This window comes from Phenylobacterium sp. SCN 70-31 (genome assembly GCF_001724605.1).
GTDB lineage: Bacteria > Pseudomonadota > Alphaproteobacteria > Caulobacterales > Caulobacteraceae > Phenylobacterium.
Genome location: NZ_MEEX01000003.1, coordinates 57,672 through 113,494, shown reverse-complemented (window position 1 = coordinate 113,494; position 55,823 = coordinate 57,672). Strand labels below are relative to the sequence as shown.

53 protein-coding genes and 3 riboswitches (2 of these 56 cut by a window edge) are annotated in these 55,823 nt (G+C 71.2%); of the genes, 22 read left to right on the top strand and 31 right to left on the bottom strand.

The window, feature by feature from the left end:
* The 3 genes in view from ABS78_RS01780 to folD are tightly spaced (each overlapping or abutting the next) and all read left to right on the top strand, a layout consistent with a single transcriptional unit that may run on beyond the window.
* Positions 1-479, top strand: the 3' end of a protein-coding gene (locus ABS78_RS01780) for a S1/P1 Nuclease (protein WP_293374275.1). 529 nt of this gene lie to the left of the window's left edge; 479 of the gene's 1,008 nt are visible here — the last part of the coding sequence; the start codon falls outside the window, past its left edge; its stop codon occupies positions 477-479.
* Positions 479-961 (top strand): NUDIX domain-containing protein, encoded by a 483-nt coding sequence (locus tag ABS78_RS01775; protein ID WP_293374273.1) that lies wholly within the window; start codon positions 479-481, stop codon positions 959-961. Before ABS78_RS01780 ends, ABS78_RS01775 begins: the two co-directional genes overlap by 1 nt.
* Positions 958-1,848 carry a bifunctional methylenetetrahydrofolate dehydrogenase/methenyltetrahydrofolate cyclohydrolase FolD gene (folD, locus tag ABS78_RS01770; protein ID WP_293374271.1) on the top strand — a complete coding sequence of 297 codons (891 nt, stop codon included), beginning with the start codon at positions 958-960 and terminating at the stop codon, positions 1,846-1,848. The genes ABS78_RS01775 and folD overlap by 4 nt, the downstream gene beginning before the upstream one ends.
* A gap of 9 nt (positions 1,849-1,857) precedes the next feature.
* Here the strand turns inward: folD and ABS78_RS01765 are convergent, their stop codons facing one another.
* Genes ABS78_RS01765 through ABS78_RS01750 form a run of 4 tightly spaced genes read right to left on the bottom strand, consistent with a single transcriptional unit; the run spans position 1,858 to position 5,433 of the window.
* Positions 1,858-2,511 (bottom strand): ABC-type transport auxiliary lipoprotein family protein, encoded by a 654-nt coding sequence (locus ABS78_RS01765; protein WP_293374269.1) that lies wholly within the window; start codon positions 2,509-2,511, stop codon positions 1,858-1,860.
* Positions 2,508-3,470: an MlaD family protein gene (locus ABS78_RS01760; RefSeq protein ID WP_293374267.1), complete on the bottom strand. Its 963-nt coding sequence runs from the start codon at positions 3,468-3,470 to the stop codon at positions 2,508-2,510. Before ABS78_RS01760 ends, ABS78_RS01765 begins: the two co-directional genes overlap by 4 nt.
* The gene (locus ABS78_RS01755; protein ID WP_293374265.1) at positions 3,470-4,309 is read right to left on the bottom strand and encodes an ABC transporter ATP-binding protein; all 840 of its coding nucleotides are present in this window, start codon (positions 4,307-4,309) and stop codon (positions 3,470-3,472) included. The genes ABS78_RS01760 and ABS78_RS01755 overlap by 1 nt, the downstream gene beginning before the upstream one ends.
* A complete protein-coding gene (locus ABS78_RS01750; protein ID WP_293374263.1) occupies positions 4,306-5,433 on the bottom strand; it encodes an ABC transporter permease in 1,128 nt (375 codons plus the stop codon). The genes ABS78_RS01755 and ABS78_RS01750 overlap by 4 nt, the downstream gene beginning before the upstream one ends.
* A gap of 257 nt (positions 5,434-5,690) precedes the next feature.
* Between ABS78_RS01750 and ABS78_RS01745 the strand changes: the two genes are divergently transcribed.
* From ABS78_RS01745 to ABS78_RS01735, 3 genes are read left to right on the top strand one after another with little or no spacing between them, the layout of a single operon-like run.
* A complete protein-coding gene (locus ABS78_RS01745) occupies positions 5,691-6,002 on the top strand; it encodes a hypothetical protein (protein ID WP_293374261.1) in 312 nt (103 codons plus the stop codon).
* A gap of 23 nt (positions 6,003-6,025) precedes the next feature.
* Positions 6,026-6,529, top strand: a complete 504-nt coding sequence (locus ABS78_RS01740) for a YdcF family protein (RefSeq protein ID WP_363082473.1) — start codon at positions 6,026-6,028, stop codon at positions 6,527-6,529.
* A 31-nt stretch (positions 6,530-6,560) separates the two neighbouring features.
* The gene (locus ABS78_RS01735) at positions 6,561-7,670 is read left to right on the top strand and encodes a hypothetical protein (RefSeq protein ID WP_293374259.1); all 1,110 of its coding nucleotides are present in this window, start codon (positions 6,561-6,563) and stop codon (positions 7,668-7,670) included.
* A gap of 72 nt (positions 7,671-7,742) precedes the next feature.
* On the opposite strand, the gene ABS78_RS01730 is transcribed toward ABS78_RS01735, so the two are convergent.
* From ABS78_RS01730 to pobA, 11 genes are all read right to left on the bottom strand, one after another.
* Positions 7,743-10,208, bottom strand: a complete 2,466-nt coding sequence (locus tag ABS78_RS01730) for a TonB-dependent receptor (protein WP_293374257.1) — start codon at positions 10,206-10,208, stop codon at positions 7,743-7,745.
* A 227-nt stretch (positions 10,209-10,435) separates the two neighbouring features.
* Positions 10,436-11,071: a glutathione S-transferase family protein gene (locus tag ABS78_RS01725; RefSeq protein WP_293374255.1), complete on the bottom strand. Its 636-nt coding sequence runs from the start codon at positions 11,069-11,071 to the stop codon at positions 10,436-10,438.
* 92 nt (positions 11,072-11,163) lie between these two features.
* Positions 11,164-12,003 carry a class III extradiol dioxygenase subunit beta gene (locus ABS78_RS01720; RefSeq protein ID WP_293374253.1) on the bottom strand — a complete coding sequence of 280 codons (840 nt, stop codon included), beginning with the start codon at positions 12,001-12,003 and terminating at the stop codon, positions 11,164-11,166.
* Positions 12,003-12,389 (bottom strand): protocatechuate 4,5-dioxygenase subunit alpha, encoded by a 387-nt coding sequence (gene ligA / locus ABS78_RS01715; RefSeq protein ID WP_293374251.1) that lies wholly within the window; start codon positions 12,387-12,389, stop codon positions 12,003-12,005. Before ligA ends, ABS78_RS01720 begins: the two co-directional genes overlap by 1 nt.
* On the bottom strand, positions 12,386-13,294 hold the full coding sequence (locus tag ABS78_RS01710; protein ID WP_293374249.1) for an amidohydrolase family protein: 909 nt from the start codon (positions 13,292-13,294) through the stop codon (positions 12,386-12,388). The genes ligA and ABS78_RS01710 overlap by 4 nt, the downstream gene beginning before the upstream one ends.
* A complete protein-coding gene (locus tag ABS78_RS01705; protein WP_293374247.1) occupies positions 13,291-14,313 on the bottom strand; it encodes an amidohydrolase family protein in 1,023 nt (340 codons plus the stop codon). The genes ABS78_RS01710 and ABS78_RS01705 overlap by 4 nt, the downstream gene beginning before the upstream one ends.
* A complete protein-coding gene (locus ABS78_RS01700) occupies positions 14,310-15,191 on the bottom strand; it encodes a DUF1932 domain-containing protein (RefSeq protein WP_293374245.1) in 882 nt (293 codons plus the stop codon). The genes ABS78_RS01705 and ABS78_RS01700 overlap by 4 nt, the downstream gene beginning before the upstream one ends.
* Complete coding sequence (locus ABS78_RS01695; RefSeq protein ID WP_293374243.1) at positions 15,188-16,273, bottom strand: 4-oxalomesaconate tautomerase; 1,086 nt, start codon at positions 16,271-16,273, stop codon at positions 15,188-15,190. Before ABS78_RS01695 ends, ABS78_RS01700 begins: the two co-directional genes overlap by 4 nt.
* Complete coding sequence (locus ABS78_RS01690; protein WP_293374241.1) at positions 16,270-16,956, bottom strand: 4-carboxy-4-hydroxy-2-oxoadipate aldolase/oxaloacetate decarboxylase; 687 nt, start codon at positions 16,954-16,956, stop codon at positions 16,270-16,272. The genes ABS78_RS01695 and ABS78_RS01690 overlap by 4 nt, the downstream gene beginning before the upstream one ends.
* Before the next feature lie 9 nt (positions 16,957-16,965).
* Entirely contained in the window at positions 16,966-17,907 is a 942-nt protein-coding gene (locus tag ABS78_RS01685) for a Gfo/Idh/MocA family oxidoreductase (RefSeq protein WP_293374239.1), read from the bottom strand.
* A gap of 6 nt (positions 17,908-17,913) precedes the next feature.
* A complete protein-coding gene (gene pobA / locus ABS78_RS01680) occupies positions 17,914-19,089 on the bottom strand; it encodes a 4-hydroxybenzoate 3-monooxygenase (RefSeq protein WP_293374467.1) in 1,176 nt (391 codons plus the stop codon).
* A gap of 143 nt (positions 19,090-19,232) precedes the next feature.
* Here pobA and ABS78_RS01675 point away from each other — a divergent pair, with 143 nt between their 5' ends.
* Positions 19,233-20,102, top strand: a complete 870-nt coding sequence (locus tag ABS78_RS01675) for a helix-turn-helix domain-containing protein (RefSeq protein WP_293374237.1) — start codon at positions 19,233-19,235, stop codon at positions 20,100-20,102.
* 25 nt (positions 20,103-20,127) lie between these two features.
* Here ABS78_RS01675 and ABS78_RS01670 read toward each other — a convergent pair whose 3' ends face one another.
* Complete coding sequence (locus tag ABS78_RS01670; protein WP_293374235.1) at positions 20,128-20,769, bottom strand: NUDIX domain-containing protein; 642 nt, start codon at positions 20,767-20,769, stop codon at positions 20,128-20,130.
* 89 nt (positions 20,770-20,858) lie between these two features.
* Here ABS78_RS01670 and ABS78_RS01665 point away from each other — a divergent pair, with 89 nt between their 5' ends.
* From ABS78_RS01665 to ABS78_RS01650, 4 genes are all read left to right on the top strand, one after another.
* A complete protein-coding gene (locus tag ABS78_RS01665) occupies positions 20,859-22,718 on the top strand; it encodes an ADP-ribosylglycohydrolase family protein (protein ID WP_293374233.1) in 1,860 nt (619 codons plus the stop codon).
* Between the two features lie 150 nt (positions 22,719-22,868).
* Complete coding sequence (gene gdhA, locus ABS78_RS01660; protein ID WP_363082467.1) at positions 22,869-24,218, top strand: NADP-specific glutamate dehydrogenase; 1,350 nt, start codon at positions 22,869-22,871, stop codon at positions 24,216-24,218.
* Between the two features lie 510 nt (positions 24,219-24,728).
* Positions 24,729-25,559 carry a PEPxxWA-CTERM sorting domain-containing protein gene (locus ABS78_RS01655; RefSeq protein WP_293374231.1) on the top strand — a complete coding sequence of 277 codons (831 nt, stop codon included), beginning with the start codon at positions 24,729-24,731 and terminating at the stop codon, positions 25,557-25,559.
* Positions 25,556-26,044: a hypothetical protein gene (locus ABS78_RS01650; RefSeq protein WP_293374229.1), complete on the top strand. Its 489-nt coding sequence runs from the start codon at positions 25,556-25,558 to the stop codon at positions 26,042-26,044. Before ABS78_RS01655 ends, ABS78_RS01650 begins: the two co-directional genes overlap by 4 nt.
* On the opposite strand, the gene ABS78_RS01645 is transcribed toward ABS78_RS01650, so the two are convergent.
* The 4 genes from ABS78_RS01645 to ABS78_RS01630 all read right to left on the bottom strand — a co-directional run bounded on the left by ABS78_RS01645 (position 26,018) and on the right by ABS78_RS01630 (position 31,076).
* Positions 26,018-28,348 (bottom strand): CHASE2 domain-containing protein, encoded by a 2,331-nt coding sequence (locus ABS78_RS01645; protein WP_293374227.1) that lies wholly within the window; start codon positions 28,346-28,348, stop codon positions 26,018-26,020. The genes ABS78_RS01650 and ABS78_RS01645 overlap by 27 nt on opposite strands.
* 13 nt (positions 28,349-28,361) lie before the next feature.
* Positions 28,362-29,672, bottom strand: coding sequence for a FecR domain-containing protein (locus ABS78_RS01640; protein WP_293374225.1), 1,311 nt, complete (start codon positions 29,670-29,672; stop codon positions 28,362-28,364).
* Positions 29,669-30,382 (bottom strand): response regulator transcription factor, encoded by a 714-nt coding sequence (locus tag ABS78_RS01635; RefSeq protein ID WP_293374223.1) that lies wholly within the window; start codon positions 30,380-30,382, stop codon positions 29,669-29,671. Before ABS78_RS01635 ends, ABS78_RS01640 begins: the two co-directional genes overlap by 4 nt.
* A 112-nt stretch (positions 30,383-30,494) precedes the next feature.
* Positions 30,495-31,076 (bottom strand): sigma-70 family RNA polymerase sigma factor, encoded by a 582-nt coding sequence (locus ABS78_RS01630; RefSeq protein WP_293374221.1) that lies wholly within the window; start codon positions 31,074-31,076, stop codon positions 30,495-30,497.
* 257 nt (positions 31,077-31,333) lie between these two features.
* On the opposite strand from ABS78_RS01630, the gene ABS78_RS01625 reads away from it, so the two are divergent.
* Complete coding sequence (locus ABS78_RS01625; RefSeq protein WP_293374219.1) at positions 31,334-31,579, top strand: hypothetical protein; 246 nt, start codon at positions 31,334-31,336, stop codon at positions 31,577-31,579.
* A 214-nt stretch (positions 31,580-31,793) separates the two neighbouring features.
* On the opposite strand, the gene ABS78_RS01620 is transcribed toward ABS78_RS01625, so the two are convergent.
* The 5 genes from ABS78_RS01620 to cobU form a co-directional block, all read right to left on the bottom strand.
* Complete coding sequence (locus tag ABS78_RS01620) at positions 31,794-32,168, bottom strand: DUF1636 domain-containing protein (protein WP_293374217.1); 375 nt, start codon at positions 32,166-32,168, stop codon at positions 31,794-31,796.
* A complete protein-coding gene (gene cobO / locus ABS78_RS01615; protein ID WP_293374215.1) occupies positions 32,168-32,797 on the bottom strand; it encodes a cob(I)yrinic acid a,c-diamide adenosyltransferase in 630 nt (209 codons plus the stop codon). The genes ABS78_RS01620 and cobO overlap by 1 nt, the downstream gene beginning before the upstream one ends.
* On the bottom strand, positions 32,794-36,483 hold the full coding sequence (gene cobN / locus ABS78_RS01610) for a cobaltochelatase subunit CobN (protein ID WP_293374213.1): 3,690 nt from the start codon (positions 36,481-36,483) through the stop codon (positions 32,794-32,796). The genes cobO and cobN overlap by 4 nt, the downstream gene beginning before the upstream one ends.
* The gene (cobW, locus tag ABS78_RS01605) at positions 36,483-37,520 is read right to left on the bottom strand and encodes a cobalamin biosynthesis protein CobW (RefSeq protein ID WP_293374211.1); all 1,038 of its coding nucleotides are present in this window, start codon (positions 37,518-37,520) and stop codon (positions 36,483-36,485) included. Before cobW ends, cobN begins: the two co-directional genes overlap by 1 nt.
* Before the next feature lie 92 nt (positions 37,521-37,612).
* Positions 37,613-37,808: riboswitch (cobalamin riboswitch) on the bottom strand.
* 19 nt (positions 37,809-37,827) lie between these two features.
* Positions 37,828-38,457 carry a bifunctional adenosylcobinamide kinase/adenosylcobinamide-phosphate guanylyltransferase gene (gene cobU, locus ABS78_RS01600; RefSeq protein ID WP_293374209.1) on the bottom strand — a complete coding sequence of 210 codons (630 nt, stop codon included), beginning with the start codon at positions 38,455-38,457 and terminating at the stop codon, positions 37,828-37,830.
* A gap of 5 nt (positions 38,458-38,462) precedes the next feature.
* Positions 38,463-38,668: riboswitch (cobalamin riboswitch) on the top strand.
* 105 nt (positions 38,669-38,773) lie between these two features.
* On the opposite strand from cobU, the gene cobD reads away from it, so the two are divergent.
* From cobD to ABS78_RS01550, 10 genes are all read left to right on the top strand, one after another.
* Complete coding sequence (gene cobD / locus ABS78_RS01595; RefSeq protein WP_293374207.1) at positions 38,774-39,901, top strand: threonine-phosphate decarboxylase CobD; 1,128 nt, start codon at positions 38,774-38,776, stop codon at positions 39,899-39,901.
* Positions 39,898-40,794, top strand: coding sequence for an ABC transporter substrate-binding protein (locus tag ABS78_RS01590; RefSeq protein WP_293374205.1), 897 nt, complete (start codon positions 39,898-39,900; stop codon positions 40,792-40,794). Before cobD ends, ABS78_RS01590 begins: the two co-directional genes overlap by 4 nt.
* Positions 40,791-41,777, top strand: a complete 987-nt coding sequence (locus ABS78_RS01585; RefSeq protein WP_293374203.1) for an iron ABC transporter permease — start codon at positions 40,791-40,793, stop codon at positions 41,775-41,777. The genes ABS78_RS01590 and ABS78_RS01585 overlap by 4 nt, the downstream gene beginning before the upstream one ends.
* Entirely contained in the window at positions 41,774-42,562 is a 789-nt protein-coding gene (locus ABS78_RS01580; protein WP_293374201.1) for an ABC transporter ATP-binding protein, read from the top strand. The genes ABS78_RS01585 and ABS78_RS01580 overlap by 4 nt, the downstream gene beginning before the upstream one ends.
* Positions 42,552-43,499 carry an adenosylcobinamide-phosphate synthase CbiB gene (gene cbiB / locus ABS78_RS01575; RefSeq protein ID WP_293374199.1) on the top strand — a complete coding sequence of 316 codons (948 nt, stop codon included), beginning with the start codon at positions 42,552-42,554 and terminating at the stop codon, positions 43,497-43,499. The genes ABS78_RS01580 and cbiB overlap by 11 nt, the downstream gene beginning before the upstream one ends.
* Entirely contained in the window at positions 43,487-44,986 is a 1,500-nt protein-coding gene (locus ABS78_RS01570; RefSeq protein ID WP_293374197.1) for a cobyric acid synthase, read from the top strand. Before cbiB ends, ABS78_RS01570 begins: the two co-directional genes overlap by 13 nt.
* Positions 44,983-46,011: a nicotinate-nucleotide--dimethylbenzimidazole phosphoribosyltransferase gene (cobT, locus tag ABS78_RS01565; RefSeq protein ID WP_293374195.1), complete on the top strand. Its 1,029-nt coding sequence runs from the start codon at positions 44,983-44,985 to the stop codon at positions 46,009-46,011. The genes ABS78_RS01570 and cobT overlap by 4 nt, the downstream gene beginning before the upstream one ends.
* Positions 46,008-46,775 (top strand): adenosylcobinamide-GDP ribazoletransferase, encoded by a 768-nt coding sequence (gene cobS / locus ABS78_RS01560; RefSeq protein WP_293374194.1) that lies wholly within the window; start codon positions 46,008-46,010, stop codon positions 46,773-46,775. The genes cobT and cobS overlap by 4 nt, the downstream gene beginning before the upstream one ends.
* A complete protein-coding gene (locus ABS78_RS01555; RefSeq protein WP_293374192.1) occupies positions 46,766-47,278 on the top strand; it encodes a protein tyrosine phosphatase in 513 nt (170 codons plus the stop codon). The genes cobS and ABS78_RS01555 overlap by 10 nt, the downstream gene beginning before the upstream one ends.
* 36 nt (positions 47,279-47,314) lie before the next feature.
* Positions 47,315-47,507, top strand: a riboswitch (cobalamin riboswitch).
* Between the two features lie 125 nt (positions 47,508-47,632).
* Positions 47,633-49,594, top strand: coding sequence for a TonB-dependent receptor (locus tag ABS78_RS01550; protein ID WP_293374190.1), 1,962 nt, complete (start codon positions 47,633-47,635; stop codon positions 49,592-49,594).
* Positions 49,595-49,616: 22 nt separating this feature from the next.
* Here the strand turns inward: ABS78_RS01550 and ABS78_RS01545 are convergent, their stop codons facing one another.
* The 6 genes from ABS78_RS01545 to ABS78_RS01520 form a co-directional block, all read right to left on the bottom strand.
* Entirely contained in the window at positions 49,617-51,431 is a 1,815-nt protein-coding gene (locus ABS78_RS01545; RefSeq protein WP_293374188.1) for an NAD(P)/FAD-dependent oxidoreductase, read from the bottom strand.
* A 234-nt stretch (positions 51,432-51,665) separates the two neighbouring features.
* Complete coding sequence (locus ABS78_RS01540) at positions 51,666-51,857, bottom strand: hypothetical protein (protein ID WP_293374186.1); 192 nt, start codon at positions 51,855-51,857, stop codon at positions 51,666-51,668.
* Positions 51,858-51,987: 130 nt separating this feature from the next.
* Complete coding sequence (locus tag ABS78_RS01535) at positions 51,988-52,356, bottom strand: hypothetical protein (protein ID WP_293374184.1); 369 nt, start codon at positions 52,354-52,356, stop codon at positions 51,988-51,990.
* A 60-nt stretch (positions 52,357-52,416) separates the two neighbouring features.
* Entirely contained in the window at positions 52,417-53,889 is a 1,473-nt protein-coding gene (locus tag ABS78_RS01530) for a pilus assembly protein N-terminal domain-containing protein (protein WP_293374182.1), read from the bottom strand.
* A gap of 199 nt (positions 53,890-54,088) precedes the next feature.
* A complete protein-coding gene (locus ABS78_RS01525; protein ID WP_293374180.1) occupies positions 54,089-54,541 on the bottom strand; it encodes a hypothetical protein in 453 nt (150 codons plus the stop codon).
* Positions 54,542-54,640: 99 nt separating this feature from the next.
* Positions 54,641-55,823, bottom strand: the 3' portion of a protein-coding gene (locus ABS78_RS01520; RefSeq protein ID WP_293374178.1) for a glycosyltransferase family 4 protein. It continues 473 nt past the right edge of the window; 1,183 of the gene's 1,656 nt are visible here — the last part of the coding sequence; its start codon lies beyond the right edge, outside the window — the gene reads right to left on this strand; it ends in the stop codon at positions 54,641-54,643.

The following is a 55,823-nucleotide window of genomic DNA, read 5'->3' as shown; positions in this document are numbered from 1 at the left end:
GCGAACTGGGGCATTTCGTCGGCGACGGCAGCCAGCCGCTGCATCTCTCGGTCCATTACAACGGCTGGGGCGACTATCCGAACCCCGCCGGTTATTCCACCGCCCGCCTGCACGGCCCGTTCGAGGGCGACCTGGTGCGAGACCGCGTGCGGCCGGCCGACGTGGAGACCCGCATGGCGCCGTTCCGAAGCTGTGCGTGCCCGATCGAGCAGCGGGTGGTCGACTACCTGACGGTGGGCTGGAAGCAGGTGATCCCCTTCTACGAGCTGGAGAAGGCTGGGGGCCTCAGGGCCGACGACCCGCGCGGCCCCGAATTCGCCGCCGTGCGGCTGGCCGCGGGCGCCTCGGAGTTGCGCGACCTGATCGTCGAGGCCTGGCGCGACAGCGTGAAGAGCAAGGTCGGCTGGAAGCCGGTGACGGTGGAGGACGTGCTGGCCGGCAAGGTGGATCCCTATCCGTCGCTCTACGCGGTGGACTGATGCCGGTCCCGCAGTTCGGCGAGCCGGGGCTGGAGGGTCCTTACCCCGACCGGCCGGCGGCTTTCGCCGTCATCGCGCACGAGGGCCTCATCGCGGTCGTCGAGGTCGACCGCCGCGACCGAGGACTGGTCGTCGATCTGCCCGGCGGCGGAATCGATCCGGGCGAGACGGCCGTCGAGGCGGCCGCGCGCGAGTGCGGGGAGGAGGCGGGACTGGTGGTGCGCGTGGCGGCCCGGCCGTTCGCGCGGGCGGACCATTTCTACCTTCACAACGACGATGTGGTGCGCAACACGCGCGGACAGTTCTTCGCGGCGACGATGACAGGCGAGGACCCCGCGCTGAAGATCGAGCCTGACCATCACCTGCGCTGGATCGCCCCGGACGAGGCTGTCCGACGGCTGGACCGGGATTCGCACGCCTGGGCGGTGGCCGTATGGCTTCGATTGCGCGAGCGCGAGGGAACCGCTAGCAGCGCGCCATGACGGCCAGAATCATCGAAGGCGCGCCCGTCGCCGAGCGTATCCGGGCGGAGGTGACCGCCGAAGTCGCGCGTCTGCGCGCCGAACACGGGTTGCAGCCCGGACTGGCCGTGGTGCTGGTGGGGGAAGACCCGGCCAGCCAGGCCTACGTGAAGTCCAAGGGCGAGCAGTCGCTGGCCGCCGGAATGCACTCGGTCACGCACAGGCTGCCCGCCGATACGCGGCAGGACGAACTGCTGAAGCTGGTGGCCGACCTGAACGCCGACCCGCTGATCCACGGCATACTGGTGCAGTTGCCGCTGCCGAAGCACCTGGACGAGAAGGCCGTCATCTCGGCCATCGATCCCGACAAGGATGTGGACGGCCTGCATGTGATCAACGCGGGGCGCCTGGCTTCGGGGTTGCCGGCGCTCACGGCCTGCACGCCCGTGGGCTGCATGGTGCTGATCCGCGAGACGCTGGGCGACGTCGCGGGCAAGCATGCGGTCGTGGTGGGTCGCTCCCTGCTGGTGGGCAAGCCGATCGCGCAGCTTCTGCTGGCCGCCGACTGCACCGTGACGATCGCGCACTCCAGGACGGTCGATCTGCCAGCCGTCTGCCGCACGGCGGACATCCTGGTGGCCGCGGTCGGCCGGCCGCGGATGATCCGGGGCGACTGGATCAAGCCCGGCGCCTGCGTCATCGACGTGGGCATCAACCGGGTGCCGTTCGACAATCCCGAGCAGGCCGCCCTGGGCAAGACCAAGATCGTCGGCGACGTGAACTACAAGGAAGGCGTGGCCGTCGCAGGATCGATCACGCCGGTTCCCAAGGGGGTCGGCCCGATGACCGTGGCCTGCCTGCTCCAGAACACGGTGACGGCGGCGAAGCGCATCGCGGGCCTGGCGTAGGCCTACGCGTCAGGTGGCGGGACGGCCCGGGTCCTGGGGCGGCTTCGCGGTCTCGTTGGTCCAGGCGACGATCTGCCCGAGCATGTCGGCGACCGCGCGGTCGTAGGCCGGGACGATGGCCGTCACGCGGTTGTCCGAAGCCTCGGCGCGGCTCTCGAACAGCCGCTCGCTGATGGCCTGCCGCTCGCCCTTGCCGACGAGGGCTGCGCGAACGCGCACGACGACCGTGGGCGCCGCCTTGGCGCCGTGGTCGTAGCGCGTCTCGAAGTTGCGGACATCGAGACGCAGGATGTAGTCGGCGGCGGCAGTCTCGCCGCGGGCGACCAGCCGTGTCGGGCCGGGATCGGCGTCGAACGCCGCCACCACCGCGGCGTCCCACAGGGCGGCGGCCGGCGCGACCCAACGGGTCTCGGCGACATAGGCGGCCTTGCCCCCCGTGATGGTGAGGATCCGGTCGCCGCCCGCCTCGCGCGGGAAGGCGCCGTTCGTCCGGAAGACGCCCACGGCGCCTGTCGGCGTTTCGAGGGCCGCCCCGGAGAGCGGCTGGCCGAACCTGTAGAGGTTCACCGGCTTGCTCTTGGGCACGAGCGAGATGCAGGCCGAGACCGAAAGCGCCGCCGTCATGACGACCGCGAGGGGTAGGATGCGGAACAGGCGGGTCATTGGGGCACCTTCACCTCGTTGGCGGTGGGCTTGGTCAGGGCGCCCGTCGGGCTGGACTGGATATCGTTGACCAGGCGTTCGAGGGCTTCGGCCGTGCTCTGGAGCTGGATGACGGCCTGGGTCACCTGCGGCAGGCCGTGGGTGGCGAAGTCGGTTGTCGGGCCGTCGAGGCGCGACAGCATGGCGCGCGCGTCGGCGGCCACCGCGCGGCCTTCCTGTGCGGCGTCGGCCAGGTTGCGGATCGCGCGGCGGCCGTCGCCGTCGACGACCTCGCGGGTCGTCTTCGACAGGGCGGCGATCTCGGCGGTGGCCTCTTCCATGCGCTGCAGCGCCGACTGAGCGTCGGCGATGATGGCGCGGCGTTCGCGAAGTTCGGCGGTTACGGCCTGGGTGTCGGAAATGACGGTCGACAGCGTCTTGATGTTCTGGTCCGAGAGGACGCGGTTGACGCGGTCAAGCGCCTCGATCGTGCGGGTCAGCACGGTGCCCCCGCCTTCGAGCAGGTCGGACAGAGTGCTGCGCTGGCTGCGGATCACGGGAATGCACGGCCGTACGCCCTCGCGCTCGCACCAGGCCCGCGCCGCGTCCTCCAGGAGCGGCTGGGAACTCGTGCCAGAGGTGATCTGCACATAGTTCAGGCCCGTGATCCCCTGGGGCTCCAGCGTGGCGAACGAGTCGGCGCGCACAGGCACATCGTCCGTCACCCGGACCCGTGCGATCACGTTGCTCGGATTGGTCTTGTCCAGGGCGATGGTGATGACCTCGCCCACCTTGATGCCGTTGAAGTGGACTTCGCCGCCCTGGTTCAGTCCCCGGACGGGCCCCTTGAAGACGATGTCGTACAGCTGGAAGTCGCGCGCGAAGCTGAGGCGCGCCAGCCAGACGATGAAGATCGCGACGGCGAAGATCAGGATGAGGGTCGAGAGCCCCACCAGGGTGTAGTTGGCGTTCTTTTCCATCAGGCCCTCTCGTTCCGGGCGCTGCGGGCGGCGCGGCCCCGCGGTCCCAGGAAGTATTCGCGGATCCACGGATGGTCGGACGACTCCAGCTCGCCGACGGGGGCGGTCGCCACCACCTTGCGGTCGGCGAGCACCGCAACGCGGTCGGTGATCGCGTAGAGCGAGTCCAGGTCGTGGGTGATCATGAAGACTGTCAGGCCCAGGCTGTTCGACAGGTCCCGCGTGAGTTCGTCGAAGGCCGCTGCGCCGATGGGGTCGAGCCCCGAGGTCGGCTCGTCCAGGAACAACAGCTCGGGGTCGAGGGCCAGGGCCCGGGCCAGACCGGCGCGCTTCTTCATCCCGCCCGACAGTTCGGCCGGCTTCAGCGATCCGGCCTCGGGGCGCAGGCCCACCATCGCGATCTTCAGGTCCGCCAGTTCGTCGGCCTCGCGGCGGGACAGGCGGCTGTGCTCGAACATGGGGGCCGTAACGTTCTCGCGCACCGTGAGGTTCGAGAAAAGCGCTCCGCCCTGGAACAACACGCCCCACGACCGCTCCAGAGCGCTCCAACGCCGGCGCGAAGCCCTCTGAAGCTCCTGTCCGAGCACGGTGACGGTTCCCGCATTGGGGCTGCGGAGTCCGATGATGGTGTTGAGAAGCACCGACTTGCCCGTACCCGATCCGCCGACGACGCCCAGGATCTCGCCCCGCCGGACGGTGAGATCGAGGTCTTCGTGCACGACATGATCGCCGAATTGCGTACGCAGGCCACGGACCTCGATTGCGGGGCCGTCCCGGTCGAGGACATCGGCGTCGGGCCTTTCGGGCGCGGGCCGGGCGGAGGCGGGGACGTCGGTCATACGTCGAGCTGCATGTAGAGCAGCGCGAAGGCCGCATCGAGCATGATGATGGCGAAGATCGCGTGGACGACCGCGCCCGTCACGCGTCGGCCGAGGGACTGGACGTCGCCACCCACCAGAAGGCCCTGGCGGCAACCGATGCCGGCCACGACGCCCGCCATCACGGGCGCCTTGGACAGGGCGATGTAGAAGTGCGTGGGTCCGACATTGTCGACGATCCGCTGGAGGAAGAAGGTGGGCCCCAGATCGAGCGTCGTCCAGCTCACCATGAGGCCGCCGGCCAGACCGGCCAGCGTCGCCACGAACGTCAGCAGAGGAATGGTGATCAGCAGGGCCATGAACCTGGGCAGGACCAGCGCGTCGAACGGATCGACGCCCATAACCTGCATGGCGTCGACCTCCTGCTGCATCTTCATCGAGCCCAGTTCGGCGGCGAACGCCGAAGCCGAGCGCCCGGCGAGCAGGACGGCGGTGATGACGATGTTGAACTCGCGCAGCACCGCCACGCCGATCAGTTCGACCACGAAGACCTCCGCGCCGAACTGGCGCAGCATGTTCACGCCCAGCAGGGCCACCACCGCGCCGATGAAGAAGGTCGTGAGGGCCACGATGGGGATCGCGTCGAGGCCGGCGCGCTCCATCTGGGTGAAGATCGGCGCCCACCGGATGCGTCTTGGATCGGTGAACACGCGCCGAACCATCCGGCCGAGGGCCACCGTGAGGTGGCCGAAGAAGGCCATGGTGTCGAGGAACTCGGCCAGGAGGTCGGTCGTCCCCTTGCCGATGCGGATCACCATGCCGTGGAAGCCGCGCGGCTCCCGGCGGATCACCGGCTGGACGTGGGTGGCGCTCTCGACCAGTTCGAGCAGGCGCAGCGTCTCGCGGCGGCCGGTCGCCGCCTCGAGGCTGAAGGTGTCGCCCAGGGCGCGGATGATGGCGAAGGCGCCGGCGGTGTCCATCCGCCCCACGCCCTTCAGGTCGAGGGTCACATCCGGTCGGCCGCTGACGGCGTCGGCGAGACGTCGACCGGACTCGCCGAGCTGGGCGGTGGTCCAGTCGCCGGTGAGTTCTGCCGTCAGCCGGTCGGCGGCCTCCTGCAACTGGAAGTCGGCGGGCGTCTCCATGTGGCCGTTTGTCACGGTGTCCGGCCAAGCTGTCCAGCCCGCCGCGCCGCGTTTCTGCTCCTCTGCCTCTCCCGAACGCCTGCGAGGCGCATGGGACCCCAACGTCTGTAAGGCGAAGGCTGTTCCGTAAAACTCTCGTATCCACAGGCGGAGCACCTTACGGCCACGCTCAGTCAAGTTTTGGTCCAAGTCCGGCGGGTAAGCATCGCGGGATCAGGCCCGAACCGACTCGCTTGCGTTGGAGTGGAGAGAGCGACGTGACCCAGCAGATCGATTTCGCCGGCGCCTCGGGCGCCCGCTACCGCTATTCCGCGCTGGACGAGGATCGGTTCCTGCCGCCGGCGGGGGCGAACTACGTGATCGCCGAACTCACCGAGGACGGGCCGACGGTGGTCTATGCGGGCGAAACCGACAACCTCGCGAGCCAGAGCTGGCGGGGCGACCTGGAGAAGGCGCGGCGGAAATACGCCAACGCCACCGTGCTGACCCGGCTCAACGTCACGCGGGCTGTCCGCGAGGCGGAACGGCTGGACCTGATCGAGCACTATCATCCGCCGTTGAACGGCTAGGCGCGTCGGCTCATCGTCGCCGGGTGGACGCGCCGCCCCTCATCGTGATCTTCGGTGCGGCCGTGCGAGCCGACGGGTCGCCGTCGCCCGCGCTCGCCCGCCGGATCCGGTACGGCGCGGCGGCGGCGGCCGCGTTTCCCGCTTCACGTGTGCTCTGTTCGGGAGGTCCGGGGCCCAGGGGGCCCAGCGAAGCTGCGGTCATGGCGGACCAGCTGTCGCGCCGGGGCGTGGCGTCGGCCCGCCTCCTGATGGACGAGGCCAGCCTGGACACGTTGCAGAATGTCGCCGCCGCCGCCCGAGCCGCGCGAGCCGAAGGCGCGCCGCTCGTCGTCGCCTGCAGCGACGCCTACCACCTTCCGCGAATTCGCCTCCTGCTGACCGTCCTCGGGGTGCGCAGCCGAGCGGGGCCGCAACCGGGATCGCGCGGCGATGCGGGTCATCGGGTCGCGATGGCGCTGCGCGAGGCGGTGGCGATCCCCTACGATCTGGTCCTGGCCGCGATGCATCGTCGCCGACTGCTGTCATAGTGCTGACCAACTCGAAGGGAAGGCTCCCGTCATGGCATCGGACGCCGACGACAACCCCTACGCCCGCAACAGCGCGTGGCCGAAGATGCCCCAGGCGCCGTTTCGCGTCGGCGCGCTGCCGCGCACCCCTGGGGCGCCCGTGGACGAGTCGCAGGTTTCGGGCGCGGAGCCGGCGCAGCCGGAGCGTCCCGCCGCACCGGCGGCCGCAGTCCAGCGACTGACGCCGGTGTTCGTCCGGCCCCTTGAGGATTCGACGCCGCCGGCGACGCCCGCGCCGGTCGCATCCGCCCAGATCCAACCGGCGGTGGTTCGGCCGGCCGTCGGACCCGAGACGATCCAACCTGCGTTCGTTCGCCCGTCGTTCGCGAGCCCCACGTCTCAGTCGCAGGCGCCGCCGCCCGAACCTCGGCGGCGTGTCGCCGTGCCGCCGCCGCTACGGGCCATCGAACCCGTCTCCGTCGCGCCCGCGCCCGTGCCCGCGCTCCGTCCCGAGGCTGCATCCCCGGTGGGCGCCAGGCCCGAGTCGGCCGAGGACGTCATGCCGGTCGTGTCGCCCCGCCGTGCGGAGGTCGGGCGTCGGCCGCGGTCGGGGGTGGTCGCGGTGACGGCGGTTGCGGCGGGCATCGGCGGCGTCGCCGTTCTGGGCGCCGTCATCCTGGGCGGGCGGTCGACGGCTCCCGAAAGATCTGCCGGCCCTGTGGAGACCTCGACCCCCGCGCCGTCCGCGACGGATCCATCCTCGACAGGCCCGGCCGGAGCCGGCTCGTCGCCGCCCGAAAGCTTCGGCGGCGCGGCGCCGCCCGTCGTCGCGTCGGCCGATCGAGGGAGCTCGAATGTCGCCGCTGCGCCGGGGCCGGCAGCTCCACCTTCCGGGACACCGCCTGTTCCGCCCCAGCCTCGGTCGTCGCTCCAGGCGCCCTCGCAGGTCGTCGTGGCGAAGGCGCGCCAGCCGGAACGTCCCGCGCCGACGCCTCAGGGCGAGGCCGCCCGGGACGCTCCGGGGGTGAGCGCGCGGGTCCTGGATCTGCCGCCCGCGCCCGGGCCCGAACCGGCGCCCCCGCAACCCGATCCGTTGCCGGCCTACACGCCGCCCGCGTCGCCGGCCCCAGACGCGCCGATGACGACGACGAAGCGGTACTGATCCGGAAATGCAGAGGGGCGGCCCGGGTCTCCCCGAGCCGCCCCTCCCGTCGCTACGACTTCAAGGTCGCGATCAGTACTTCAGGCGCAGGGTCACGCCGTAGGTGCGCGGAGCGCCCAGGAACGCGTCGTACACGCTGATCGAGTCGTTGTTCTCGTCGACCTGGAACGGGCCGTTGAAGCCCACCTGGACGTAGTCCTTGTCGAACAGGTTGTTCGACCAGAACTCGACGGTCCAGCGGTCGTCGTCGGCGCCGATGCCCACGCGGCCGTTCACCAGCACCATCTCGTCCTGGACCTTGGACGGGTGCAGATCCGAGCCGGTGTTGTAGCGCGAGGTGTACTTGCCCGAGAGGTTGGCCTTGAACTTCAGGCCATTGCCCAGTTCGCGCTCATAGCTGCCCGCCAGCGAGGCCGACCACAGGGGCGCGAACGACAGTTGGGCGCCGGGCAGACGGCGCAGGCTGTTGAACCGGGTGGGGTTCAGCAGGTCCGCGGCCGTGAACGGCTGGATCTCGGTCTCGGCGTAGGTCACGCCGCCCTGGAGCGTCAGGCCGTCGATCGGCGGCAGGTAGATGAAGTCGAGATCGACACCCTTGGACACCACCTCCGGCAGGGTCTCGACCACGAAGGCCGTGCCGACGAAGGTGTTGAGCTGGAAGTCGGTGAACTTCTGATAGAAGGCCGCGACGTTGAGCATCAGGGTCCGGTTGAACCAGCTCGTCTTGGCGCCCAGCTCATAGCTGTCCACGAATTCGCCCCGGAAAGAGGTGTCCGGGTCCGCCGTGAAGTTCGGCCCCGTCGCCGTCACCAGAATCTGCTGTTCGCGGTCGAGGTTGAAGCCGCCCGCCTTGTAGCCGCGCGAGTACGACGCATAGGTCATCAGGTCGCGGTTCCAGCGATAGGCCAGTTTGGCCGTGCCCGAGAACTCTTCCTCGGTGCGCTTCTGGCGGTACGTGCCCAGTTCGTCGAAGTCGTTGTTCTGGGCGTTGAGGCAGAGGCCGCCCACGATCGTGGTCGCCGTCGCCTGGCCGACGAGACCGGCCAGCGAACCGAACGCCGCCTCGGCCTGGTCGCAGGACGCGCCGGTGGTCGTATAGCGGCTGAACAGCTTCTTCTCGTCGCGGGTGAAGCGCAGGCCCACCGTCAGTTCGAGCTGGTCGGTGATCGCGAAGCTGTTGTTCGTGAACAGGGCGACGGTTTCGCTCGATTGCGTGTAGCGATCGTCCGAGCCGTTGCCGGCCTGGAAGATCGTGCCCGGCGTGAGTCCGATGAGGGCCGGGACGCCGCTCAGCACGCGACCGGCGAAGTAGGCGTAGTAGTCCGTGCCGTAGTTCAGGACCGAACGGCTTTTCAGATCCTCGTTGGCGTAGAACGCGCCGACCAGCCAGTTGAAGCGGCCGTCATAGGCATCGCCCGCCAGCCGCACTTCCTGGCTGAGCTGGCCGAACTCGACGAAATTGTCGCCGCCCGCAGGACGATACACGAGGTCCGCGGCGGTGAAGTCGGAGTCCTGCCCCGTCTCGGTGCGCCAGTTGCGGATGGCGGTGATCGAGGTCAGCTTCAGGCCCGAACCCAGGTCCCAGTTGATCTCGGCCGAGACGCCCTTGTCCTCGACGTCCTGGTCGGTCGGCCGGTTGGCGTAGCCCTGGCGGTCGAACGGGGTGGAGGTCGTGTCCAGGGAGCCCGGACGGACAGCGTTGATGAAGTTGGCGCGGCTGTTGGCCGCCTGACCCACGAAGAGCTGGGTGCCGACGCAGCAGCTTTCATTGCGCTTGGTGAAATCGGCGATGATGCGGATGTCCACCTGATCGATGGGGGTCAGCAGGAGCTGGCCGCGGACAGTCCAGAAGTCCTGGTCGTTGTCGCGGCGCTCGGTGCGCGGACCGGGGCCGGTGACGATCTTCTGGTAGCCGTCGCGCTGACGCGCGCCGACGAACAGGTGGCCGGCCGCGACGTCCGAGAGCGGACCCGAGACAGACCCTGTCAGGCCCCACTGGTCGTAGTTGCCGTAGGTGGCTTCGCCCTCAGCCTGGAAGTCGCGGGTCGGGCCGGCGGTGATGACGTTGATGACGCCCGCCGAGGTGTTCTTGCCGAACAGGGTGCCCTGCGGGCCCTTCAGCACCTCGATCCGGCTCACCTGGCCCAGGTCGCCGAACGACACGCCGTTGCGGGGGCGGTAGACGCCGTCGATCACCACGCCGACCGAGGATTCCAGACCGGGGTTGTCGCCGACGGTGCCGACGCCGCGCACGCGCGCGGTCACGACGGTCTCGTTGGACGTGGAGGTCACGGTCAGGCCGGGGGTGAGCACGGTCAGGTCGCGGATGTCACGAACACCGGCGTCCTTGAGGAGCTCGCCGCTCACGGTCGTCACCACGATCGGGACGTCCTGAAGGCTCTGCTCGCGCTTCTGGGCGGTGACGACGATTTCCTCGATCTCGCGGCCCGACTCCTCCTGGGCCTGCGCGGCGGTTGCAAAGGCGCCCGCCAGCACGACGGCGACCGCCGACGTGCGGAACAGCATTCCGTTTTTCATTTCAGTTCGTTCTCCCCGGAGCGGCCCTGCTTGTGAGGGGAGGTGCGGACCTGCCCGGTGAGGGGCGGCTAGGCGAAGCCAGGCGTTGTGGGCAAAGGGATTGCGGATGTGCGCGGCTATTCGGCGCCAGGCCTGTGGCGCCGGAGTCACGAAAGCGTCGCAAAATCCATCCCGATGTGACGCATCGATATATTGATGGTCGCCGAACAAAGTTTCTGACGAGCGAGTCAGTTTCCGGGTGGCGTAACGTGGAATGGCTGGGCTACGGTGGTGAATTCCGGCAGCGCCTCGCAGGCTTGGGCGTGGGCCGACAGTCTGGGCCATCCCGTCGGGGAGTAGGCCTCCGGCAGCGCCTCGCGCACGAACCTGAGGACGCAGCCGAGGGCGATGTCGGCGTGGCCGATCTGCTCGCCGAACCACCAGGGACCGGGACGGGCCGAGCGCTCGGCCTCCAGGACCGAGAGGACGCCACCGATCTGGTCGTGACACCGCGTCACCCAGGCCGGCGTGGCGCGCGCGTGGATGACGCGCTCGTAGACCAGGCTCACGGCCTTGTCGCCCAGGCCGGTGGCCAGGGCGCAGACCCGCAGGGCGTGGCGGCGGTCGGGGCCGTTTGATGAGATCAACGCGTGATCCCGCCCGGCGCGTTCGTCGAGATAGTCGAGGATCGCGGCGCTCTCGATCAACGCCTCGCCGTCGTCGGTGACCAGGGTCGGGACCCGCCGCAGCGGGTTGAACCGGGCGATCCGTTCCGCGTCGCCGAACACCGACCACGGCCGATGCTCGTAGTCGAAGCCGTAGAGCCGCATCGCCACGGCGACGCGCCGGACGAAAGGGCTGTCGTACTGGCCGATGAGGATCATGCCCGCGCTCCTCGCTGCGGGATCAAGCTTAGGCGCGGGGGAGGCCGGCCGAAAAGGCCGGTTCGGAGACACTGGCGTCGAGTGCGCGGTCGTTAGTCGTTTTCCAGCACCAGATGCCCCACGGCGGTGTTGGAGGCGGGCACGTGGTAGAAGCGGTGGGCCTCGCGCACCCGCGCGTCCAGCGCCCCGCGCATCACCAGCCACATCACCAGCTCGATCCCTTCCGACCCGGCTTCGCGGACATAATCGATGTGCGGCACGGCGGCCTGCCCGTCGGGATCGGAGACCAGACGGTCGAGGAAGGCGGTGTCGAACGCCCGGTTGATCAGGCCGGCGCGCGGCCCCTGAAGCTGGTGGCTCATGCCGCCGGTGCCGAACACCACCACCTTCAGATCCTCGGGAAAGGCCTCCACGGCGCGGCGGATCGCCCGGCCCAGGTTCAGGCAGCGGCGCCCGGTGGGCGGCGGATACTGCACCACGTTGACCGCCAGCGGGATCACGCGGCAGGGCCAGGCGTCAGGCTGGCCGAACAGGAGCGAGAGCGGCACGGTCAATCCGTGGTCCACGTCCATCCGATTGACGATCGTCATGTCGAACTCGTCGAGGATCAGCCGCTCGGCCAGATGCCAGGCCAGCTCGGGATGGCCAGGGACGACCGGCACGGGCCGGGGGCCCCAGCCCTCGTCGGCGGGCTCGAACGTCTCGGCGCAGCCGATGGCGAAGGTGGGGATCAACTCCAGCGAGAACGCGCTGGCATGGTCGTTGAACACCACGATGCAGACGTCGGGGTTCTGCTCGGCGATCCAGCGCTTCGAGGCTTCGTAGCCGGCGAACACGGGCTTCCAGTAGGGATCCGCCGCCTTGCCGGTGTCGAGGGCCGCGCCGATGGCGGGCACGTGGCTCGTGGCGACGCCGCCGATGATCCGCGCCATCAGCGCTCCTCCGATTTCGAACGCGCGCCCTCGATGGAGCGCCCGCCGGCCAGCATCATGGCGGCGTAGTCGTCCTCGCTCATGCCGCTCATCTCGGCGGCGATCTGGCGGAAGGAGAGGCCGTCGGTCGCGGCGATCTTGGCGGTGAAGTAGATGTTGCCGCCCAGGGCGATCATGCCGTTCCAGTCGCGGGCCAGCACCGCCTGCTTCTGGTCCTCGCTCATGGCCCATCGGTCGAGGTAGGCGCGCTCGTCCGCCTTGAAAGCCTCGCGATTGGCCGCCTTCATCAGCGACATGCAGAACTGGTTGAGGTGGAATCCCTTCCGCGACTGCTCGGCGTCGAACAGCACCGTGCCGGGGATGTCGTGATACGGTTTTCCGGTCATGCGCCGGTCTCCTCGGGCCAGTAGAGGCGCATGGGGTTGTCGACCAGCAGTCTGCGCTGAAGCTCCGGCGTCGTGGCGATGGTGGGGATGAAGTCGACGAGCTGACCTTCGTCAGGCGTGTGGGTCTTCATATTGGGATGCGGCCAGTCCGTGCCCCACAGCACTCGGTCGGGAAACGCCTCGACCACCCGCCGACCGAACGGGACGACGTCGGCGTAGGCCGGCGGGCCTTCCTTCGACAGCCGTTCGGGGCAACTCACCTTGCACCAGATGTCGTCGCGCGCCGCCATGAAGGCCAGGAAGCGGTCGAACAGGGGACCGTCGGCGCCGTCGTCCACCCGCGGCGTGCCCATGTGGTCCACGACCAGGGGGGCGGGGAGAGCGAGGAAAAAATCCTGCAGGTCCGCCAGTTCCGCCGCCTCGAAGTAGATGACGATATGCCAGCCCAGGGGCGCGATCTTCGCGGCGATCTCGCGCAGTTCGTCGTGGGGCAGGGCGTCGACCAGCCGCCGGACGAAATTGAACCGCACGCCACGGACGCCGCCCTCGTGGAGTTGTCGCAGCTCGTCGGGCGTGACGTCGCGCTTCACTGTCGCCACGCCGCGGGCGCGGCCGCTCGAATGGGCGATGGCGTCCAGCAGGGCGCGGTTGTCGGCGCCGTGGCATGTGGCCTGGACGATGACGTTGCGCTCGAAGCCCAGGAAGTCGCGCAGGGCGAACAGATCGTCCTTGCCGCCGTCGCAGGGCGTGTACTTGCGGCTGGGCGCATAGGGAAAGACGTCGCCAGGTCCGAAGACGTGACAATGGGCGTCCACCGCCCCCGGTGGCGGGATGAAGCGCGGCCTGGCCGGCGAGGGGTGCCAGACCCGCCAGCCGAAATCCATGACGAAGGCCGGCGCGCTCACCGGCCCTGGTCCTTCAGGATGGCGTCCAGGCGAGGATAGACCCGGCGGGCGTTCAGTTCGAACACCTTGTGCTTGTCGGAGTCGGGGATCGCCAGCGCATCGACGTACCGCTTCGTGTCGTCGAAGTACTGGCCGGTCTCGGGATCGATCCCGCGGACAGCGCCGACCATCTCCGAGCCGAACAGGATGTTGTCCACGTCGATGACGCGGAACAGCAGGTCGATCCCCGGCTGGTGATAGACGCAGGTGTCGAAGAAGACGTTCTTCATGACGTGCTCGCGCAGCGGCGGGCGCTTCAGCATGTCGGCCAGCCCCCGGTAGCGGCCCCAGTGGTAGGGGACGGCGCCGCCGCCGTGGGGGATGATGAAACGCAGGCTCGGGAAGTCGCGGAACAGGTCGCCTTCCAGGAACTGCATGAAGGCGGTTGTGTCGGCGTTGATGTAGTGGGCGCCGGTGGCGTGGAAGTTGTGGTTGCACGAACCCGAAACGTGGATCATCGCGGGCACGTCCAGTTCCACCATCTTCTCGAAGAAGGGATACCAGGCGCGGTCGGTCAGCGGCGGGCTGGTCCAGTGTCCGCCCGACGGATCGGGGTTGAGGTTGCAGCCCACGAAGCCCAGGTCGAGGATGCAGCGCTCAAGTTCGGCGATGGACCCTTCGATCGAGACGCCCGGCGACTGGGGAAGCTGGCAAACGCCGACGAAGGTCTCGGGGAACAGCGTCGTCACCCGGTGGATCAGGTCGTTGCAGCGCCGCGTCCAGGCCCGGCTCACGGCTTCGTCGCCCACGTGGTGGGCCATGGTCGACGCGCGCGGCGAGAAGATCGTCACGTCCGCCCCGCGCTCGCGGATCAGGCGCAGCTGGTTCTTCTCGATCGTCTCGCGGATCTCGTCGTCCGTGATCTCGGGATAGGCGGGATCGATGTCGCCGCCAGTCTTGAAGGCGGTCTTCTGGGCGTCGCGCCAGGCGTCGTGCGGCGCGGGCGCTGTGGTGTAGTGGCCGTGGCAGTCGATGATCACCGCTCGTCTTCCTCGATCTTGTCGTGGCGCAGGGCGTCCAGGGTCGCCGCAAGGCTTGTGGTCAGGGCGTCGGCATGGTTGGCCGCCCAGGCCTGGCGGGCGGCCGTGGCGCGGCTCATCAGTCCGTCGACGCCGGCCTCTTCGACCGTGCGGGCGGCTTCGCGCATCTCCTCGGCGCGGCGGGCGCCGTGCTCCAGGCTGCGCGAGATCATGTAGTGGGCGGTGCGGTTCCAGTCGGGCAGGGGCAGCAGGTCGGACAGCGAGTCCAGCACCACCTGCTCGACGCCGTAGTGGCGCGCCGCCAGCATGGATTCGGTCAGAAGGGCTTCGATCCCCTTGATCATCACCGACCGGCAGAGCTTGGTCGCCGCCGCCTGGCCGATCCGCTCCGCGTAGACCGTCGCGCCGGTGAAACCCAGCGCCGCGCCGCGCGCGAGGAACGCCTCGGCATGGAGACCGCCCAGCAGCATGGGCGAACCGATCCGTTTCGGGGCGATCGGGCTCATGACCGCGGCCTCGACGTAGCAGCCGCCCGCCGCTTCGATCACCTCGGCCGCAGCGACCTTCTGGCCGGGCGAACATGAGTTGAGGTCGAGAAAGAAGGCGCCTTCGGGAAGGCCTGCCGCCACGGCCTCGGCGGCGGCCAGGTCCTGGTCGGCCGTCACGGCGCTCACGATCAGCGCGGCGCCGGCCACGGCGTCCCGTGCGCTGGCCGCGGCCCGCACCACGTGCCGCCCGGCCGCCCGGCTGGGGCCGCTGGCCGGATCGGCGAAGGCGATGTCCCAGGCCGAGACCGTCGCCTTGCCGACGAGATCCTGCGCCAGCGTCTGGCCGACCTCGCCGAAGCCGATGAGGGCGACGTGCTTGAAGGGCCTCATGGGCCACCCCACAGGCTTGCCGGCACATAGACCTCGCCCCGCATCAGCCGGCGTGCGGTGCGGAGCAGCGCGGAGCGCCGCACCACAAGGGTCCCATCCTCGACGACGGCGTCCATCGCCACGGTGAAGAAGCCGGTGGGATGCTCCACCTCGATGGCGCCGGGATCGGCGACCTTCGCGACGTCGGCCGCCACCGAGCCCGGCAGGACGCAGGCTGTGGCCACGCTGACCGCCCCGAAGACGCCGATGGCCTCGTGGACGCGGTGGGGGATGAAGTTCCGGGTGCAGACCGTGCCGCCGGCCCGTGGCGGCGCCGCCAGGCACATCTTGGGCACGGTCTTCTTCGTCACGTCGCCCAGGTTCATCCGGGGCCCGATCCGGAGCCGGATCGCCTCGACGCGGGCCTTGAGCGCGGTGTCGGCCTCCAGCTCCTCGGGCGTCTCGTAGCCGGTCTTGCCGAGGTCGGCGGCGCGCAGCACGACGACGGGCATGCCGTTGTCGATGGCGGTCACCTCGATCCCATCCACCACGTCGCGCGCCGCGCCCGTCGGAAGCAGGGCGCCGCAGGTGGAGCCGGCCACGTCCAGGAAGTCGATCGGCACCGGCGCGGCCGTTCCGGGAACACCGTCGATCCGCGCCGGCCCGTCGTAGCGCACCCGGCCGCCCGGCGTCTGGATCGTGGCCACCGCGAGGCTGCCGGTGTTCAGCATGTTGATGCGCACACGGGTTTCCGTGTCCGCCGCGGCGACCAGCCCCTCCTCGAGGGCGAAGTGGCCCACACCGGCCAGCAGGTTGCCGCAGTTCTGTCCGTCGTCGATCCGGGCTTCGTCCACCACGGCCTGGAGGAACAGGTAGTCCACGTCGGCGTCGGGGTGCGTCGGCGGCCCCACCACGGCGATCTTGCTCGTCAGCGGATGGGCGCCGCCCATCCCGTCGATCTGGCGCGGATCGGGGGAGCCCATCGCGGCCAGGAGGACGGCGTCGCGCGTCGCGCGGTCTTCCGGCAGGTCCGAGGCGCGGAAGTAGAGGCCCTTGGACGTGCCGCCGCGCATCACGGTGCAGGGAATGGCCGTCTGGGTCATGACGGCGCCTCGTCCACGTAGCGCAGCCCCTTGGCGGCCAGCTTCTCGCGCATGCCGTAGATGTCGAGGCCCAGTTCGCCCGCCTCGAACCGGGCGCGCTTCTCGTCTTCGTTCGCCACGCGCTGGCGCGCCTTCTCGACCACGGCCGCGGCCTCCGTGCGCCGGACCACGCAGACCCCGTCGTCGTCGGCCACGATCACGTCGCCCGGGTTCACGAGCGCGCCGCCGCAGACGAGCGGCAGGTTCACGTCGCCCAGCGTCTCCTTGACCGTGCCCTGAGCGAAAATCGCCCTGGACCAGACCGGAAACCCCATCTCGGTCAGCGTGGCCACGTCGCGCACCCCGGCCTCGATGATCAGGCCCCGGACGCCGCGCGCCTTCAGCGACGTGGCCAGGAGGTCCCCGAAGTAGCCGTCCTCGCAGGGCGACGAGGGGGCGACGACCAGGATGTCGCCCGTCCGGCACTGTTCCACCGCCACGTGGATCATCCAGTTGTCGCCGGGCGCGACCTCGCACGTCACCGCCGTCCCGGCGATGGCGGCCGGCCGATAGATCGGACGCATGTACGAGGCCATGAGGCCCCTGCGGCCCTGGGCTTCATGGGTCGTGGCGACGCCGAACCCGGCCAGGGCGTCGACGGCCTCGGCGTCGGCGCGGGGGATGTTGCGGACCACCAGGCTCATGCACGGCTCCTAGAGAAGGCTCTTCTCGATGGCGTCGAGGGCGCGATAGGCGGGCAGCACCTGGGCCACGGACCCGTTGGGTTCGCGGCCTTCCCGGATGGCGGCCAGAAACTCGCGGTCCTGGAGCTCGATGCCGTTCATGGAGACGTCCACCTGGGAGACGTCGATCGGCTGATCCTTGCCGTCCACGAGGTCGTCGTAGCGGGCGATGTAGGTGCCATTGTCGCAGATGTAGCGGAAGAACGTGCCCAGCGGCCCGTCGTTGTTGAACGACAGCGACAGCGTGCAGATCGCTCCCGACGGGACCTTCATCTGGATCGACATGTCCATGGCGATGCCCAGTTCCGGATGCATCGGTCCCTGGACGGCGCGCGCGATGCTGATCTCCTCGCCGGTCTGCCAGGCGAACAGGTCCACGGTGTGGGCCGCGTGGTGCCAGAGGAGATGGTCGGTCCAGCTCCGCGGCTGGCCGAGGGCGTTCAGGTTCTTCCGCCGGAAGAAGAACGTCTGGACGTCCATCTGCTGGATCTTCAGGTCTCCGGCCGTGATCCGCCGGTGAACCCACTGATGACTGGGGTTGAACCGCCGCGTGTGGCCGCACATGGCCACGAGGCCCGTGCGCCTGGCCGTCTCCACCAGCCGTTCGGCGTCGGCCAGGTTGTCGGCCATCGGGATTTCGACGGCCACATGCTTGCCGGCTTCGAGGCACCGGATCGCCTGGGCGGCGTGGAGCGGCGTGGGCGTGGCCAGGATCGCGGCCTGGACGCCGGGGAGGGCCAGGGCTTCGTCCAGGTCGAGCGTCCAGTTGGGTATGCCGAATTTGCGGGCCGTGGCCTCGGTGGCGTCGGCCACGCCGCCGGCCAGGCCCACGACCTCGGCTTCCGGGATGGCGGCCAGAGCCTCCAGGTGCTTGACGCCGAATGCGCCTTCGCCGGCCACGATCAACTTCATGCGTCTCTACTCCAGGGGCAGGCCGACGTAGTTCTCGGCCACGACGGTCTGGGCGGCGCGCGAGCCGCGGATGTAGGCGAGTTCGGCGGTCTGCATCCGTCGCTCGAAGCCCGCCATGTCGGGAAAGCGGTGGGTGAGGGTGGTGAACCACCACGAGAAGCGCTCGGCCTTCCACACCCGCGCCAGCGCGCGCCGGGAGTATCGGTCGAGGGCGGTCTCGTCGCCGGTTCCGAGGGCTTCGGCGAGCGCTTCGCTCAGCATGATCGCGTCCGAAGCGGCGAGATTGAGCCCCTTGGCGCCTGTCGGGGGGACGATGTGGGCGGCGTCGCCCGCCAGCACCAGCCGGCCGTGCCGCAGGGGTTCGACCACGAAGCTGCGCAGCGGCGCGATGCTCTTCTCGAAAGTGGGGCGCCGGTCCACCCGGCCTCCGGCTTCGGGCCCGAGGCGGACGCACAGTTCGTCCCAGAAGCGTTCGTCGGGCCAGTCGTCGGTCCGCGCCTCCGGGCCGCACTGGATGTAGTAGCGGCTGCGCGTGGGCGAGCGCATCGAGGCCAGGGCGAAGCCGCGCTCGTGGTTGGCGTAGATCAGCTCGTCGCTGCACGGCGGCGCTTCGGTCAGGACGCCCAGCCAGCCGAAGGGGTAGGCGCGCTCGAACCGGGCGATCGCGTCCTCCGGAATGCTCGCGCGGCTCACCCCGTGGAAGCCGTCGCAGCCCGCGACCGCCTCGCAGTCGAGGCGGAACGCCAGCCCCTGGCTGCGCCACGTCACGAAGGGCGCGGGGGTGTCGAGATCGTGCAGGGCCACGTCCTCGGCGCCGAACACGACCTGGATCCCGCGCGCCTCGGCCCCGTCGAACAGGTCCTTCATCACCTCCTGCTGCCCGTAGACCGTCACCGAGGCCCCGCCGGTGAGTTCGGCCATGTCGATGCGGAAGATCCCGCCGTCGCAGGCCAGGTTCACGCCGGTGTGGACGAGACCTTCACGACGGAGTCGATCCGCCAGGCCCAGGTGCGTCATCAGGTCTACGGTGACGCGTTCCAGGACCCCGGCGCGGACGCGGCCTTCCACATGCGCCCGGTCCTTCCGTTCCACGACGACGCAGTCCAACCCCTGCCGATGAAGCAGGTGGGCCAGGAACATACCGGCGGGTCCGGCTCCGACGATGGCGATCCGGGTGCGGATCGGCGCCTCCCTCGAACGCCGCATTCTGTCCTGCGGCTTGCCGCGATCCTCAGGCCGCCGGAGGCGGTTGACGATGGACCGTTCGGCCCAATAGTTGGATTTTTCGGACACGCCCCGCGCGATGGGCAGTGAGGTCGGCCCCGATGCGCACAAAGGCCATTCCCCGCTTTTTCCTCTACGGCGAACCTCCGCGTGCGGTTCGCGAGCGCTTCCTCCATCTGGAACCCATCGACGATCGGACGCGGCCCGCAAACTGGAACATTCGGCCCCACACCCACGCCAATCTCTGCCACGTCTTTCACATCGCCCAAGGCGGGGGCGAGATGCTCGCGGACGATCGAACGATCCCGTTCCGCGCGCCGTGCCTTCTCCTCGTCCCCTCGACCCTGGTTCATGGCTTCGCCTACGAGAGCGAGACGGCGGGTTCGGTGCTCACCCTCTCGGACGAATACCTGCGCGAACTGGCGGCGCGAGAGGCCGGCCTCAGCCGCGTCTTCGCCCGCGCCGCCTGCCTCCCGGCCGAGGACGAGGCCCTGTTCTCGGGCCTGCTGACCCGGCTCTCCCGGGAGCTGTCCTGGACGGCCATCGGACACGATGCGGCGGTCGAGGCCCTGCTGACCACGCTGCTCATCGAGATATTGCGGATCGTGCATCATGAGGCGGACGAGTCCGCCGGGCGGGCGCCGGGAGCCCAGGCCGATCTCGTGGCTCGCTTCCGCGAGCGGATCGAAGCCCGCTACAGGTCGGGCGACGGCGTCGAGGCCTATGCCGCGTCGCTCAACGTCACGCCCAGGCGGCTTCGCGTGGCCTGCCTGGCCGTCGCGGAGGCTTCGCCGCTGCAACTGATCCAGGAGCGTCTGGCGCTCGAGGCCAAGCGCGCCTTGCTCTACTCCAACATGACAGTGGCCGAGGTGGCCTACGACCTGGGCTTCGACGATCCGGCGTATTTCTCCCGCTTCTTCGCCCGGACGGCGGGCCGTTCCCCGCGGGCCTATCGCGCGACGGGCGGTTGAGCGTGGGAAGCTCGACTGCGGGGGGTCAGGCGGCCGCTTCGTAGAGCCGGGCGGGCCGGTGGCTGCCGTGGGCGAAGTCGTCGGTCTCGCGTACGCAGCCCAGTCCAAGGACCATCTTGCGGAAGTTGCGCTTCTCCGCCTCCTCGCCGGTGACCGCCTCGTAGGCGGCCTGGAGCTGGCTCAGGGTGAAACGTGGCGGCAGCAGAGCGAAGAGCAGTGTGACTCCGCGGGCGCGGGCGCCGAGGTTCGCCAGGGCCTGGCGCAGGATCTCCTCGTGGTCGAACGCCAGCGGGGGAAGGTCGCCGATCGGGAACCATTGGGCCTGGGCGGCGTCCGAACTGCCTTCCACCCGCAATTCGTCCGACGGCATCAGCGCCAGATAGGCGACCGAGATCACCCGCTCGCGCGGATCGCGGCAGGGCGCGCTGAAGTTGGCGAAGTGAAGCAGGACGTCCGATTCGACCCCCGTCTCTTCCTGCAGTTCGCGGCGTGCGCAGGCGTCCAGATCCTCCTCGGGCTGGACGAAGCCGCCGGGAAGGGCCCACGCGCCCAGAAAAGGTTCGCCGCCCCGTTCGATCAGCAGCACGTGCAGCGCGCCGCGCCGCAGAGTGAAGACGGCGATGTCGGTGGCGACCGCGGGATGGGGATAGGCGTATGTGAAGGCCATGTTCGTGTATTGACGACACTAAGTTCGCGCTGATAAGTGTGATTCAGACACTAAGTCGGTTCGTGTCGGTGTCAAACCCAGGATGTCCGATGGCCCCCAGTGCGTCTGCGTTTCGTATCGCCCAGGTCCCCGCGACGAACGGGGTGATCGGGATGTCGGCCTGCCCCGGAAGCGGCCCTGGCGGCCTTGAGGCGGACCGGGCGGTGGTCGAGGCCTTCCGGCCGGATGCGATCGTCTCGCTCATGGAGGCGCACGAGTATGGCCTCATGGGATGCGCAGACCTTCCTGCGGCGCTCTCCCGGCTCGCGGCGCGGCGCTACGACCTGCCGTTCCGGCGGGCGGGCGTTCCGACGGCGCGGTTCGACCGCATCTGGGCCTATGCCGGGCACGGGCTGCGCCAGACGCTGCGCGGGGGCGGCCGGGTGCTGATCCACTGCCACAGCGGGGCCGGGCGGACCGGACTGGTGGCGGCCCGCCTGCTTGTCGAACTGGGACTTCCGGTCGACGACGCCATCGCGGCGGTCTGTTCCGCCCGGCCGCGAGCCATCGAGAGCGTGGCTCAGTCGCAGTACGTGCGGGCGCGGCGGGCCCACCTGACGGATTCCGGAGTCGCGAGCCGGATTCTGGGCTGCCTGCTGGGCGGCGCGACGGGTGACGCGTTCGGCTATCCCATCGAATTCCTGTCCATGGACCAGGTGCGCGAGCGGCATGGACCCGACGGCCTTGTGGAGCCGCGGCTCCAGGGCGGACGGACGGCGGTCAGCGACGACACGCAGATGACGCTCTTCACCGCCGAGGGCCTGCTGGCGGCGGTCGACGAGGATCTGGTGCTGCACCAGGATCGCGTCACCGGGCGTGTGCGCCGGGCCTACCTGGAGTGGTTCCGCACCCAGCGCGAGGAATGGACCTCTCACGCCGCCGGGCTCAGCCAGTACCGCGAACTCTGGGCTCCGCGTGCGCCGGGCAGCACCTGCCTGACGGCCCTGGCCGCCGGAGCGCGGGGGACGGTCGATGCGCCCATCAACGACTCCAGGGGGTGCGGCGCGGTGATGCGGGTCGCCCCGCTGGGCCTGCTGCCGGCGATCGACCCGGACCAGGCCTTCCGCCTGGGCGAGGAAGCCGCCGCCCTGACTCACGGACACCCGTCGGCCCGCCTCGCCGCGGCGGCCCTGGCGGGACTTGTCCGAGATCTGGTGGCCGAAGGGACGCTCGATTCCGCGCTCGACCGCATGGAGGCCCGGCTGGATCGTGCGGACCAGGGCGAGGAGGTTCTCGCCGCGGTGCGGCTGGCCCGCGCCCTGGCCGGAGACGACACCCCGGCGTCGCAGGTGCTGCCGACCCTGGGCCAGGGCTGGCATGGGCACGAGGCGCTGGCCATCGGAGTCTACGCCGCGCTCAAGGCCCGCACGTTCGAAGAGGCCGTGCGCCTTGCGGCGAACCATGACGGCGACAGCGACTCCACCGCCTCCATCGCCGGTCAGATCTGGGGCGCCTGCCACGGGCACGAGGATGTCCCGCAGGCCTGGATCGAGGCTCTCGATGTGCTCGAACCGCTCTGCGACATCGGTGGACAGTTGATCGCCTGCATCGACGCGGACGACGCTGGAGAGGTTCGGCGCCGGCTGGCGGTCCTCGCCCCTTTCGCTCGCCGGGCGGCGACGTCCAGTGAGGCGTGCTCGGAGGTGATCCGAGATTTCGTCCAGGCGGTGCAGGCCAGCGACTGGGTCGCCTCGTCGGACGGCGCGCAACAGGCGGCCGAGGTCGAACGCCTGCTGACCGACCCCCGTGCGATCCAGCGCGCGTCGCACGTCCAGCTCCGCCGCCTCGCGACGGCGATCGTGCGCAAGGACCGGACCAGCGACGGCACCCTCGAGCGCTGCCTCCGTTCGGGCCGCATCTCGGCCATGGCGCGCCGCGCAGAGGCCCTGCTGGTCGCCGTGGCGGCCTGACGGCGCGGCGATCTCTCCGGACTCGCGCCCGCCGCCCCGGGCGAGGCCCGACGTACAGCCCCCCTTACGAGCGTTTCCTCTGGCGCATTCGTGACTCGCCCGCGTAGAAGTGCCGCCTTTTTGATCGCGAATGCTCAAATCGGGGGCGACTTGACGAAGATCGACGAAAAACTGGAGCCGATCCTGGCCGAGGTTCTGAGCCGCAATGCCGGCGAAGAGGAGTTTCACCAGGCGGCCCGCGAAGTGCTGGAAAGCCTCGGCCGCGTGGTCGCAAAGCATCCCGACTACGCCGACGACGCGTTGATCGAGCGTCTCTGCGAGCCCGAGCGGCAGGTCATCTTCCGCGTGCCCTGGGTCGACGATCAGAACCGGGTGCAGATCAATCGCGGCTTTCGCGTGCAGTTCAACTCGGCTCTCGGTCCTTACAAGGGCGGCGTCCGCTTCCATCCATCCGTCAATCTCGGGATCATCAAGTTCCTGGGCTTCGAGCAGACCTTCAAGAACGCGCTCACCGGGATGCCGATCGGCGGCGGCAAGGGGGGTTCGGACTTCAATCCCCGCGGCCGTTCCGACGGCGAGATCATGCGCTTCTGCCAGTCCTTCATGACCGAGCTGCATCGGCACCTGGGGGAGTACACGGACGTTCCCGCCGGCGACATCGGCGTGGGCGGACGTGAGATCGGCTTCATGTTCGGCCAGTACAAGCGACTGACGAACCGCTACGAGGCCGGCGTGCTGACGGGGAAGGGGCTGGTCTACGGAGGTTCCCAGGCCCGTCGCGAGGCGACCGGCTATGGCGCGGTCTATTTTGTCGAAAGCATGCTGGCCGCCCGCGGCGAACAGATCGATGGCCGACGCGCGATCGTCTCGGGGTCGGGCAACGTTGCGATCTATACGATCGAGAAATTGCAGCAGCTCGGCGGGGTGGTCGTGGCCTGCTCGGACTCGAACGGCTACGTGCTGGACGAAGGCGGCCTGGATCTGAAACTCCTGAAGGAGATCAAGGAAGTCCGCAGAGGGCGGATCTCGGACTATGCCGAGGCGAAGGGCAGGGGGGCCCGGTACGTCGAGGGGGGAACCGTCTGGAGCGTGCCCTGCGCGATCGCCATGCCGTCGGCGACACAGAACGAACTGACCGGCAAGGACGCCCGCTTGCTGGTGGAGAACGGCGTGGTCGCCGTCGGCGAGGGCGCCAACATGCCGTGTACGCCCGAGGCCGTCCGGACCTTCCAGGCGGCGAACGTGCTCTTCGCGCCGGGCAAGGCCGCCAATGCCGGGGGCGTCGCGACGTCCGCGCTGGAGATGCAGCAGAATGCGTCGCGCGACAGCTGGTCCTTCGAGAAGACCGAGGAGCGCCTGGCCGCCATCATGCGCGGCATCCACGACCGTTGCGCCCAAACGGCGGAGGAGTACGGCGCACCCGGCGACTATGTCCTGGGAGCGAACATCGCCGGCTTCGTCCGGGTCGCCGAGGCCATGCGGGCGTTCGGCGTGATCTGACCCGAGGCGCACAGTCTTGCCGGGCTGCCTGGCCCGGCAGGTCAAGCGTGGCCGGTTTCAGCCGAGGGCGACGAACCGGAGCCGGAATACGTCGGTCTCGAGGCGGGCGCGGGAGGATCGCGTCGCGCATCTTGGGGTCGACGCATCTGTCGCGAGCGCGCTTGCGCGTCAGCTGACGGCGGCCATCCGCCTTTTCGGGCGAGTTTTAGATTTTACATTTCGATACATGGGTCACTACAGTATTTACACACCTTTTCTTTCGGATGCGATATTGAAACGTCCAGTACAACTCTGGACTGGAGCAAATTTCCTGTCGGGTTTCCCAGGCTTCTGATCTTGGCGGGCAGAGGTCGTGAGGTGACCGCTTCAAGCCTGATCTGACGAGGTTGGCCAAGGCCCCCGTCGGACAGCGCTCAACCCATCCCTGAACGGCTGCGCGACGGCGCCGCGAGGTTTCGCGGCGCGCCGACGAACTGCGGCCAGGCTTCAGGGGCCTGCTTCGAGACACGCATGTCGCAGACGTCCTTCCACCGCCTCGTTTCATCGTCGTTCGCCGGCCCTGTCGCGGCCGCACTGCTGATCGCCGCGCCCGGCGCGGCCCAGGCCCAGTGCGTCACGCAGATGGGCAAGGTGCTGATGTCGTCGCCCGCCGCGGCGCCTGCGGGCGCGGCGCCGCGCGCCGCGATGCTCCGCGCCAGCGCGATCCCGGTTGCGGCGCCGGTCGCCGCGCCTGCCGCCGTCCGCAAGGCCGCGCCTGTCCGGCGGGCTGCCCCCAAGCCGGCTCCCAAGCGGACCGTCGCGCGCCCGGCGGCGCAGATCGAGGAGTCGCGGGTCGCGACGGCGCCCGAGGCGGCCGCCGAAGTCCGCCGCCCTTCGCCGCCCCGGCGCAAGGCCGTGCGCGCCAAGCCGAAGGCTGTCGCCGCTGGCGGAGCCGGGGGAGCCGCTGCTGCGGCGCCGGGTCTGCGCCCGGTCGTGGCGCCGGTCCCCATGGCCGTGGCGGCCCAGGAACTCGCGACGCCGCGCTCGTTCGCCCTGGTGGCGCTGACGGTCTGCCACGCCGACCTCGGCGCACCGCCGGCCATGGACGGCCTTCCCGCGGCGGATGGCCCGGCCGTAGGGCCCGCTCCAGTCGAGATCGGCCCCTGGCTGGAGGACGATCCGTTCGACATCGACATCCTGAGGCCGCCGACGACGGGCCCCTCCCGGCCTCCTCTGCCGACGGCGCCGTTCCCGCCGCTGACGCCCGGCGCGGTTCCCGAGCCGTCCACCTGGGCCATGATGATCGCGGGCTTCGGGGCGGTCGGCGCCGTGCTACGCCGTCGCCGCGCGTGTCCGTCGTGAGACCGAGCGCGCCGCAGGCAGGAGTCGGCCTGTTCCTGAACGCCATCCAGCGCGTCGATGAGGTCATGGGCGAGACCGGGAAGGGCGGCGCACCCGTCTTCGCCATCGGCGGGGCTGCGGTGGACGAGGCCGGGCGGCTTCACCGCTTTCCGGCGTTCGTCGTGGCCAAGAATTTCGAAGTGGGCGAAACGCGGCGGTTCGCGGGCGCAGGCCGGCTGTTGCACGCCTGCCCGGGCGACGCCCGTCCGGCAGTGCTCTACGCCGCCGACCCCGACGCCACGGAGATCGTCGGCGCGCGGACCTGCGTCGATCGGATCGCGGACGAACGCGTCCGGTCGTTGACCGTCGAGCCGCTTCGGCCCGATGAGACGTCGCGCACCCTGACATTGACCTACGACGGCGCCGATGGCCGCTATCGGGTCTGGTGCAGCCTCGTGGCCGCGTCGGACGCCATGGCTTCAGCCGAGGGCGGCCAAGCTATCTGATTCCGGCTCTGGTTCGTCCGGCTGGTCGAGCCTGGGGAGGACGATCTCGAACCGCGTACCCTCGCCCGGGCGGCTCTCGCAGGTGATCGCGCCGCCGTGCCGTTGGACGACCGTCTGGACGAACGCCAGGCCCAGCCCCGCGCCCGACACGCCGCGGTTGGCTTCGCCGCGTGCGCGGCGGAAGCGCTCGAACACCTGGGCCGCCTCTTCCGGCGGCATCCCGCGCCCGGTGTCGGCGATGGTGCAGACGACCCGTGGCGGCGACCGGCTCTCATCCAGCCGCACGTCGCAGGTGATGCGCCCGCCGGGCTCGGTGTACTTGATCGCATTGTCCAGCAGGTTGATCAGGGTTCGCGTCAGCAGGCCGCGGTCGCCCGCCACCAGCAATGGCGTGTCCGCGTCGGGCCCGTTCACCATCAGGGACTTGGCCTGGGACTGCGGCCAGAGGTCGTCCAGCGCGTCGAGCGCCACCTCCACCATGTCCACCGGCTCGGTCGTCAGACTGGCGGTCTCGGCGCGCGACAGGTGGACGAAGTCGTCGGCCAGGTCGAGCGTGCGGCGAGCGTAGCCGCGCAGGCGCGTGGAGAGGTCGGGCGCCACAGGGTGGTTGTCCAGAAGCGCCAGGATCGAAACCTGGGGCGAGCGCATGTCGTGGGTCAGCAGTTGCAGGATGTCCTCGCGCTGGCGCCCGGCCGCCTTCAGGCTGGTGACGTCGGCATAGCGGACGATCTCGCCGGCCCGGCCGCCGCGCGCCGTCAGCAGCGGCGTCCGCCGCACGACGAACGTGCGGCCGTCCGGCGCGGTGGCTTCGGTTTCGACCTCTCCGTCCGCGGCGGGCTGCGGAGTCAGCGCGGCGGCCAGATGATCCAGGGTTTCGCCGACGGGCGCCCGTCCGGCGATGGCGGCGAACAGGTTCTCGGCGGCGCGGTTGGCCACCAGCACCTTTCCGTCGGCCGCCAGCACGACGGTCGCGTCGGGCAGCCCCTGGATCACATCGTGCAGGAAGCGGCGCAGGTCCCGCGCCTGTTCGAGGGCGGCCTCCATCAGGTCCATCTGCTGGGCGATGACCTCGCCGGCGGGGCGGGCTGTCGCGGCGCCGGTCGGCAGGACGTCGGGTTCGGCCGCGAAGCGCCGCAGTTCGGTGGTCATGAAGGCGCTGCTGGCCTCCAGACGACGCCAACTCCACAGGGGAAGCACCAGGGCCAGCGCGACCAGCGTCGCGGCCGGCGGCGCCCAGATCCGGCCGAAGACGAGCAGAAGCCCCGATCCGATCAGGACCACGGCGGCGACCGCCAGGCCCAGCGCCAGGTTGGCCCGTGGGCGCAGGACCAGGAACCCCGCCAGTACGACCCAGAGCGGCGCGAGCGCGAAAAGCGCCAGGGGCGTCCGGTCCAGCGGCCGTACGGCCCGCCCGGATAGAAGGGTGTCCAGCAGGTTGGCTTGCATCTCCACGCCCGGCATCACCTCCTCGCCGCCGGACAGGGGGGTGGCGTAGCGGTCGCCCAGGCCGTCCGCCGTCGCGCCCACGAGCACGAGCCGGTCGCGCAGGACCTCGGCGGGCGTCTCGCCCCGCATCAGGTCGACGAACGACACCGTGCGGATATCGCCGGGCCGGGCGCCGTAGGCGACCATCACGGGCCGCGTGCGCACGATGCCGGGCGGGGTGTCCGGGGCGGCGGCGGGTGGTCGCGCGGCGCGCCAGGTCGGCGATGGCCCGCCGCCGGTCTGGCGCGCCATGAGTTCCATCAGGTGGGGCCATTCCTGATCGCCCGCGTGCTGGCTCAGGAATGCGCGCCGGACCACGCCGTCGGCGTCGAAGGCGACGTTCACATGGCCCACGCCGGCGGCGGCGGCGCGCAGCGGTCTCACCGGGAGTGCGATCTCGTAGGGCGCGCCGTCGCGGCCGGGCACGTCGAAGCTGGCCGGCAACAGCGTGGGCGTCAGCGCGACGGCGGCGGCCAGGTCGGCGTCGACGGCCGGGTCGCGGTCCGGATCGACCAGGAGCACGTCGTAGGCCACCGCGCGCGGCTTCGCCTCGGCCAGTCGGCGGAGGAGGGTTGCGTGCTCGGATCGCGGCCACGGCCATCGCCCGATCTCGGCGATGCTACGGTTGTCGATGGCGACCACGACGATATCGGCGCTGGGCGGTCGCGCCGACAGGCGCGTCATGGCGTCGTAGAACAGGTTGTCCAGCCGGGTCGCCGCGCCGCCGAGGACGGCTAGGAGCAGGACGATGCTGGAGAGCGCCGCCACCGCCACCCACTCGGCGAGGATCCGGCGGCGCTGGGCTTGCGGTGGCCGCACCGGTGCGGGCGCGTCAGAGCGCGGTCTCGAACCGCTGCTCGGCGGACCATTTCTCGACATAGCGCCCCCGCACGAACGTCCTCGACATCACTCGCCAGACGTAGGTTCCCGGCGGGAGGTCCGTGAGGGCGATGCTGGTTTCGGTCAACCCCGCCTGGTCGATCAGGGGCAGGGCGTCCTGGCCCTCGCGCCGGATCTGGAACCGGTAGCTGCGCTCGCCGTCGCCCTCGACGTCCCATCGGAACAGGAAGCGTCTCAAGCCGTCGCCTCGCTCCTGAGTGGGCGCGCGGGGCGTCAGGGTGTTGAGGCGCCGCTCGAAGGCCTGGACGACGGGCATGCCCTCGAGGCCCTGCGCGTCCACGACCGTGGCGCGGACGAAATAGACCCCATCGGCCACCGCGTCGAAGGTGAGGCGAGGCTGGGTCGCCTCGGCGTCCGCCAGGACATCGACGAAACCGGCGTCGGACGCGATCTGGGCGCGATAACCCCGGACGTTCGCGGCGGGCTCCACGTCGAACGAGAGGACGGGCTGGTCCTGAAGGCCGTCGGAGCGGCGTAGAGCCGGGGGCGGCGGCAGCGGGGCCGTCAGGGCGGGGCCATCCACGGTCGAGACGCGGGCGAAGGCCGGCGCGACCGTTTCGACGTCGCCGCCTGTCGACACCTCGACGGAGCCTTCCAGAACCTCGGTGGCGGCGCGCCGGCCGTCGTCCGAGAACCGGACGCGGAACTCGGTCCCGCGCACGGCCGACACCGACATCGGCGTGCGGACGATGTAGCTGTCGTGGGGGCCGCGCAGGGGACGGACCAGGGAGGCGCCGCCGCCCGCCTCGACCAGGAACTCCCGCTGGACGCCCCCGGTCAGCAGGGTGCGGCGCAGGCGTACGATCCGGACGCGGCTCTGCGACGGGAGCGTGACCCGCGAGCCGTCTGGCAAGTCGAGCCGGCCGAAGGCGTTGGCCCCGGTGGCGAGGCCGTCACCCTCGCGCACGGCGAGCCCTTTGGCGGCCGGGACCGTCCGGTCGCCCGACGTGAGCGACACCTCGCCCTTGAAGGCGCCCAGGCGCGCTTCGATCGCCTCGGTCCGCAGCAGGCGCTCGGGGATCCGGAGCCGCGAGCCGGGCCGGAGCCGGCGCGGATCGGCGATCCGGTTCAGCCGCTGGACGACACGATGGTCGGCGGGCCGCGTCAGCCCGCGCTGTCCCAGGTCGTAGAGGGTGTCGCCGCGCTCGACCACATAGATCAGCACCGGCTCCTGCCGGGCTTGCGCGGAGGTCGCCAGCGCGACCGCGAGGACGAGGCCCGCGAAGGCCGTCCGAACGATCACGACGCTTCGGCGAGGGTGTCGCCGTCTCCGTCCAGGCGCTCGAGGCGGTATCCGTAGCTGTAGACCGGCGTCAGGCGGAAGCCGTTCTCAGGACGCAGCCGCAGCTTGGAGCGCACCCGCGAGACATGCATGTCCAGCGTCCGCGACGGAAGGTCGGGATTGCGGCCCCATACGGCTTCGAGGAGGTGGGTCCGCGAGAGGGCCCGGTGGGTGTTGCGGAACAGCTGCAGCGCCAGGCCGAATTCCTTGGCGGTCAGGGCGATCGGCTCGTCGTCGATGGTCACGACCTGCGCGGCGAGGTTGAAGCGATAGGCGCCGAAGGTCTCCACGCCACCGCCGCGGTCGGGATAGGCCCGGCGGAGCAGCGCGGCGACCCGGGCCAGAAGGACGCTGGGCTGGGCGGGCTTGGTGACATAGTCGTCGGCTCCGGCGTTCAGCGCAGTCACTACGTCGCCTTCGTCGGCGCGGCTGGTGAGGAGCAGGACGGGCGGCGGGGCCGGCATGTTGCGGCGTGTCCAGCCGATGATCTCGACGCCGCTCATGTCGGGGACGTTCCAGTCCAGCACGAGCAGGTCGAAGGTGTCGCGCCGCAGGGCCGCGACCAGCGCGCGTCCGGTCATGAACGGCTGGCAGGCATGGCCGGCGCCCGCCAGGAGTTGGTTCACGGCGGCGGCCTGGACGTCGTCGTCTTCGAGAATGGCGATCCGCATCGATCGGCTCCGACCATGCGCGACAGCGCGCGCAGGCGCATCCTAACATTGCACCGCTTCGAGTATGGGATCGAAAGCGTAAACAATTGAAACACCCGGCAGGGGTGTGGAGTCAGGCGGCGGCCATGTCGCGGCGGCGTCCTTCCGCGACGATCCCGGCGGCGCGCTCGATCGACGTGGCGGCGTGTCTCGGCCGCCTCGCCGACTTGGAAAGCCGCCCCGTCTCCAGCATGTCCTGCAGTTCCCGGCGCGCCCGTGACACCCGGCTCTTCAGCGTTCCGGACGAACAGCCGATGCGATCGGCCGCCTCTTCGTAGGCCAGGCCCGCCACCGCGATGGCGAGCAGGGCCTGCCGCTTCTCGGGCGCCAGGGCCTGCAGGGCCAGATGCAAGTCGCTCAGCCGGGCCTGATTCTCCTGCTCAGGCTCCACGAAGCGGATGTCGCGATCCTGGTCGTAGGCCACCTCGCGCCGGGTGGATCGCCAACGGTCGGTCATCTCGTGCCGCAGGATGACGCTGAACCACGCCCGCAGGTTCGAACCCGGCTCGAAACGGTCGCGATTGCGCAGCGCCCGCAGCAGGGCGCCCTGGAGCAGGTCGTCCGCATGGTCGGCGTGGCGCGTCAGGAACATCGCCCGTCGGCGCATCTCCGGGATCAGCCGGATCAGGTCGGTCGTGAAGCTATCGGTCTGCAAGGTGACGCCCGGATCTCGTGGCCGCGATCCCACGACGATATTGCTCGACGGCCGCTGCGCCAGGGTGCTGACGGTCCGAAAATGTAAACAATGGCAAACCCTTGGCGGCGCAGGGCCTGCTGCGGCGTGGTGTGGGCGGCGCCGGCGGGGCGCCCTGCGGCGGCTTGATCGGCGCGCCGTCTCCCGTCACTTGTCGAGGTGGGTGGTCGTTTGGCCGTCTCCGGATAAGGTCGGGGAGGCAAGGGGGAGGGCTGGCAATGATCGCGACGCGTGCGCGCCGCCGTGCGGCGGCTGGGGTTCTGGCGGCGGCGGCGCTGTCGGGTTGCGCCACCTCCCGGGTTTCGGTGGTCGAGCGAGGCGATTCCGCTACAGCCCTGGCGGCCGGCGCGGCCTTCCGGATGGCGCCAGCCGGTGATCCGGCCGATGCGTCGGTTCGCGCGGCGCTCGCCGAACGGCTGATCGGACTGGGGCTGGTCGAGCGGGACCCGCGGCGCGGGTGGTGATCAGCGTGCGGGCCGCCCCGGCGCGGCGGTCGTCCACGGCTTCGTCGGTGTCGCGCATGAACTCGCCGATGGCGCCGAAGGTCCCGACGCTCCAGCCGTGGCGGGTGTCGTCCAGCGCCTGGTCGATCAGCGAACGCCCCATCGTCTTCTTCTCCCCAGATGTCTTGTCTTTGGAACCCGTCGCGGATGTCGAGCCCGGACGCTGCGGCGCCCGCTAGTCGCCCGGCGGCGAACGGGTGATGAAGTGGCCCTTCACGCCCTGGGGCCACCGGCGATAGGGGACGACCCCGTCCGCGCTCTCGGCGTAGGCGAGGGCGAACTCCAGGATGTCGGCGGCCTCGCGGCCGTCGGGCGAGAAGCGTCCGGCGACATAGCTGCACTTGCCCGGCGCGCGGAGATGGATGTTGCAGTGCTGGGCGCAGGACCAGAGGCATTCGACCCGCGAAACCCGCAGGGTTGCGAATCGGGGATCCCGCGCCGCGGACTCCAGCGCCTCGAACAGGCGCTGGCCGCCGCTGACGCCGGCGGGATCGTCCCGCTGGTCCTCGGCGAACCGGCATGTGGAGCAGACGACGATCTCGGCGGCCATCAGAACTCCACCCCGGCCTGGGCCTTCACGCCGCTGCGGAAGGGATGCTTCACCTGGGTCATCTCGGTGACGAGGTCGGCGATCTCGATCAGTTCCGGCCTGGCGTTGCGGCCGGTGACGACGACGTGGGTGTCGGCGGGCTTGGCCCGCAGGGTCTCCAGCACCTCGTCCAGCGGCAGATACTCGTAGCGCAGGACGATGTTCAGCTCGTCCAGGATCACCATCTTCCATTCGGGATCGAGGATGCGCGCCTTGGCGGCCTCCCAGGCGGCTCGGGCCTTTTCGATGTCGCGGGCGCGATCCTGGGTATCCCAGGTGAAGCCTTCACCCATGGGCCGCAACTCCACGAGGTCGGGGAATGCGGCGAAGACGGCGGCCTCGCCGGTCTCCATCGCGCCCTTGATGAACTGGATGATCGACACCTTCATGCCGTGGCCGATCATCCGGCAGGCCATGCCGAGGGCTGCGGTGGTCTTTCCCTTGCCGGGCCCGGTGTGGACGATGACGAGGCCGCGCTCGACGGTCTTTGTCTCCATCATCCGCGAGCGCGCGGCCTGGAGGGTCTTCATCTTCGCGTTGTGCCGGGCGTTGCGTTCGGCCTCGGTCTCGCGGTCTCGGGACTTGGTCATGCGGCCTCGGGAGGGATGAGGGAGTCGAGCGCCGGGGCGGCGCTGTTGGAGCGGGGTGTCCAGAACCCGCGGTCGATGGCTTCGCGCAAACGCCGGGCGATGTCACGCAGCGCGCCCGGATTGGCGTCGGCCAGGAAGGCGCGCACCGCGTCATCCTCGACGAAGGCGCGGTGAACCAGATCGAAATGGTGCGACCGCACGGCTCCGGTGGTCGCGGCGAAGGCGAAGAGATAGTCGACGCCCGCGGCGATCTCGGCCGCGCCGCGATAGTCGTGCCGCATGACGCCGGCGATCCATTTCGGATTGACGAAGCGGCCGCGCAGCACGCGGGCGATCTCCTCGTCCAGCGTGCGGACGACGGGCCGTTCGGGCCGCGAGTGATCGAGGTGATAGCCGACCGGCGCCGCGCCCCGCAGCGCGGTGATCGCGACCGCCAGCCCGCCCTCGAACTGGGCGTAGTCGTTGCTGTCCAGCAGGTCGTGTTCGCGGTTGTCCTGGTTCTGGACCACGGCGTCCGTGGCCGCCAGGCGCGCGCGCAGGGCCGGGCCGGCCGGCGCGCCGGCCTGGCCCGCGCCGTAGGCGTAGCCCGACCAGGCGAGGTACGCCTCGGCCAGTTCGTCGCGGGTTCGCCAGAGGCCGTCGTCGACGAGGGTCTGGAGCCCCGTGCCGAAGCCGCCGGGCGCGGCGCCGAACACGCGGGCGCGGGCGGCATCGCCCAGGCTGGCCGCTTCGTCCCGCCAGCGGGCGGCGGCGGGATTGTCGAGCGCGTCCTCGTCGAGGTCCTGGATCGCCCGCGCCGCCGAGGCCAGCAGGTCGACCTGGTCCACGAAGGCGTCGCGGAAGAGGCCCGAGATGCGCACCGTCACATCGACGCGCGGCCGTCCGAGCGCGGCGAGCGGAAGCACCTCCAACCCCGTCACGCGGCCGGTGGAGGTCTCCCACACGGGCCGGACACCCATGAGGGCCAGCGCCTGGGCGATGTCGTCGCCGCCCGTCCGCATGTTGGCGGTGCCCCACGCCGAGAGCGCGATCGCACGGGGATAGTCGCCCGTCCGCTGAAGATGGTCCTCCATCAGCATCTGGGCCGAGGCCCAGCCCAGCCGCCAGGCCGTCGGCGTGGGGACGGCGCGGGTGTCCACGGAGAAGAAGTTCCGGCCGGTGGGCAGGACGTCGGAACGGCCGCGCGTGGGGGCGCCCGACGGCCCGGGGCGCACGAAGCGGCCGGCGAGCCCGGCGAGCAGGCCGGCGCGCTCGTGCGCGCCGCAGGCGTCCACCGCCGGGCCCAGCTCCCCGTCCAGGCCCGCCAGCACCGCCCGGGTCCGGGCCCAACCTTCGCCGGCCCGGGGACGTCGCGACACCAGCCGCCAGGCCAGCCGTTCCAGGCGTTCCACGGTGTCGCCCGCCGTGCGCCAGGGGGCGTCGGACAGTCGGGCGAGGTCGGTCGGACGGGGACCGGTCCAGGGGTCGGCGAGGCGGGCGGCGAGGGGATCGAACCCCAGGGCGAGATCGTCGGCCAGCGCGCGCAGGAGCGAGGCGTCGCCGCCTTCGCCGTGGCGACGCGGCGCGCGGAGGAGAGCGACGAGCAGGCCGGTCCGTTGACCGCCCTCGGGCGAGCGTCCGAAGACGTGCAGGCCGTCGCGGATCTGAAGCTCCTTCAACTCGCAGAGGTGGTTGTCCAGCGCCGAGAGCGCGGCGTCCGGGTCGGACGGGTCGAGGCCGCAGTCGACGTCCAGGCCTTCACGGGCCGCCAGCGCCAGGATCTCGCGGCGCAGCGGAACCAGTCGGCGGGGATCGAGCCCCGAGGCGGCGTAGTATTCGTCCACCAGTTCTTCGAGCTGTTTCAGGGGGCCGTAGCTTCCGGCCCGCGTCAGGGGCGGGGTCAGGTGGCCCACGATCGCCGCGGCGGTGCGGCGCTTGGCCTGGGAGCCTTCACCCGGGTCGTTGACGATGAATGGATAGAGCTGTGGCGTCGGACCCAGGATCGCCCGGGGGAAGCAGGCGTCCGACAGGGCCAGGGCCTTGCCCGGAAGCCATTCCAGGGTGCCGTGCTTGCCGGCGTGGACCACGGCGTGCGCGCCGAAGGCGTGGCGCAGCCAGGCGTAGAAGGCCAGATAGCCGTGCGGCGGGACCAACGTCGCGTCGTGGTAGGTCGTCTTGGGGTCGAGGCCATAGCCGCGGCCGGGTTGGACGCCTACCACCACGCCGCCGAAGCGGTGCGCGGCGATCCGGAAGGCCCTGGCGTCTGGATCGAACGCGGGGTCGGCCTCGGGCGGACCCCAGCGCTCGGTCACCGCCTGGACGATCCCGGCCGGCAGGCCGGCGAGGAACGCCTCGTACCGGGCCAGGGGCAATTGCGCAGAGGGTTGTCGCGAGGGAGGCTTGCCGACCAGGCGCCGCATCAGCGCGCGGCCGGAGTCTGGCGCGCCACGGACGTCGTAACCCTCGTCCCGCAACGTCGCCAGCAGGTCGGCGACACTGGCCGGGGTGTCCAGGCCTACGCCGTTGCCGATGCGGCTGTCGCGGCTCGGATAGTTGGCCAGCACGAACGCGATCCGCCGCTCCGCGGGCGGCGCGCGGCGCAGGCGTGTCCAGGCGGCGGCCAGGTCGCAGGCGAACGCGAGTTGATCGGGATCGGCCACATGCCGGACGATGGCGCACTGGGTGTCCGCGTCGAATGCGGCCTCGGCCTTGAAGGCGACCGCGCCGGCGAAGAGACGGCCGTCGACCTCGGGCAGGGCGACGTTCATGGCCAGGTCGCGGGCGCCCAGGCCCCGGCCGTCGGCGTCCCAGGCCTCCCGACTGACGCCGGCGAAGGCGAGTTGCAGGACCGGAGCGTCGGAGGCCGCGAGCACGCCGCCATCGGCGTCCGCAGGCGATCCCGTGGCGAAGGCGGTGGTGTTCAGCACCACGTCCGGAGGCGCCTGGGCGAAGGTGCGCGCCAGGATATCGGCGGCGAACGCGTCCTTAAGGCTGGCCACGAAGACGGGCAGGGGGTTGAGCCCGCGGTCCAGCAGCGTCGCGACCGCCGCGTCGATCGCGCCGGTCGCCCCCGCGGCGAGGTAGGCGCGGTAGAAGACCAGTGCGGCCACCGGGGCGCCCGGTCTCCAGGCGGCCCGCACATCGTCGAGGCCCGGCGCCTCGCGGCCGGGCCAGTAGAGTCCCGCCCGCAGCAGGGGACGGGGTTCGGACCAGACGGCCGGGCCGCCGACGAGGGCGTGGGCATAGCGCAGGAAGTTGTCGGCGTTGTCGGGACCGCCCTCGCGCAGGTACGCCGTCAACCGCCGCCGGGCCGCCGGGGGAAGGATGGAGAGGGCGCGCGAGTCCGCGTCGTCGTCATCGTCCAGCAGGGCGGCGAACGCCACGCCGGCGGACCGGCAGGCGGCGGCGATTTCGTCGAGGCCATAGGGCCAGTAGCCCCGGCCGCCCAGCAGGCGCACGACCACCAGCCGGGCCCGGCGGATCACCTGTTCGACATAGATGTCCACCGACAGCGGGTGGCGCAGGACCAGCGGGCTGGCGAGCCGGAGCGTCGGCGCGCCGGCCGGCCGCCGTGCGGCCGCCGCGGCGAGCGCCGCAAGGTCGGTGTCGTTGGCCGATAGGACGACGATGTCGCCGGGCGTCTGGCCCAGGTCGACCGCCTCGGTCCCGTCGAGCACCGCGCCCGGCTGGATCGCCAGAAGGTGCATCAGCCCAGGGAAGCCCGGAGGCCCGGAGTCAGGGCGGCCTGGTCCAGGCCTTTCTCACCGATGACGACCAGCCTGGATTCCCGGGCTTCGCCCTCGCGCCAGGGGCGGTCGAAATAGGTCTGGATGCGTGGGCCGACGGCCTGGACGATGAGGCGCGCAGGCTTGCCGGCCACCGCCACCACGCCCTTCAGCCGCAGGATGTCGTGCGCCTCGATCAGGGGCAGGAGAGCCGCGGCGAGCGCCTCGGGCGAGCCGGTCTCCGGGCCGGCGACGACGAAGCTGTCGAAGTCGTCGTGGTCGTGGCCGTCCGCCATGCCGTCGTGATGCGACGGGCGGCTGTCGAGGTCGTCCTCGGCCGCCACGCCCAGGCCCAGCAGGGCGGCCGGCGGCACGTCGCCCTGGGTGGCGTGGATCACCTTGGCGCCGGGCCGCAGGTGCTCGCGCACAGCCGCCTCGACGGCGGCGCGACCGGCGGCGGGCACGAGGTCCATCTTGTTGAGGATCACCAGATCCGCGCAGGCGATCTGCTCCTCGAAAAGCTCCTCCAGCGGGGTCTCGTGGTCGAGCGTCGGGTCTTCGGCGCGGGCGGCGGCGACGGCGGCTTCGTCGGCGGCGAAACGGCCCCGGGCCACCGCGTCGGCGTCGATCATCGCCACCACGCCGTCCACGGTGGCGCGCGTGCGCACGTCGGGCCAGGTGAAGGCCTTCACCAGCGGCTTGGGCAGGGCCAGCCCCGAGGTCTCCACGATGATGTGCTCGGGCGGATCGGGCCGGTCGATGAGTTTCGTCATCGTCGGAAGGAAGTCGTCGGCCACGGTGCAGCAGATGCAGCCGTTGGCGAGTTCGACGATGTCGTCCTCGGCGCAGCCCTCGATCCCGCAGCCCTTCAGGATGTCGCCGTCGATGCCGACGTCGCCGAACTCGTTGACGATGACGGCGAGGCGGCGACCGTTCGCCTTCTCCAGCAGGCTGCGGACGAGGGTGGTCTTGCCCGAGCCCAGGAAGCCGGTGACGACGGTGGTGGGGATCTTGGCCATGCGCATCTCCAGCGAGGGGCGGACGATGCATGACGGCGTGCGGCGCGCCGGAAGCCGGCGCCGCGACGATCCGTCAGGCGCCCTCCGCACCCGGGTTTCGTATCCGTCGAGGCCGGTCTCCTGGCTCTTGCTCTCGACGCGGCGCCTTCCCGGGACGGACCCAGTGGCGTTCGCCGCGCGATTGACGAGCAATCACAGTTGCGGGGGCAGCTGCGGCCTTGGCCCCGGAGAGCCGCACCGCATTCCCGGGAACCTCTCGGTTCCCATGCCTCGACGGCTCAAGGCCTAAGCCCATGACCCCAGGGGGTCAAGGCGCGCTGTCGGCCCCGACGATCGCGGGCGGGATCGGGTCGGTTTCGGAACGGGGCTTTACGGTGAGGGGCAAGCCGGCGACCAGCAGGACCACCTCGTCGGCCCGGGCGGCGAGCGCCTGGTGCAGTCGCCCGGCCTCGTCGCGGAATCTCCGGCTGAGGGCGTTGTCGGGCACGATTCCCAGGCCCACCTCGTTGCTCACCACCCACAGCCGGGCCGGCGTGCGCGCCAGCGCGGCGAGCAGGCCGTCGCGCGCCGCCACGACGTCGTTCCCGCCAAGGATCAGGTTGGTGAGCCAGAGGGTGAGACAGTCGATCACCGCGACATCGCCCGGGGCGAGCGCGTCCACCGCGGCGGCCAGGTCGAGGGGCGCTTCCACGGTGCGCCAGCGATCGCCGCGATCCGCCCGGTGGCGCGCGATGCGGTCGGACATCTCGGCGTCGAAGGCCTGGGCGGTGACGATCATGACGGGCGTCGCCATCGCCGGAGCGGCGGCCGCCACCGCACCGGCCGCCTCAGCACCGGCCGCCTCCGCACTGGCCTGGGCGTAGGCGCTCTTGCCCGAGCGGGCGCCGCCCAGCACGAAGGTCAGCTTCTGGGGCGCAATTGACTGTCCGGAGCGCACGCTCTAACCCCGATCCTGCGTCAGGTTCCTCGAAAGAGGATGAAAAGGGAACGGGGTATCTCAGGCCCCGGCTGTCCCCGCAACTGTAGGCGGTGAGCCCGCGCGTCAAAGGTCACTGGACTGCCGGCCTCGTTCGGCCAGGTCCGGGAAGGCGACGCGCACCGGCGACGATCCGCGAGCCAGGAGACCTGCCCGGCGTCGTCGTTCTTCACCCGGCCGGGGCGTGCCGAGTGGACGGGGAGGTCCCGCGCAACGGCAGGCAAACCACGTCCCGAGGCCGGGCAGGCCGCGCGGGCGGCCTTCGGAGGGACGGGCGATGGCCATGCGGCCGCATGCGCCGGATCGGATGACGGACACCCCCGCCGGCGCGCGCGGGGCGGTCGCCGCCGCGCCGGCCGCGATCCCGCCCGTGGTCGCCGGGTCGGCCGAAACTCAGGACGCCTTCGCCGCGCACGCCGCCGCGCACGGGGGCCGGTTGTCGGCCGCCATGACGGCGTATCCGAACGCGCCCACGCCGTGGCTCGACCTCTCCACGGGGATCAATCCGGAGCCCTGGCCCGGCGCCCGGGCCCCGGCCGACCTGCTGGCCCGGCTGCCGGACCCGGTCCAACTGGCCGGGCTGGAGGCCGCCGCGGCGCGCGCCTTCGGCATGGCCGATCCGGCGCGGGTGGTGGCGACGGGCGGCGCCGAGGCGGGGCTGCGTCTCCTGCCACGAGTGATCCACGCCGCGGACGTCGACATCGTCTCGCCGACCTATTCCGGCCACGAGTCGGCCTGGCGGACGGGCGCGACGCGCGTCCACCGGATCGGAGCCGAGCACATGCGCGCCTCGGCCGCCTGTGTGCTGGCGCTGGTCAATCCCAACAATCCGGACGGGCGCGCGCTGGGCCGGGAGCCCCTCTCCGACCTGATCGCCCGTCGGACGGCCGCTCGGCTCTGGACGATCGTGGACGAGTCCTTCGTGGAGACCGAGCCCGGCCTGAGCGTGGCCGATCTCGCCTCGGACCGGCTCGTCGTCCTGCGGTCGTTCGGCAAGTTCTACGGCCTGCCGGGTCTGCGGCTGGGCTTCGCGATCGCGCCACCGGGGATCGCGGAACGGCTGCGAACCCTCCAGGGCGAGTGGCCGGTGAGCTCCGAGGCGATCGTCATGGGGAGCGGGGCGTACGCCGATCGCACGTGGCGGACGCACGCCGAGGCGCGCTTGCGGCTCCAGGCGGAGGCGCTGGACGATCTGCTCGTCCGTCGCGGCCTTACCGTACTGGGCGGAACCAGCCTCTTCCGACTGGTGTCGGTGAGCGGTGCGAGGCGCGTCTTCGATGGTCTGTGCCGGGCTGGAATTCTGACGCGCCCCTTCACGGGCCCGGCGGATTGGCTGCGGTTCGGGCTGCCGCCGCAACAGGATCTGGGCCGGCTCGACGACGCGCTGCGGCAGGCGATGCGATGAGCTGGGGGCGGCGCGAGGTGCTGGCGGCGGGTCTGGCGGGGAGTCTTGCGGGGGGGCTCGCCCCTGGTGCGGCCTTGGGCGCGATCCCCGACCCCGTGCGAGCTCCGGGTCCGGCCGCGCCGCGCCGCGTCGTGTCGCTCAACGCCTGTCTGGACGTGATCCTCGTCCATCTCGCGGACCGGGACCAGATCGCGGCCCTCAGTCACTACGCCCGCGATCCGGGCAGTTCGACCATCGCGCCGCTGGCGCGCACCTTGCCCTTCACCTGGGAGAGCGCCGAGGAGGTGATCGCGTTGCGGCCCGATCTGGTTCTGGCGAGCCGCCATTCCGCGCCGGCGACGCGCAACGCGCTTCAGCGGCTGGGCGTGCGGACGGAGAGGTTCTCGACGCCCAGGACCATCGCCGAGAGCCTGGAGCAGGTGGCGCGGGTGGCTGGTCTGGTGGGGCGTTCGGCGCGCGGCGCGGCGCTCGTCGCCCGCATCGAGGCGGCGCTGAGCGCCGCGAGGCCTGTCCCCGGAACGCCGCCGATGACCGCCCTGGTCTATCAGCCGAACGGCTTCAGTCCCGGACCGGGCACGCTGGCCGACGAACTCATGACGCTGGCGGGCTTCGAAAACGTCGCCCGGCGCTACGGCCTGAAGTCCTGGGGCAACGTGCCGCTGGAACGTCTGCTCGCCGACCCGCCTCAGGTGCTTCTGGTGGGCGAGCCGTCGCCGGGGCTGCGGAGCTGGGCCGACCGGGTGATGACCCATCCCGCCCTGGCTTCGCTCGAAGGCCGGATGCGGCAGGCGCGGCTGCCCGAACAGCTGCTCTACTGCGGCGGACCGGTGCTGATCGACGCCGCCGGCGCGCTGGCGGCGGCGCGGCGAGATCTGGGCGCGCGCGCCACATGACCCCCTGGCCGAGATGGGGCGTCTACGCCGCGGCGGCGGGCCTGCTTGCGATCCTGGCGTTCGCCAGCCTGAGCGCGGGCCGGGTGTGGGTGCCGTGGTCGGCCTGGTCGGCGACCGCCGACGATCCGCGCTGGGCGATCGTCTTCGGGCTGCGGGCGCCGCGCACGCTGCTGGCGATCCTGGTCGGCGGCGCACTGGGCCTCTCCGGAGCCGCCTTGCAAGGCTACACGCGCAACGCGCTGGCCGATCCCGGCGTGCTGGGCGTCTCGGCCATGGCCGCGTTCGGGGCGGTGGCGACCCTCTATTTCGGTCTGGCGGGCGGGGCGCCCTGGGTGTTGCCGGCCGCCGCCATGATCGGGGCGGGGGCAGGGGTGGTGGTGCTGCTGGCCCTGGCGGGCGCCACCTCCAGCCTCGTCACCTTCATCCTGGCGGGAGTGATCGTGCAGACGATCGCCGGCGCCGGCGTGGCGCTGGCGCTCAACCTGGCTCCCGATCCCTGGTCGGTGAACGAGATCGTCAACTGGCTGATGGGGTCGCTGGCCGACCGCAGCGTCGAGGAGGTCCGGCTGGCCGCCCCCGGCGTGCTGGCGGGATGCGCCCTGCTGCTGACGCTCGGGCGGTCGCTGGATGCGCTGACCCTGGGCGAGACCGGCGCGCGCTCGCTGGGAGTCGACCTCGGCCGGGCGCGGCTGCTGCTGGCGGTGGGCGTGGCGCTGGCGGTCGGCTCCAGCGTTGCGGTCACCGGCGTGATCGGGTTCGTGGGGCTGGTGACGCCGCACCTGTTGCGGCCCTTCGTGGGCGCGCGGCCGGGCGCGCTGCTGCTGCCATCGTTCCTGGGCGGGGCGATCCTGGTCCTGGCGGCCGACATCCTGGTGCGGCTGACGCCGGCGGCGACCGAGGTGAAGCTGAGCGTCGCGATGACGGCCCTGGGCGGCCCGTTCTTCCTGGCCATCCTTATCGGCATGCGGCGGAGGCTGGCGTGAGCGACGCCCAAGCCCGCCCGATCGAGGCCCGGAACCTCGAGGTCGCCCTGGGCGGCGCGCCGATCCTGCGCGACGTCAGCCTGGCGCTGGCCCCGCGGGCCGTCACCGCCATCGTCGGCCCCAACGGCGCGGGGAAATCGACCTTGCTCGAGACTCTGGCCGGCCTGCGGCGGCCGGACACCGGCGCGGTCGACCTCGACGGCGCCCCGCTGCTGGGAATGAAGCCGCGCGAGAGGGCCCGGCGGGTGGGCTTCCTGCCTCAGACGCCGGAAGTGGCCTGGGCGGTCACGGTGCGGACCTTCGTCGGCCTGGGCCGCACCGCCTATACCGGGCCGTGGGGGCTCGGCCGCGAGGACCACGAGGCGGTGGAGGCGGCCATGAGCGCGGCCGGCGTGAGCGATTTCGCCGAACGGGTGGTGACGACCTTGTCCGGCGGGGAGCGGGCCCGGGTGTTCGTCGCCCGCGCGCTGGCGGGCCGGCCGGCGTGGCTGCTGGCCGATGAGCCGCTCACCGGGCTGGACCCTGGTCATGCGCTCGATGCGCTGGCCCTGTTCCGCGGCCTCGCGGAGCAGGGGAGCGGCGTGGTCGTCACCCTGCACGACCTGTCCCTGGCCGCGCGCGTCGCCGACCGCGTCGTGGTGCTGGCGCAGGGCCGTATCGTCGCCGACGGGCCGCCGGAGTCTTGCCTCGCGCCCGAGGTCCTGCGCGCGGCCTATGGCGTGGAGGCGGTGATCGTCCAGGGGGCGGAAGGGCCGTTGATCGAGGTCCTGCGGCGTGCCGGCTGACCCGCTCCTGGTTCTGGCCGCCGCCGGGCTGGACGCCGCCGTGGGATACCCCGACCGGCTGCATCGGCGGCTTCCGCATCCGGTGGTCTGGGCGGGGTCGGCGATCTCGACCCTGGAGCGGGCCTGGAACCGGCCGGCCCTGTCCGGCGCGATGCGGCGGGCTCTGGGCGCGGCCACCGTCCTGCTGGTGGGCGGCGGCGCGGCGGCGCTGGGGTGGGGCCTGGAATGGGGGGTCGGCTTCGTATCCTGGCCCGTCGGGATGATGCTGGCCGCCCTGGCGGGATCGGTCGGCCTGGCGCAGCGCAGCCTGTACGACCACGTCCTTGCCGTGTTGCGACCGCTGGAGGCGGGCGACCTCCCGGGCGCGCGTCGGGCCGTCGGCATGATCGTGGGCCGGGACACCGGGACCCTGGACGAGGCCGGCGTCGCCGCCGCGGCGCTGGAGAGCCTGGCCGAGAGTTTCAACGACGGCGTGGCCGCGCCGGTCTTCTGGTTCGTCCTGGGCGGCCTGCCGGGCCTCTTCGCCTACAAGGCGGTGAACACCGCCGACAGCCTGATCGGACACCGCGAACCCCGCTGGCGCGACTTCGGCTGGGCGGCCGCGCGCACGGACGATCTCATGAACCTGATCCCGGCGCGGCTGGCCGGCGCTGTGGTGGCCCTGGCGGGCGCGGGCGGCTGGCGCGCGATGTGGCGGGATGCGCCCAAGCACGCCTCGCCCAACGCGGGGTGGCCCGAGGCGGCGATGGCCGGCGCGCTTCGGGTCCGCCTGGGCGGCCCGGCGTCGTACGACGGCGAGGCCCACGACCGGCCGGTGTTCGGCGAGGGGCGCGCGCCCACATCCGCGGATCTGCGCCGCGGGCTTTCGGTCTATGTGCGGGCGTGCGGCCTGCTGTGGGCCGCGCTGGCGATAGGAGCGTTCGCATGGCCGCGCTGATGCTCCAGGGCTGCGGGTCGGACGTGGGCAAGTCGGTGCTGGTGGCCGGGCTCTGCCGGCTGTTCGCGAACCGCGGGTTCAGGGTGCGCCCCTTCAAGCCGCAGAACATGTCCAACAACGCCGCGGTCACCGCCGACGGGGGCGAGATCGGCCGCGCCCAGGCGCTCCAGGCGCTGGCCTGCCGCACGCCGCCGACCGTCGACATGAACCCCGTCCTGCTCAAGCCGCAGTCGGACGTGGGCGCGCAACTCGTGGTGCGGGGGCGGATGGCGGGGACGTGGAAGGCGGCCGGCTATCAGCACCGCAAGGCCGCCCTGCTGCCCACCGTGGTCGAAAGTTTCCGCCGGCTGGAGGGCGAGGCGGACCTGGTGATCGTGGAGGGCGCCGGTAGCCCGGCGGAAACGAACCTGAGGGCCAACGACATCGCCAACATGGGTTTCGCCCACGCCGCGGACGTTCCCGTCGTGCTGGTCGGCGACATCGACCGCGGCCATGTGATCGCCAGCCTGGTCGGGGCGCAGGTGGTGCTGGACGAGGCGGATCGGAATCGGGTGAAAGGCTTTCTGATCAACAAGTTTCGGGGTGATCCTCGCCTTTTCGACGGGGGTCGGACGGAGATCTCCGCGCGCACGGGCTGGGCGGACTTCGGCATGGTCCCGTGGCTCGGAGCCGCCGCGCGCCTGCCCGCCGAGGACGCGGTCGTGCTCGAACACGTCCGGGACGGGGCGCGGCGAGCCGTGACCATCGCGGTCCCGATGCTGTCGCGGATCGCCAATTTCGACGACTTCGATCCCCTGCGGGCCGAGCCGGACGTGGACCTCAGGTTCGTGCCGCCCGGCCGTGCGTTGCCCGGAGACGCGGACCTGGTGATCCTGCCGGGCTCCAAGGCGACGCTGGCCGACCTGGGGTTCCTGCGCGAACAGGGCTGGGACGTGGATCTCGCCGCCCATGTCCGGCGCGGCGGTCGCGTGCTGGGGGTGTGCGGCGGCTACCAGATGCTGGGTCGGCGCGTGAGCGACCCCACGGGCGTGGAAGGACCGCCCGGCGCCGCGAACGGCCTGGGCCTGCTGCCGGTGGAGACGGTGCTGACCGGCGACAAGGTGCTGCGGCCGGTGCATGGGACGATGCTGGGCGCGCGGTTCGAGGGCTACGAGATGCACGTCGGCCGCACCACGGGCGCCGCCGCGCCGTGGCTCGAGATCGCCGATGGGCCAGCCGATGCGGATCGGGGCTGCGTGTCGTCCGATGGACGGATCATGGGCGCCTATGTCCACGGGCTGTTCGCCGCGGCCGAGGCCCGCGCCGCGTTCCTGGCGATGCTCGGCGCCGAGAGCCGGATCGGCGACTACGGCGGCGTGGTGGACGCCGCCCTGGACGAGATCGCCGAGGTGCTGGCGGGCGCCCTGGACATCGCTGGGCTGGCCACGCTGGCGGGTGTCGGGTTGGGCGGCGTCGGGCCGGCAGGGGTGGGGAGCGCGGGCGGATGAAGGTGGTCCCGACGGCGGACGCAGCCCTGGCCGTCGCCGTGCAGGCGCGGCTGGACGGCAAGGCCAAGCCCCCGGGCGCGCTGGGCCGCATCGAGGCGCTGGCCCTGCGACTGGCAATGATCCGCGGCTCGGCCGAGGTCCGCGCCGACAAGGCCCTGCTGCTGCTCTGCGCCGGGGATCATGGCCTCGCGGAGGCCGGCGTGTCGGCCTATCCGGCTTCGGTGACCCGGGCGATGGTGGCCACCCTGCTGGCGGGAAAGGCCAGCGCCAACGCCTTCGCCCGCGCCGTGGGGGCCGAGGTGCTGGTTGTGGACGCCGGCGTGGCGGCCGACCTCGCGCCGCATCCCGGCCTGCTGGACGCCAAGGTCGGGCGGGGCACGGCGAACGCGGTGGTCGGGTCGGCCATGACCGTTCCGGAGGCCAGGGACGCCCTGGCGCGCGGGGCGGCCATCGCCCGCGAGCACCTCGCCGAGGGCCGATTCGAGGTGCTGCTACTGGGCGAGATGGGCATCGGCAACAGCGCCTCGGCCGCGCTGCTGATGCACCGCCTGGCGCCGGCGCCGCTGGCCGACTGCATCGGCGCGGGCGCCGGCCATGACGCGGAGGGGATGAGGCGCAAGGCCGCCGCGCTGGAGGCGGCCGCGCGACGGACGCCCGCCACCGCACCCCTGGAGGTGCTGGCCGAGTTCGGGGGCTTCGAGATCGCCATGATGGCCGGCGCGGTCCTGGGCGCGGCCGCGGTGCGGCGGCCGGTGATCGTCGACGGCTTCATCGGCTCGGCCGCCGCCCTGGTCGCGGTGCGGCTGGAGCCTGCGGCGAAGGACTACCTGATCTTCTCCCATCGCTCGGCCGAGAAGGGGCATGCCCGGATGCTGGAGGCGCTGAAGGCGCGACCGTTGCTGGACCTGTCGCTGCGGCTGGGCGAAGGCACGGGAGCCCTGCTGGCGCTGCCGCTGGTGCGCGCCGCCGCGCGCCTGCTGACCGATGTGGCCCAGTTGGATGAAGTTCTGGGAGGACAGGTTTGAATTTCCGTCGGGAAATGGTGCTGCTTGTCGTGGCGGCGCAGTTCCTGACCCGCCTTCCGGCGCCGCGCCTGTCCGCCTTCGAGCCCGACTGGGTGACGCGCAGCGCCCGCTGGTTCCCGCTGGTGGGCCAACTGGTGGGGGCGATCGCCGGCGTCGTCTTCGTGGGCGCAGCGCAGTTGTGGCCGCCCGCGGTGGCCGCCGTCCTCGCGCTGGCGGCCGGTCTGCTGGTCACGGGCGCACTGCACGAGGACGGCCTCGCCGACACGGCCGACGGCCTGTTCGGAGGCGCCACGCCCGCCCGCCGGATCGAGATCATGAAGGACAGCCGAATCGGGACCTACGGCGTCCTGGCCCTGGTCGTGGCGGTCGGGTTGAAGGTTGCGGGCCTGGCGGCGCTTGCGCCGGCGGCGGCGTTCTGGGCGCTGGTCGCCGTCCACGGCCTGGGCCGCGCCGCGGCGGTGACGGCCATGCGGCTTACGCCCTATGCGCCCGAGGGGCGACCCACCCGCTGGACGCCGGCGCAGGCCGGGGTGCGGACCTGGGAGCTGGCCTTTTCCCTGATGTTGGCGGCCTGGCCGCTGGCGATGCTCGGTCCCCTCGCGGCGGGGGCGGCGGTGCTGGGCGCGGCCCTGGGCGCGGCGGTCGTGATCGGGGTCGCTTGGCGCCGGCTCGGCGGCCATACCGGCGATGTCCTGGGCGCCGTGGAACAGACGGCCGAGGTCTGCGCCCTGCTGGGTGTCGTGGCGGTCGCGACATGCGCCTGATCGTCGGGCCGGAACGCCATGCGGGTCGGGCGCCGATGGCGGAGGCCGATCTGCTGGTGCTGCGCTCTCCGGCCGCCGAAGGCGCGGGACCGCAGAGTGCTCGACGGCGCCTGGAACTCCGGTTCAACGACATCGCCGAACCGCGCGTCGGGCTCACGCCGCCGGACGCGGCGCTGGTCGGGGAGATCCTGGCCTTCGGCCGCGACGCCGCGACGCTCGCCGTCTTCTGCTACGCTGGCGTCAGCCGCTCGACGGCGGCTGCCTACGCCGTCGCCTGTCAGGCCACGGCGCCGGGGCGGGAGGCCGAGCTGGCCCAGGCCCTGAGGTCGTTGTCGCCGGCCGCCACGCCCAATCCGCTGATGGTGGCCCTGGCGGACGCCGCGCTCGCCCGGGGCGGCCGGATGGTCGCCGCCATCGCCGCCATCGGCCGTGGGGCGGAGGCGTTTGAAGGACCGCTGTTCGAATGGCGGCCCGTCACCGGGTCGGCGGTGACCCGGGGGTGACTTGGGGGCGGATTGACCGTGGCCGGCGCTGGGGGTAGCTCGGCGCCTGCGTCAGGTTCCCCGCAAGGGGAGAATAGGGAACGGGGTCCGAAGCCCCGGCTGCCCTCGCAACTGTAGGCGGCGAGCCCGCGCGTCGAACGCCACTGGGATCCTCAGGGAGTCTGGGAAGGCGACGCGCACCGGCCTTGACCCGTGAGCCAGGAGACCTGCCCGACGCAGTCGTCCTTCGACCGGCCGAGGTGCGCCGGGCGAGCGGGTTTCCCCGAGAGGCGACGTGGTGCGGTCGCGCGCGCGGCCGAAGCCGGCGTTCGCCAGGACGCCGTCCCCGCGCGCCATGGGACAAGGGGATACGACATGGGCAAGGCCCTCTTCATCGGATCGGCGCTCGCCCTGGTGGCGGCAGGGGCGGGGACGGGCGCGTGGGCGGCCGAATTGCAGGATGCGCCCGACCCGGATGTCGCGGCGCGAGCGGGCGCCACCGGCGTGGCCGAGGTGGTCGTGACCGCCAACCGCACGGCGCAGGCGCGCGACCGGGTGGGACAGTCGGTGACCGTCCTGACGGACGCGGTCATCCGGAGCAGCCAGGCGACGGCGGCGGCGGACCTGCTGGCCCGGACGCCGGGCGTCAGCTTCACCCGCAACGGCGGGCCGGGCGCGTCCACGAGCCTGAACATCCGCGGCGCCGAGAGCCAGCATACCGTGGTGCTGATCGACGGCGTGAAGCTCAACGATCCGTCCTCGACCCAGGGCGGCTTCAACGCCGGCAACCTGCTCATCGGCGATATCGCGCGCATCGAGGTGCTTCGCGGCGCCCAGTCGACCCTGTGGGGCAGCCAGGCCATCGGCGGGGTGGTGAACATCGTCACGCGTGAACCGGAGGAGGTCTTCGAGGCCTCGGCCAATGTGGAGGCCGGCGCCCGCGACACCGCCTACCTGCGGGCCGGCGTGGGCGGGCGTTCGGATCGCGTCGCGTGGCGGCTGGCCGGCGGATACTACACCACCGATGGCTTCTCGGCCTACCGGCTGGGGCGCGAGCGGGACGGCTACATCAACGCCGGCGCCTCGGGACGCCTGCGGGTGACCCTGACGGACGCGATCTCGGCCGAGGTGAGGGCGGTCTATTCGCGGGGGCGCAACGACTTCGACGCCGTCGGCGCCGATACGCCGGAGTTCGGGCGCACGGCGGAGCTGGTGGCGTACGCCGGCCTCAACGCCGCCCTTCTCGACGGACGGCTGAAGAACAGAGTGGCCTTCGCCTACACCGACACTGATCGGGAGAATTTGAATCCCCTTCGCGCCGCGACTCAGCCGCTGACCTTCGATGCGGCAGGCAAGAATCGGCGATTCGAGTATCAGGGCGTGTTCGCGATCCGGGAGGATTGGACCGTGACTTTCGGCGCCGAGAGCGAGACGGCGCGGATGCGGACCCGTTCGCCGACCCCCGCGGTCCCCGACCCGGCCTATGTGCGCGGAAGGGTCGGCATCGACAGCCTGTACGGCCAGATGCAGGCCGGCGTCGGTCGCGGCCTGACGCTCACCGGGGGCCTCCGCTATGACGACCACGACACCTTCGGCGGCCACGTCGTGGGCCAGGTCGCCGCGGCCTGGTCGCTGAACGACGGCGCGACGGTGCTTCGCGCGAGCTGGGGCGAGGGGTTTCGCGCGCCGGGCGTCTTCGAGCTGTACAGCGATTTCGGCAACACCGGCCTGTCGCCCGAGCGCGTGAAGAGCTGGGACGCCGGCGTCGAGCAGCGGCTGTTCGACCGGGCGCGGGTGTCGGCCACCTGGTTCGATCGGGACGCCGACAACGAGATCCGTTTCAACAGCTGCACGGCCGCTTCGACCGATCCCCTGTGCCGCGTGAACGGGACGGTGCGGTTCGGTTACTACCGCAACATCCTGAAAACCCGGGCGCGAGGCGTCGAACTGTCGGGCGAGGTGACGCCGCTCAAGGGTCTGACGGTGTCGGGCAACTACACCTGGACCGACGCGGAGAACGCCTCGGGCGTCAACGCGGGCAAGCGGCTGGTCCGGCGGCCCGAGCACATGTGGAACCTCTCGGCGGCCTATGAATGGCCGGTCGGCGTCTCAACCGCGGCCGCCCTCCGTCATGTGGGCAAGACCTTCAACAACGACGCCAACACGGTGGCGCTGAAGGCCTACACCGTGGTCGACGTCCGCGCGTCCTGGCCGGTCACCGAGCGGGTCGAGATCTTCGGGCGCATCGAAAACCTCCTGGACGAGGATTACGAGACCATCCTCAACTACGGAACCGCCGGCCGCGGGGCCTTCGCCGGGGTGCGTGCGCGGTTCTAGGACCGCGCGGCGCACGCCCCTGTCAGCGGAACTCGAGGCCTTCGAAGTCGCCCGAGTTCCGCCAGGCGTCGATGTAGCGGAAATAGGCCGACGGACCGGCCGGATAGCCGACGTTGAGCCGGGCGGCGGGACCGGGGTCCTGGCCCTCGTTGTTGTAGTAGCCCGGCGTGCAGTCCGCGGCCCCCATCATCATCCGCCCGGGACCCTGGAGCAGAAGCTCGACCCAGGCGTCCTGGGCCTCCTGCGTGACCTCGACCTCGCGCGCGCCGGCGTCCAGGGCGTGCTTCACCACCGCGGCGATCGTCCGGCCGCCCTCGGTCAGGTTGTGGGGGACGTTCGAGATCAGGTTCGCGCCCTGGGTCGGCTGGACGAAGAACAGGTTGGGGAAGCCGTGCACGTGGATGCCGTGCTTGGTGCGCAGGCCCTCGGCCCACGCCTCACTGAGCTTCAGCCCGTCGCGGCCCGAGACATCGAAGCCGGCGCGACGCTTGTACTCCGTGCCGACCTCGAAACCGGAGGCGTAGATGATGCAGTCGACCTCGTATTCGACGCCGCCCGCGACGAGACCCTTTTCCGTGATCCGCTCCACACCCTTGCCGTCGGTGTCGACCAGCGTGACGTTCGGGTTGTTGAACGCCTGGAGATAGGCGTCGTGGAAGCACGGGCGCTTGCAGAGCTGACGGTACCAGGCCTTGAGCCGGTCGCCGGTCTCGCGGTCCTCGACGACAGTGTCCACGCGGGCCCGGATCTCCTCCATCTTCTCGAAATCGGAGTCCTCGAAGGCGGCCAGCATCCCCATCGGGTTGCGTTGATCGGCCGGGAGGCCAGCGATCTTCGCCCGGATGCGGCGCGACAGGTCGGTCCAGCCGTCCTGCACCAGGTCTTCCGTGGCGTTTCCCATCGCCTGGTTGTCGGTGAAGTTCTCCAGCCAGCGCTGCTGCCAGCCGGGGGTGGCGATGTCGGCGAACCACTGGGGGTCGATCGGCGCATTGGCGCGGACGTCGATCGACGACGGCGTGCGCTGGAAGACGTAGAGCCGGGCGGCGGTCTTCGCCAGGTGGGGGACCGCCTGGACCGAGGTGGCGCCGGTGCCGATGATGGCCACCCGCTTGTCGGCCAGCCTGTCCATTGGCGCACCCAGCGGGTCGCCCCCGGTGTAGTCGTAGTCCCAGCGGCTGGTGTGGAAGCTGTGGCCCTTGAAATCCTCGATGCCGGGGATGCCCGGCAGTTTCGGGACATGCAGCGGCCCGGTGCCCAGGCCGATGAAGCTGGCGGTGAAGCGGTCGCCGCGATTGGTGGAGATCACCCAGCGCCTGGCCGCGTCGTCCCAGGCCAGGTCGGTGACCTCGGTGTGGAAGAGGGCGTTGTCGTACAGGCCGAACTGGCGGCCGATCCGCTGGCACTGGGCCAGGATCTCGGGCGCGTGCGCATACTTCTCGCTCGGCATGTGGCCGGTTTCTTCGAGCAGCGGCATGTAGACCATCGAGGCCGTATCGCACTGCGCGCCGGGATAGCGGTTCCAGTACCAGGTGCCGCCGAAGTCGCCGCCCTTCTCGACGATCCGGACATCGGTGACGCCGACCTCGGTCAGTCGCGCGCCGGTGACGAGGCCGGCGAAACCGCCGCCCACGAAGGCGAAGGTGACATGGTCGGTCTTCGGTTCACGCTCGACGAAGGGCGTGTAGGGGTCGTCCAGATAGTGGGCGAGGTGGCTGCCCTTCAGCTCCAGGTACTGGGCGTTCCCGTCGGCGCGCAGCCGCTTGTCGCGTTCGGCCCGATACTTCGCGAGCAGGGCCTGCTTGTCGATATTGCGGGGGCTGGCGGTGTTTCCGTCCATCGGGGTGTCCTGGTTCGGCGGGATGTCGTCTGGCGGGGAGTGTAAGCGCCAAGTGGCCGTACCATATGTTCAAATTGAAATCTCGCTGCCTGAGATTCGTCCGGCCGGACGCTCAAGGCCAAGCTGACCGTCGGTGGCTGACCCGCGGCCGGTCGGTGGCGATGACGCGCGGTCGGCGAATCCGGACGCCGGCGTGGGATCGGACCTGTCGGTTTCGTCGCGGCGGCCGGGATCTCACCCGCCGTGCGGGCGCCGGTCGGCGATCGGCCGGTCGAAGGCGAGTACGAGACGGCGGACAGGATCCATCGAGGCGAGAAGCACAGCCGCCAGAGCCATCCGGAACGGATCCTCGAAGCTCATCATGACGAGCACCAGGACGGCCAACGCGAGCCAGGTCAGCAATCCGGTAAGGTTAAGGCGTCCCATGGGCGGAGTTCATCCTGCTCCGCGCCGATCGGCAATGGGGTTCGCGGCGGTGGCGAGTCTGTGTGGCCCGGTTCTCCTGCCAGGTTTCCCCGTCAGGCCTTCCGGCTTGTCCCCGTGCCCGACTCGAAACTCAGGGCTCGCAGGGCTCGCGGGTCCAGGTGTGGATCACGGTGGGCCGACTCCGCGAATCCGTCCGGGCGGGGGCGGTCATCGACACGTCCTGGGGCGCTGTCGAGGTGGCGCAGGCGCGCGCCTGGCCCTGCGCCTGGATCAGGATGCGGAATTCCGCCGGTCGCACCCCGTCGGCCCCACGGCCGCTGGTCACCAGGCACTGGGCTTCCGGCCGACCGGCCGTATCGGGCGCGACGGCGCAGCGCATGGCGGGAGCGTCGGCCGGGCGCGCATCGCCCGAGATCAGGCGAATCGGCGTCTCGGCCGCCATCGAAGGCCCGGCGGCCAGCATGGTGACCAGTAACGCGGCGGCGGAACCTCGGATCATGGCGGCCTCGTCCTGCGGTGAAGGCCTGGACCATCCCACGAGTCCCGCGCGGGCGACAGGTCAGGTGCGGCGGAACAGACTCCGCACCTTGCCGCCGATCCAGCGGGCGGGCGGCGCGAGGATCGCCTTGACCTCGGCGAACAGGGTCCGGACCTGCCGGCGCGGCGGGTCGGGGTCCGCGAGCCGCGTCGACGCCGGGGCGGGCGGCGCCTCGACGGGCGCAGCAACGGGCGCGGCGGCGGCGACGCGAACCGCCTGAGCGGGCGCCCCCGGGTCGTCGAGGCGGGGGGTGACGAGGATCGCCAGTTCCCGTCGCGCGTCGCGCGTGTGGGTCGTACGCAGGAAGCCGCCCAGCGGTGGCGCCCGCGCGAGCCCGGGCAAAGACTGCGACTGCTCGCGCCGGTCCTCCTGGAGCAGGCCGGCCAGCATGAAAGTCTCGCCGTCCCGCAGGTCCGCCGTGGTCGCCACGCGGCGCACCATGAGCGCCGGGACCTCGACACCGAAGATCGAGACGCCGTTCTGTGGGTCGGGTTCGCTGGCCTCGGCCTGGATCTCGAGGCGGATGGAGCCATTGGAACGGACTTCGGGCCTCATCTTCAGCGCCACGCCGTAAGGGCGGAATTCGATGGTGACCTTGTCGTCGCCGTCGGGAACGGGAATGGCGAGCTCGCCGCCGGCGTGGAACTCGGCCTCTTCCTTCGAGTGCGCGACCAGGGTCGGTTCGGCCAGCAGGCGGGCCTCGCCCGAGGCCTCCAGGGCGCGGAGCGCCGCCTGGAGACGGTGCTGTCCGAGGTGGGTGTCCACGACGGCGTTGAGGACCGCCGGGGTCGGGCTGATCCGCCCGGCTCGCGTGGCGATGGCGGTGTGGCCGTCATCCAGGGATATCCCGGCGCCGACCTCGCGCAGTCGCGTCTGGCTGACCTCGACGATCCGGACATCGATCCTGACGGTGGCGTTGCGGACGGCCAGCCGAGAGACCACCGCGTCCGGCGCGGTCGCCTGGGCCAGCTTCAGCGCCGCCTCGGCCGCGGCGGGGGACGAGACCTGGCCCTCCAGCAGGAGCCCCGAGGCCAGGGCGGTCACGGTGATCTCCTCGTCCGGGAGCGCCAGCGCCAGGGTGTCGCGTACGGCCTGGGCGTCGTAGCCGACGCGGACGTCCAGCGTCTGGGTCAGACGGCCGCCGGTGTCGTAGACGAGGAGATTGGTCGTCCCGAGTTCGCGGCCGATCAGGTAGATCTCGCGGGCTCCGGCCTGGCCGGCTTCCAGCAACTCGGGCTGGCTGACGACGATGCGCCCGACCGGGCCCTGGGCCCGCAGGGCGAGAGTCTTGTCGAGGGAGGCCTCGATGACGGTCTGCGCAGGCGCCTCCGGAGCCAGGATCGCGTCGGGTGGGAGGTCGGCCGCTTGGAGATCGGCGGCGTGCGCGGCCAACGGAGACAACGCGAGGGCCGCCGCGATCCCCGCCAGACGGCGCAGGACCCGGGCCGCCGTGCCGGCGGCCTCCAGAGAACGGGCGGCGAGTCTGCTGCGCATCCGTGCAAGAGTCACAGACGGCGTTCCGGCAAGCCTAACGGACGTGGTTTCCGCGGGATGAACGCCTGGCGGCCGTGGGTGGTCGAACGGCGCCTGTCGGGACGATGCGGCGGCGGAAATCCAAAGGTCCGCCGCCGAACTTCACGTTATGAACGTGCCATATGTAATTGTATAAATTGAAAAATTCGACATTCCCCTGTCAGGGTGCGTCGGATTTTTCCAGATAGGCGTCGAGGGCTTGGCGGGCCACGGTCTTGCAACCGCTCGATTCTGCGGTGCGGACGATATCGTCCAGCGTTGTGAGGCTTTCGATGGCGGGGCAGATGCCGCCGCGCCGGGCCCCGAACGTCCGGCCCACCGGAGGGGGTTCGACCAGAGCGCGCAGCGTCTCGAACCGTGCCGCGTCGGCGGCCGCCACGCGCGCGGCGGGCAGCGTGGCGCCTCCGCTGGCGCCCCTCAGGGTGGTCACCTCGCCCGAAGGCCGCATCACGGTGATGCTTTTTCCTACGCCCAGCGGCACACGCGTCCCGGCGTCGAACGCCTGGCCGCGCTTGATCGCGGGATCGGTGGAACTCACCACGATATAGTCGGCCGCGACGGCCGCGGTTCCGCACGCTGCGGACAGGACCGCACCCAAGAGAAGTCTACGCATCGGCTCATTCCCGTACGACTTGAAGATCGTGGACGCCCCAGTCCGGCCACTAGCACATCGTGCTGTTGAACGGTACCTGAACGACGCGACCAGACGTCCTCAGTTACGCAACTGCGCGATGTCCAGACGCACGAAACCGAACTTCGCCAGCCAGAGGACACCGCGCTCGAGGAACGGCCGGCGATCGGGGGGCACGTCGCGGAGCAGTTCGCCCAGGGGCCGGGGACCGCGCTCGAGCGCCGCCATCAGGGCCTCGAATTCGGTGTTCGAAGGCAGGCGGGCCGCGGGGCTGCGCAGTCCGGGCGTCTCCATGAGGAAGGCCGCTTCGCCCGGCGCGAACCGCCGCGCCAGCGACAGGATGTCGGAGGGTCCCAGCGCGCGGGTCGGATAGCCCGCGAACATCCGGAAGGGATCGGGGCGGTAGGGATTTTCCAGACCGGGCAGGGGCGGGGCCGCGCGCCGGCGGCGGGAAAGTTCGGCCCACAGCGCCTGATACTGAGGGATGACGGCGCGCCAGTCGAAGACCGCGCGCGCCCGCGCCTGCCCGGCCGCGCCCATGCGGGCCCGAAGCTTGGCGTCGCCGAACAAGGCGGTCAGCGCGTCGGCCGCGCGGCCGACGTCGACCGCGGTGAGCAGGGCGGTGGCTCCGGCGTAGTCCTCGTAGGACGTCATCCGCTGGGCGTAGGCGTAGACGAGATCGGCCCCCAGGCCCGGCCGCGGTTGCATCGTGGGAATCCGGAAGCCGTCGACGCCGTCGCGAACCGTGTCCCTGTAGCCGTCCCAGTCGCTGACGACGCACGGCAGGCCGGCGGCCATCGCCTCGACGGGCGTGAGCCCGAAGGTCTCCTGAAGGTTGTCGGACAGCGACAGGAAGACGTCGGCGACCGACAGGATGCTGTCGCGGGTCTCGGCGCTGGTGTCGCCGACAAGGCGGATCTGGACGTCGGGGCCGAAGGCCGCCGCCGCGGCCTGGAAAGCCTGCGCCTCCTCGGCCTTGCGGGCGCCCCCGAACAGCACCCAGTAGACCGGCCGCCCCAGGCGCTGCGACGCCTGCTGCAGCGCGAGCCCCATCGGCGTGGCGTGCATTTTGGTGGTGAGGCTGAAGCGGCCCATGTGGAGGGCCGTCGGTGCGTCCTGGGGGATGTCCAGGGCCTCGCGCCAGCCGCGGCGGGCTTCGGGGTCGAGGCGGAAGTCCGAGGTGTGCACGCCCAGCGGAATGGTGACGAGCTGGACCGGCGGAATCCGCGTCGCGCCGAACCGTTCCTGGAAGTAGTCGGCGACG

Bases quoted from the DNA above. Each gene is read 5' to 3' on its own strand.
- ABS78_RS01775 (WP_293374273.1), top strand. From the start codon at position 479: ATGCCGGTCCCGCAGTTCGGCGAGCCGGGGCTGGAGGGTCCTTACCCC.
- folD (WP_293374271.1), top strand. From the start codon at position 958: ATGACGGCCAGAATCATCGAAGGCGCGCCCGTCGCCGAGCGTATCCGG.
- ABS78_RS01765 (WP_293374269.1), bottom strand. From the start codon at position 2,511: ATGACCCGCCTGTTCCGCATCCTACCCCTCGCGGTCGTCATGACGGCG.
- ABS78_RS01760 (WP_293374267.1), bottom strand. From the start codon at position 3,470: ATGGAAAAGAACGCCAACTACACCCTGGTGGGGCTCTCGACCCTCATC.
- ABS78_RS01755 (WP_293374265.1), bottom strand. From the start codon at position 4,309: ATGACCGACGTCCCCGCCTCCGCCCGGCCCGCGCCCGAAAGGCCCGAC.
- ABS78_RS01750 (WP_293374263.1), bottom strand. From the start codon at position 5,433: ATGGAGACGCCCGCCGACTTCCAGTTGCAGGAGGCCGCCGACCGGCTG.
- ABS78_RS01735 (WP_293374259.1), top strand. From the start codon at position 6,561: ATGGCATCGGACGCCGACGACAACCCCTACGCCCGCAACAGCGCGTGG.
- ABS78_RS01730 (WP_293374257.1), bottom strand. From the start codon at position 10,208: ATGAAAAACGGAATGCTGTTCCGCACGTCGGCGGTCGCCGTCGTGCTG.
- ABS78_RS01725 (WP_293374255.1), bottom strand. From the start codon at position 11,071: ATGATCCTCATCGGCCAGTACGACAGCCCTTTCGTCCGGCGCGTCGCC.
- ABS78_RS01720 (WP_293374253.1), bottom strand. From the start codon at position 12,003: ATGGCGCGGATCATCGGCGGCGTCGCCACGAGCCACGTGCCCGCCATC.
- ligA (WP_293374251.1), bottom strand. From the start codon at position 12,389: ATGACCGGAAAACCGTATCACGACATCCCCGGCACGGTGCTGTTCGAC.
- ABS78_RS01700 (WP_293374245.1), bottom strand. From the start codon at position 15,191: ATGAGGCCCTTCAAGCACGTCGCCCTCATCGGCTTCGGCGAGGTCGGC.
- ABS78_RS01695 (WP_293374243.1), bottom strand. From the start codon at position 16,273: ATGACCCAGACGGCCATTCCCTGCACCGTGATGCGCGGCGGCACGTCC.
- ABS78_RS01690 (WP_293374241.1), bottom strand. From the start codon at position 16,956: ATGAGCCTGGTGGTCCGCAACATCCCCCGCGCCGACGCCGAGGCCGTC.
- ABS78_RS01685 (WP_293374239.1), bottom strand. From the start codon at position 17,907: ATGAAGTTGATCGTGGCCGGCGAAGGCGCATTCGGCGTCAAGCACCTG.
- ABS78_RS01675 (WP_293374237.1), top strand. From the start codon at position 19,233: ATGCGCACAAAGGCCATTCCCCGCTTTTTCCTCTACGGCGAACCTCCG.
- ABS78_RS01670 (WP_293374235.1), bottom strand. From the start codon at position 20,769: ATGGCCTTCACATACGCCTATCCCCATCCCGCGGTCGCCACCGACATC.
- ABS78_RS01665 (WP_293374233.1), top strand. From the start codon at position 20,859: ATGGCCCCCAGTGCGTCTGCGTTTCGTATCGCCCAGGTCCCCGCGACG.
- ABS78_RS01655 (WP_293374231.1), top strand. From the start codon at position 24,729: ATGTCGCAGACGTCCTTCCACCGCCTCGTTTCATCGTCGTTCGCCGGC.
- ABS78_RS01635 (WP_293374223.1), bottom strand. From the start codon at position 30,382: ATGCGGATCGCCATTCTCGAAGACGACGACGTCCAGGCCGCCGCCGTG.
- ABS78_RS01625 (WP_293374219.1), top strand. From the start codon at position 31,334: ATGATCGCGACGCGTGCGCGCCGCCGTGCGGCGGCTGGGGTTCTGGCG.
- ABS78_RS01620 (WP_293374217.1), bottom strand. From the start codon at position 32,168: ATGGCCGCCGAGATCGTCGTCTGCTCCACATGCCGGTTCGCCGAGGAC.
- cobO (WP_293374215.1), bottom strand. From the start codon at position 32,797: ATGACCAAGTCCCGAGACCGCGAGACCGAGGCCGAACGCAACGCCCGG.
- cobN (WP_293374213.1), bottom strand. From the start codon at position 36,483: ATGCACCTTCTGGCGATCCAGCCGGGCGCGGTGCTCGACGGGACCGAG.
- cobW (WP_293374211.1), bottom strand. From the start codon at position 37,520: ATGGCCAAGATCCCCACCACCGTCGTCACCGGCTTCCTGGGCTCGGGC.
- cobD (WP_293374207.1), top strand. From the start codon at position 38,774: ATGGCCATGCGGCCGCATGCGCCGGATCGGATGACGGACACCCCCGCC.
- ABS78_RS01590 (WP_293374205.1), top strand. From the start codon at position 39,898: ATGAGCTGGGGGCGGCGCGAGGTGCTGGCGGCGGGTCTGGCGGGGAGT.
- ABS78_RS01585 (WP_293374203.1), top strand. From the start codon at position 40,791: ATGACCCCCTGGCCGAGATGGGGCGTCTACGCCGCGGCGGCGGGCCTG.
- ABS78_RS01570 (WP_293374197.1), top strand. From the start codon at position 43,487: ATGGCCGCGCTGATGCTCCAGGGCTGCGGGTCGGACGTGGGCAAGTCG.
- cobT (WP_293374195.1), top strand. From the start codon at position 44,983: ATGAAGGTGGTCCCGACGGCGGACGCAGCCCTGGCCGTCGCCGTGCAG.
- ABS78_RS01555 (WP_293374192.1), top strand. From the start codon at position 46,766: ATGCGCCTGATCGTCGGGCCGGAACGCCATGCGGGTCGGGCGCCGATG.
- ABS78_RS01550 (WP_293374190.1), top strand. From the start codon at position 47,633: ATGGGCAAGGCCCTCTTCATCGGATCGGCGCTCGCCCTGGTGGCGGCA.
- ABS78_RS01545 (WP_293374188.1), bottom strand. From the start codon at position 51,431: ATGGACGGAAACACCGCCAGCCCCCGCAATATCGACAAGCAGGCCCTG.
- ABS78_RS01540 (WP_293374186.1), bottom strand. From the start codon at position 51,857: ATGGGACGCCTTAACCTTACCGGATTGCTGACCTGGCTCGCGTTGGCC.
- ABS78_RS01535 (WP_293374184.1), bottom strand. From the start codon at position 52,356: ATGATCCGAGGTTCCGCCGCCGCGTTACTGGTCACCATGCTGGCCGCC.
- ABS78_RS01530 (WP_293374182.1), bottom strand. From the start codon at position 53,889: ATGCGCAGCAGACTCGCCGCCCGTTCTCTGGAGGCCGCCGGCACGGCG.
- ABS78_RS01525 (WP_293374180.1), bottom strand. From the start codon at position 54,541: ATGCGTAGACTTCTCTTGGGTGCGGTCCTGTCCGCAGCGTGCGGAACC.